Annotated in this window: 55 protein-coding genes (2 of these 55 only partly in view); 22 read left to right on the top strand and 33 right to left on the bottom strand. The window is 39.2% G+C overall.

Translation table 11 applies throughout. The annotated features are described in order from the left end of the window. Window positions 1-83 carry the beginning of a hypothetical protein gene (locus ATS75_RS05070; protein WP_058559344.1) on the bottom strand. Its footprint begins 151 nt before the window's first position, so 83 of the gene's 234 nt are visible here — the first part of the coding sequence; its start codon is at window positions 81-83; the stop codon falls past the left edge of the window. A 369-nt stretch (window positions 84-452) separates the two neighbouring features. Here ATS75_RS05070 and hisG point away from each other — a divergent pair, with 369 nt between their 5' ends. The 11 genes from hisG to ATS75_RS20070 all read left to right on the top strand — a co-directional run bounded on the left by hisG (window position 453) and on the right by ATS75_RS20070 (window position 9,387). Beyond that, on the top strand, window positions 453-1,352 hold the full coding sequence (hisG, locus tag ATS75_RS05065) for an ATP phosphoribosyltransferase (protein ID WP_058559343.1): 900 nt from the start codon (window positions 453-455) through the stop codon (window positions 1,350-1,352). A 4-nt stretch (window positions 1,353-1,356) separates the two neighbouring features. Continuing rightward, window positions 1,357-2,664, top strand: coding sequence for a histidinol dehydrogenase (hisD, locus tag ATS75_RS05060; protein WP_058559342.1), 1,308 nt, complete (start codon window positions 1,357-1,359; stop codon window positions 2,662-2,664). Next, on the top strand, window positions 2,661-3,746 hold the full coding sequence (gene hisC / locus ATS75_RS05055) for a histidinol-phosphate transaminase (RefSeq protein WP_058559341.1): 1,086 nt from the start codon (window positions 2,661-2,663) through the stop codon (window positions 3,744-3,746). The genes hisD and hisC overlap by 4 nt, the downstream gene beginning before the upstream one ends. Further along, a complete protein-coding gene (gene hisB, locus ATS75_RS05050; protein WP_058559340.1) occupies window positions 3,743-4,804 on the top strand; it encodes a bifunctional histidinol-phosphatase/imidazoleglycerol-phosphate dehydratase HisB in 1,062 nt (353 codons plus the stop codon). Before hisC ends, hisB begins: the two co-directional genes overlap by 4 nt. Further along, entirely contained in the window at window positions 4,801-5,391 is a 591-nt protein-coding gene (gene hisH / locus ATS75_RS05045; RefSeq protein ID WP_058559339.1) for an imidazole glycerol phosphate synthase subunit HisH, read from the top strand. Before hisB ends, hisH begins: the two co-directional genes overlap by 4 nt. A gap of 34 nt (window positions 5,392-5,425) precedes the next feature. Beyond that, the gene (locus ATS75_RS05040) at window positions 5,426-6,160 is read left to right on the top strand and encodes a 1-(5-phosphoribosyl)-5-[(5-phosphoribosylamino)methylideneamino] imidazole-4-carboxamide isomerase (protein WP_058559338.1); all 735 of its coding nucleotides are present in this window, start codon (window positions 5,426-5,428) and stop codon (window positions 6,158-6,160) included. After that, window positions 6,142-6,921, top strand: a complete 780-nt coding sequence (gene hisF, locus ATS75_RS05035) for an imidazole glycerol phosphate synthase subunit HisF (protein WP_058559337.1) — start codon at window positions 6,142-6,144, stop codon at window positions 6,919-6,921. Before ATS75_RS05040 ends, hisF begins: the two co-directional genes overlap by 19 nt. Further along, complete coding sequence (gene hisIE, locus ATS75_RS05030) at window positions 6,912-7,526, top strand: bifunctional phosphoribosyl-AMP cyclohydrolase/phosphoribosyl-ATP diphosphatase HisIE (protein WP_058559336.1); 615 nt, start codon at window positions 6,912-6,914, stop codon at window positions 7,524-7,526. The genes hisF and hisIE overlap by 10 nt, the downstream gene beginning before the upstream one ends. Window positions 7,527-7,762: 236 nt before the next feature. Next, the gene (locus ATS75_RS05025; protein ID WP_058559335.1) at window positions 7,763-8,512 is read left to right on the top strand and encodes a hypothetical protein; all 750 of its coding nucleotides are present in this window, start codon (window positions 7,763-7,765) and stop codon (window positions 8,510-8,512) included. Between the two features lie 130 nt (window positions 8,513-8,642). After that, on the top strand, window positions 8,643-9,158 hold the full coding sequence (locus ATS75_RS05020; protein ID WP_058559334.1) for a hypothetical protein: 516 nt from the start codon (window positions 8,643-8,645) through the stop codon (window positions 9,156-9,158). A 55-nt stretch (window positions 9,159-9,213) separates the two neighbouring features. After that, window positions 9,214-9,387: a DUF1289 domain-containing protein gene (locus ATS75_RS20070; protein WP_082665404.1), complete on the top strand. Its 174-nt coding sequence runs from the start codon at window positions 9,214-9,216 to the stop codon at window positions 9,385-9,387. A 30-nt stretch (window positions 9,388-9,417) separates the two neighbouring features. Here the strand turns inward: ATS75_RS20070 and ATS75_RS05015 are convergent, their stop codons facing one another. From ATS75_RS05015 to ATS75_RS04965, 13 genes are all read right to left on the bottom strand, one after another. After that, a complete protein-coding gene (locus tag ATS75_RS05015) occupies window positions 9,418-11,397 on the bottom strand; it encodes a PAS domain-containing protein (RefSeq protein ID WP_235591132.1) in 1,980 nt (659 codons plus the stop codon). A gap of 32 nt (window positions 11,398-11,429) precedes the next feature. Then, a complete protein-coding gene (locus tag ATS75_RS20590; protein WP_235591131.1) occupies window positions 11,430-11,837 on the bottom strand; it encodes a PAS domain-containing protein in 408 nt (135 codons plus the stop codon). A 179-nt stretch (window positions 11,838-12,016) separates the two neighbouring features. After that, window positions 12,017-12,934, bottom strand: coding sequence for an SMP-30/gluconolactonase/LRE family protein (locus tag ATS75_RS05010; RefSeq protein WP_058559333.1), 918 nt, complete (start codon window positions 12,932-12,934; stop codon window positions 12,017-12,019). Between the two features lies 1 nt (window position 12,935). After that, window positions 12,936-15,347, bottom strand: a complete 2,412-nt coding sequence (locus tag ATS75_RS05005) for a family 20 glycosylhydrolase (protein ID WP_058559332.1) — start codon at window positions 15,345-15,347, stop codon at window positions 12,936-12,938. After that, window positions 15,348-16,160 (bottom strand): PfkB family carbohydrate kinase, encoded by an 813-nt coding sequence (locus ATS75_RS05000; protein WP_235591130.1) that lies wholly within the window; start codon window positions 16,158-16,160, stop codon window positions 15,348-15,350. It abuts the gene before it with no gap. Then, window positions 16,108-16,323 carry a hypothetical protein gene (locus ATS75_RS20585; protein WP_235591129.1) on the bottom strand — a complete coding sequence of 72 codons (216 nt, stop codon included), beginning with the start codon at window positions 16,321-16,323 and terminating at the stop codon, window positions 16,108-16,110. Before ATS75_RS20585 ends, ATS75_RS05000 begins: the two co-directional genes overlap by 53 nt. Continuing rightward, window positions 16,320-17,756 (bottom strand): sodium:solute symporter family protein, encoded by a 1,437-nt coding sequence (locus ATS75_RS04995; protein WP_058559331.1) that lies wholly within the window; start codon window positions 17,754-17,756, stop codon window positions 16,320-16,322. The genes ATS75_RS20585 and ATS75_RS04995 overlap by 4 nt, the downstream gene beginning before the upstream one ends. A 19-nt stretch (window positions 17,757-17,775) precedes the next feature. Continuing rightward, complete coding sequence (locus tag ATS75_RS04990; protein ID WP_058559330.1) at window positions 17,776-18,162, bottom strand: RidA family protein; 387 nt, start codon at window positions 18,160-18,162, stop codon at window positions 17,776-17,778. A 10-nt stretch (window positions 18,163-18,172) separates the two neighbouring features. After that, on the bottom strand, window positions 18,173-19,639 hold the full coding sequence (locus ATS75_RS04985; protein ID WP_058559329.1) for an N-acyl-D-amino-acid deacylase family protein: 1,467 nt from the start codon (window positions 19,637-19,639) through the stop codon (window positions 18,173-18,175). Window positions 19,640-19,643: 4 nt separating this feature from the next. Next, the gene (locus tag ATS75_RS04980) at window positions 19,644-20,516 is read right to left on the bottom strand and encodes a MurR/RpiR family transcriptional regulator (protein WP_058559328.1); all 873 of its coding nucleotides are present in this window, start codon (window positions 20,514-20,516) and stop codon (window positions 19,644-19,646) included. Window positions 20,517-20,527: 11 nt separating this feature from the next. Continuing rightward, window positions 20,528-21,754: an amino acid deaminase gene (locus ATS75_RS04975; protein WP_058559327.1), complete on the bottom strand. Its 1,227-nt coding sequence runs from the start codon at window positions 21,752-21,754 to the stop codon at window positions 20,528-20,530. Between the two features lie 80 nt (window positions 21,755-21,834). Beyond that, window positions 21,835-25,044, bottom strand: a complete 3,210-nt coding sequence (locus tag ATS75_RS04970; RefSeq protein ID WP_058559326.1) for a TonB-dependent receptor — start codon at window positions 25,042-25,044, stop codon at window positions 21,835-21,837. A gap of 310 nt (window positions 25,045-25,354) precedes the next feature. Further along, a complete protein-coding gene (locus tag ATS75_RS04965) occupies window positions 25,355-27,514 on the bottom strand; it encodes a S46 family peptidase (RefSeq protein WP_058559325.1) in 2,160 nt (719 codons plus the stop codon). Window positions 27,515-27,721: 207 nt separating this feature from the next. On the opposite strand from ATS75_RS04965, the gene ATS75_RS04960 reads away from it, so the two are divergent. Further along, entirely contained in the window at window positions 27,722-28,516 is a 795-nt protein-coding gene (locus ATS75_RS04960; RefSeq protein WP_058559324.1) for a glycosyltransferase family 25 protein, read from the top strand. 6 nt (window positions 28,517-28,522) lie between these two features. On the opposite strand, the gene ATS75_RS04955 is transcribed toward ATS75_RS04960, so the two are convergent. Then, window positions 28,523-30,304, bottom strand: a complete 1,782-nt coding sequence (locus ATS75_RS04955; protein ID WP_058559323.1) for a M61 family metallopeptidase — start codon at window positions 30,302-30,304, stop codon at window positions 28,523-28,525. 210 nt (window positions 30,305-30,514) lie between these two features. On the opposite strand from ATS75_RS04955, the gene ATS75_RS04950 reads away from it, so the two are divergent. From ATS75_RS04950 to ATS75_RS04925, 6 genes are all read left to right on the top strand, one after another. Continuing rightward, window positions 30,515-32,050: a GGDEF domain-containing protein gene (locus ATS75_RS04950; protein WP_058559322.1), complete on the top strand. Its 1,536-nt coding sequence runs from the start codon at window positions 30,515-30,517 to the stop codon at window positions 32,048-32,050. A gap of 35 nt (window positions 32,051-32,085) precedes the next feature. Beyond that, on the top strand, window positions 32,086-33,429 hold the full coding sequence (ppnN, locus tag ATS75_RS04945) for a nucleotide 5'-monophosphate nucleosidase PpnN (RefSeq protein ID WP_058559321.1): 1,344 nt from the start codon (window positions 32,086-32,088) through the stop codon (window positions 33,427-33,429). A gap of 16 nt (window positions 33,430-33,445) precedes the next feature. Then, on the top strand, window positions 33,446-34,219 hold the full coding sequence (gene xni, locus ATS75_RS04940) for a flap endonuclease Xni (RefSeq protein WP_058559320.1): 774 nt from the start codon (window positions 33,446-33,448) through the stop codon (window positions 34,217-34,219). A 118-nt stretch (window positions 34,220-34,337) separates the two neighbouring features. After that, window positions 34,338-34,721 (top strand): DUF3192 domain-containing protein, encoded by a 384-nt coding sequence (locus ATS75_RS04935; protein WP_058559319.1) that lies wholly within the window; start codon window positions 34,338-34,340, stop codon window positions 34,719-34,721. Between the two features lie 9 nt (window positions 34,722-34,730). After that, complete coding sequence (locus tag ATS75_RS04930) at window positions 34,731-36,422, top strand: hypothetical protein (protein ID WP_058559318.1); 1,692 nt, start codon at window positions 34,731-34,733, stop codon at window positions 36,420-36,422. A gap of 172 nt (window positions 36,423-36,594) precedes the next feature. Next, the gene (locus tag ATS75_RS04925; RefSeq protein WP_058559317.1) at window positions 36,595-37,602 is read left to right on the top strand and encodes an isocitrate dehydrogenase; all 1,008 of its coding nucleotides are present in this window, start codon (window positions 36,595-36,597) and stop codon (window positions 37,600-37,602) included. Between the two features lie 54 nt (window positions 37,603-37,656). Here the strand turns inward: ATS75_RS04925 and ATS75_RS04920 are convergent, their stop codons facing one another. Further along, entirely contained in the window at window positions 37,657-40,650 is a 2,994-nt protein-coding gene (locus ATS75_RS04920) for an immune inhibitor A domain-containing protein (protein ID WP_058559316.1), read from the bottom strand. A 489-nt stretch (window positions 40,651-41,139) separates the two neighbouring features. On the opposite strand from ATS75_RS04920, the gene ATS75_RS04915 reads away from it, so the two are divergent. Both ATS75_RS04915 and ilvN read left to right on the top strand, forming a co-directional pair. Continuing rightward, the gene (locus ATS75_RS04915; protein ID WP_058559315.1) at window positions 41,140-42,864 is read left to right on the top strand and encodes an acetolactate synthase 3 large subunit; all 1,725 of its coding nucleotides are present in this window, start codon (window positions 41,140-41,142) and stop codon (window positions 42,862-42,864) included. After that, the gene (ilvN, locus tag ATS75_RS04910; protein WP_058559314.1) at window positions 42,864-43,361 is read left to right on the top strand and encodes an acetolactate synthase small subunit; all 498 of its coding nucleotides are present in this window, start codon (window positions 42,864-42,866) and stop codon (window positions 43,359-43,361) included. Before ATS75_RS04915 ends, ilvN begins: the two co-directional genes overlap by 1 nt. Window positions 43,362-43,422: 61 nt before the next feature. On the opposite strand, the gene ATS75_RS04905 is transcribed toward ilvN, so the two are convergent. The 15 genes from ATS75_RS04905 to ATS75_RS04835 all read right to left on the bottom strand — a co-directional run bounded on the left by ATS75_RS04905 (window position 43,423) and on the right by ATS75_RS04835 (window position 54,669). Next, window positions 43,423-43,698, bottom strand: a complete 276-nt coding sequence (locus tag ATS75_RS04905; protein WP_058559313.1) for an HU family DNA-binding protein — start codon at window positions 43,696-43,698, stop codon at window positions 43,423-43,425. A gap of 202 nt (window positions 43,699-43,900) precedes the next feature. After that, the gene (locus ATS75_RS04900) at window positions 43,901-44,434 is read right to left on the bottom strand and encodes a DUF3833 domain-containing protein (protein ID WP_058559312.1); all 534 of its coding nucleotides are present in this window, start codon (window positions 44,432-44,434) and stop codon (window positions 43,901-43,903) included. After that, on the bottom strand, window positions 44,431-44,934 hold the full coding sequence (locus ATS75_RS04895; RefSeq protein ID WP_058559311.1) for a chalcone isomerase family protein: 504 nt from the start codon (window positions 44,932-44,934) through the stop codon (window positions 44,431-44,433). The genes ATS75_RS04900 and ATS75_RS04895 overlap by 4 nt, the downstream gene beginning before the upstream one ends. 41 nt (window positions 44,935-44,975) lie before the next feature. Beyond that, window positions 44,976-45,491 (bottom strand): DUF2878 domain-containing protein, encoded by a 516-nt coding sequence (locus tag ATS75_RS04890; RefSeq protein WP_058559310.1) that lies wholly within the window; start codon window positions 45,489-45,491, stop codon window positions 44,976-44,978. Further along, on the bottom strand, window positions 45,469-46,734 hold the full coding sequence (locus ATS75_RS04885) for an SAM-dependent methyltransferase (protein WP_058559309.1): 1,266 nt from the start codon (window positions 46,732-46,734) through the stop codon (window positions 45,469-45,471). The genes ATS75_RS04890 and ATS75_RS04885 overlap by 23 nt, the downstream gene beginning before the upstream one ends. A 28-nt stretch (window positions 46,735-46,762) precedes the next feature. Then, entirely contained in the window at window positions 46,763-47,500 is a 738-nt protein-coding gene (locus ATS75_RS04880; protein ID WP_058559308.1) for a DUF1365 domain-containing protein, read from the bottom strand. Next, window positions 47,493-48,746 carry an NAD(P)/FAD-dependent oxidoreductase gene (locus ATS75_RS04875; protein ID WP_058559307.1) on the bottom strand — a complete coding sequence of 418 codons (1,254 nt, stop codon included), beginning with the start codon at window positions 48,744-48,746 and terminating at the stop codon, window positions 47,493-47,495. The genes ATS75_RS04880 and ATS75_RS04875 overlap by 8 nt, the downstream gene beginning before the upstream one ends. Then, window positions 48,743-49,453, bottom strand: coding sequence for an SDR family NAD(P)-dependent oxidoreductase (locus ATS75_RS04870; RefSeq protein WP_058559306.1), 711 nt, complete (start codon window positions 49,451-49,453; stop codon window positions 48,743-48,745). The genes ATS75_RS04875 and ATS75_RS04870 overlap by 4 nt, the downstream gene beginning before the upstream one ends. Beyond that, the gene (locus ATS75_RS04865) at window positions 49,450-49,881 is read right to left on the bottom strand and encodes a nuclear transport factor 2 family protein (protein WP_058559305.1); all 432 of its coding nucleotides are present in this window, start codon (window positions 49,879-49,881) and stop codon (window positions 49,450-49,452) included. Before ATS75_RS04865 ends, ATS75_RS04870 begins: the two co-directional genes overlap by 4 nt. Before the next feature lie 12 nt (window positions 49,882-49,893). Continuing rightward, complete coding sequence (gene phrB / locus ATS75_RS04860; RefSeq protein WP_058559304.1) at window positions 49,894-51,285, bottom strand: deoxyribodipyrimidine photo-lyase; 1,392 nt, start codon at window positions 51,283-51,285, stop codon at window positions 49,894-49,896. Then, window positions 51,285-52,238: a YbgA family protein gene (locus ATS75_RS04855; RefSeq protein ID WP_058559303.1), complete on the bottom strand. Its 954-nt coding sequence runs from the start codon at window positions 52,236-52,238 to the stop codon at window positions 51,285-51,287. Before ATS75_RS04855 ends, phrB begins: the two co-directional genes overlap by 1 nt. Window positions 52,239-52,245: 7 nt before the next feature. Next, window positions 52,246-52,911, bottom strand: coding sequence for a ChrR family anti-sigma-E factor (locus tag ATS75_RS04850; protein ID WP_058559302.1), 666 nt, complete (start codon window positions 52,909-52,911; stop codon window positions 52,246-52,248). Continuing rightward, window positions 52,904-53,527: a sigma-70 family RNA polymerase sigma factor gene (locus tag ATS75_RS04845; protein WP_058559301.1), complete on the bottom strand. Its 624-nt coding sequence runs from the start codon at window positions 53,525-53,527 to the stop codon at window positions 52,904-52,906. The genes ATS75_RS04850 and ATS75_RS04845 overlap by 8 nt, the downstream gene beginning before the upstream one ends. 63 nt (window positions 53,528-53,590) lie before the next feature. Beyond that, window positions 53,591-54,169, bottom strand: a complete 579-nt coding sequence (locus ATS75_RS04840) for an LON peptidase substrate-binding domain-containing protein (protein ID WP_058559300.1) — start codon at window positions 54,167-54,169, stop codon at window positions 53,591-53,593. A 206-nt stretch (window positions 54,170-54,375) separates the two neighbouring features. Then, window positions 54,376-54,669 carry a hypothetical protein gene (locus ATS75_RS04835; protein WP_058559299.1) on the bottom strand — a complete coding sequence of 98 codons (294 nt, stop codon included), beginning with the start codon at window positions 54,667-54,669 and terminating at the stop codon, window positions 54,376-54,378. Between the two features lie 257 nt (window positions 54,670-54,926). Here ATS75_RS04835 and trhA point away from each other — a divergent pair, with 257 nt between their 5' ends. After that, the gene (gene trhA, locus ATS75_RS04830; protein ID WP_058559298.1) at window positions 54,927-55,556 is read left to right on the top strand and encodes a PAQR family membrane homeostasis protein TrhA; all 630 of its coding nucleotides are present in this window, start codon (window positions 54,927-54,929) and stop codon (window positions 55,554-55,556) included. 9 nt (window positions 55,557-55,565) lie between these two features. Here trhA and ATS75_RS04825 read toward each other — a convergent pair whose 3' ends face one another. Continuing rightward, complete coding sequence (locus ATS75_RS04825) at window positions 55,566-55,880, bottom strand: MGMT family protein (protein ID WP_058559297.1); 315 nt, start codon at window positions 55,878-55,880, stop codon at window positions 55,566-55,568. Then, a complete protein-coding gene (locus ATS75_RS04820) occupies window positions 55,873-56,766 on the bottom strand; it encodes a LysR family transcriptional regulator (RefSeq protein ID WP_058559296.1) in 894 nt (297 codons plus the stop codon). The genes ATS75_RS04825 and ATS75_RS04820 overlap by 8 nt, the downstream gene beginning before the upstream one ends. A 124-nt stretch (window positions 56,767-56,890) precedes the next feature. Between ATS75_RS04820 and ATS75_RS04815 the strand changes: the two genes are divergently transcribed. Continuing rightward, window positions 56,891-57,671, top strand: the 5' portion of a protein-coding gene (locus ATS75_RS04815) for an efflux RND transporter periplasmic adaptor subunit (protein ID WP_058559295.1). Its footprint extends 302 nt past the window's final position; only the first 781 of its 1,083 coding nucleotides appear in the window; the start codon lies at window positions 56,891-56,893; its stop codon lies off the right edge, out of view.

The following is a 57,671-nucleotide window of genomic DNA, read 5'->3' as shown; positions in this document are numbered from 1 at the left end:
TTTAATCCGGCAATGTAAAATACACCTTTATGCTCGACATCTAAACGAGATATCTTCCCAAGGAAAGGGATCATCATGTCCATACGTACCTCCTATCAACACATTTAGTATCGGCTGTTATACCTTATTCTTTAATTAATTCAAAAAAGACTTGCCAGTGTTTATCAAAATATGTTTTTCTATATATGAGATTTACTTAAACAGATTAATAACTTTTGTCTCTTAGTTGTAAAATATAGCTTTAAAATAAAACGAAAGTTTATAGGATTTATAAAATGCGCTTAAACCTGACAACAGTACACCATCACCACCATTCACCGGAATAACCTGTCAGGTCTTTCGCTGAGAGGTTATTCCTAAAAGGAACCTCTGGCGAATCAACACATAAAGATTCATTTTCGCCCTGAGGTTCCCTCGGGGTTTTTAGTTTTTAAATTAAAGGAAAATGAATAATGAGTAACAGCAACCGTCTACGTATCGCCATTCAAAAAGGTGGCCGCCTTTCAAAAGATTGCCAAGACTTACTAAAACAGTTAGGCGTTAAACTTAATTTACGTGAGCAGCGTTTGATCGCACACTCAACTAATATGCCGATTGACGTACTGCGTGTGCGCGATGACGATATCCCAGGTCTTGTTATGGATGGCGTATGTGACTTAGGAATCGTTGGCGAAAACGTTTTAGTTGAAGTACAAGCAGAACGAGAGCGTCAAGGTGTACCAAGTGAAGTAAATAAACTGTCAAAACTTGATTTTGGATTTTGTCGTTTAGCCCTAGCGTGGCCACAAGAGTTAGGCCCACAAGATAAAAGCTGGTTTGAAGGCAAACGCATTGCCACCACTTACCCAGAAATTCTCACTCAATATCTAAAGCGTGAAGGCATTAACGCAAGCACTGTTATGTTAACAGGTTCGGTTGAAGTGGCCCCCCGTGCAGGCCTTGCTGATGCGATTTGTGATTTAGTATCAACCGGTGCAACCCTTGAAGCAAACGGCTTAATGCAAGGCGATACTATTTTAGAATCAAACGCATGCTTGATTCAAAACAAAGACCTACAAGATGCTGACAAATTAGCACTTATTGAAAAGCTAATGCCACGCTTGCGCGGTGTTAAACAAGCTAAAGAAAGCAAGTACATCATGCTACACGCACCAAAAGATAAGCTTGATGAGATTTGCGACCTTCTCCCTGGGACAGGCCAACCTACGCTTCTTGCTTTAGCGGGTTCTGATGAATATGTAGCACTGCACATGGTGAGCAGCGAAACATTATTTTGGGAAACGATGGAGCAATTAAAAGCGTTAGGTGCAAACTCTATCTTAGTTATGCCAATTGAAAAAATGATGGAGTAACTCAATGCTGTGCTGGAATGAGGTATCCGCAGACGCACAAGCAGCGGCGCTAATGCGCCCTGCTGTTAGTGCGAGTGCGAAAGTAGAAGAAATTTGTCAAACCATTATGGCAAATGTAAAAGAGCAAGGTGATGATGCCTTGCTCGATATGGCAAAGGAATTTGATAATCGCCCAACGCCACGATTATTAGTGCCTGTTGAAGAAATAAATAATGCAGTACAACAACTAAGCCCTGAACTTAAATATGCCATTGATACGGCATATGCCAATGTTAAACGTTTTCACCAAGCACAACTACCAAAAGATATTCAGCTAACTACACAACCTGGTGTGTTGTGCGAGCTCAAATATCAAGCCATTGAAGCGGTGGGTATATATGTGCCAGGTGGCAGCGCACCATTACCTTCTTCTGTGATCATGCAAGGTGTACTGGCTCAATTAAGTGGCGCTAAAACAATTGTTTTAGCTACACCTGTGCAAGGTGATGCGCAAATCAATCCAGCAATTTTATACGCGGCTAAGTTATGCGGAATCAAAACAATCGTCGAAAGTGGCGGCGCCGGTGCAATCGCCGCCATGGCTTATGGTACTGGCTCTGTACCAAAGGTAAATAAAATCTTTGGCCCCGGCAATAGCTTTGTCACTATGGCTAAACAACTAGTTGCACAAACAATACCCGGTATGGCGATAGATATGCCTGCGGGGCCGTCTGAGGTTTTAGTGATCGCAGATGAGCGCGCAAACCCTGAGTTTATTGCAGCTGATTTATTATCGCAGGCTGAGCACGGTGCTGACTCTCAAGTTATTTTACTGAGTAATAGTGAATTAACCATCGAGCGCACACAACAAGCAATCGAACGCCAACTAGCTAAACTATCGCGCCAAGATATCGCAGCACAAGCATTGGCCAACTCATCATTGATATTTGTTGATTCAATTGACCAAGCATTTGATGTGTCTGCGCAATATGGCCCTGAACATTTAATTCTGCAATTAGCCGATGCTAATCCTTATTTAGCTAAAGTTAACAATGCAGGCTCTGTGTTTGTTGGTGATTATACACCTGAGTCAGCGGGTGACTATGCCTCTGGTACTAATCACGTATTACCAACTTACGGTTATAGTGCAACGTATTCTAGCTTAAATTTGCTCGACTTTTTTCGTACATATACAGTACAAACAATTACCCAAAATGGCTTAAAAGACTTATCAAAAGCAATATTACCACTGGCAGATGCTGAAGGACTCGATGCACATGCCAATGCAGTGAAGGTACGTTTAGAGGCTATTTCTAAAGAGAATGAACTATGAGTAATAATGCGTTATTACCCGACAATATTGATGCATTAGCAGCTTACAGCTCCGCTAAAAGTGAAAAACTAACAGGCACCACTTGGCTTAATGCTAATGAAAGTCCGTATGTGAAAAACATTGATATTAATATTGATGATTTAAATCGCTATCCAGATCCTCAACCAGCTAACGTTATTAATCGCTATGCAGTGTATGCAGAACTTGGCACCGAGCAAGTATTAATGACCCGTGGTGCAGATGAAGGCATTGAGTTACTGGTACGCACATACTGTGAACCAGCTAAAGACAGCATCGCGTTATTTTTACCCACTTACGGTATGTATAAAGTGACAGCCGATACCCACAATGTCGCTATTAACGGTTTAAGCCAAGCACTGCTGTTAGAAGGTTCAGTAAATGACATAGTGAGCGCGGTTGGCGACTCTAAGCTGGTCTTTATTTGTAATCCAAATAACCCAACAGGTAGTTTAACTTCGCTGGATAAAATTAAAGCCATTGCTACAGCCCTTGAAGGTAAAGCGCTGGTTATTGTTGATGAGGCCTACATTGAGTTTTGCCCAGAGCAAAGTGCCAGTAAACTAATCAACGACTACGCAAATGTTGTTGTGCTTCGTACGCTATCTAAAGCATTTGCGTTAGCTGGTTTGCGCACAGGCTTTACACTGGCACAAGAAACGGTGTTATTACCGATTCGTAAAGTTATTGCACCGTATCCGGTATCAACAGTGGTTGCAAGTATTGCAGCTAGTGCCCTAAGCCCTGATGCGATTACCTCAATGCGCCGTCAAGTGAACATTTTAAATGCCTTAAAAGAAAAACTTAAACAGTGGCTTAATGCCTCACCTGCGGTATTAAACGTGCTAAGCGGTGAAGGTAACTTTGTTACCCTAAAGCTTGCCAATAAAAACAGTTTTAATATTGCCCTAGAGCAAGGTTTAGTAATGCGAGCATTTACCTTGTATGGTGAAAACGATTGGCTACGTATTTCTATCGGCAGTGAGCAAGAGTTAGAACAAGTTAAAATCTGGTTAGATGGCCTAAGCCAATCAACCGCGAAAAAAGAGCAGGAAGTATCATGAGTAACCCCTATTTATTTATCGACCGTGACGGCACTATCATTTCAGAGCCTGTTACTGATAAACAAGTCGATAGCCTTGAAAAACTAGAATTTTTACCTAATGTGATCCCTGCCCTTTTGCAGCTGCAAGGTGCAGGTTTCCGCTTAGTGATGGTATCAAACCAAGATGGCTTAGGAACAGACAGCTTCCCAACAGCTGATTTTGATATCGCTCAAGATAAAATGATGGATATTTTATCAAGCCAAGGGATTAAGTTTGACGACGTACTAATTTGCCCTCACTTTGATGAGCAAAATTGCGATTGCCGAAAACCTAAAACGGGGCTACTCACCGAACTTATGCGCTCTGGTAAAGTCGATTTAGGTCGCTCTTTTGTGATTGGCGACCGCCAAACAGATATTGGTTTGGCGCAAAACTTATGCTGTGAAGGTATTTTGTATGACGGCGATTGGAACGCTATTGTTACCAAACTCACTACAGCCGACCGTAAAGGTCGTGTTACCCGCAACACCAAAGAAACGCAAATTGATGTCAAACTCAATTTAGACCAGAGTAAAAACGGTGAAATAAGCACTGGCCTTGGCTTTTTTGATCACATGCTGGATCAAATTCGCACTCATGCAAACATCGGCCTTGATATTCAAGCTAAAGGTGACTTACACATCGATGAGCATCACTTAGTTGAAGACATTGGTATTGCGCTCGGCATTGCTTTAAAAGAAGCCCTAGGCACAAAATCGCAAATTGCCCGTTATGGGTTTGCGCTGCCAATGGATGAATGCAAAGCAGAAGCACAAATTGACTTATCTGGGCGTGCCTCATTTGTATTAAATGCCAACTTTAGCCGTGAAAAAGCCGGTGATTTAGACGTACAAATGGTTGAGCACTTCTTTAAAAGCTTAAGTGATAACGCCGCCGTGAGTTTAATCTTATCGGTTAGCGACGGTAACTGCCATCACCAAGTTGAAGGGTTGTTTAAAGCATTCTCTCGTGCATTACGCATGGCGATTGCAGCCGATGCAAGCCAACAAACAGCCAGCTCTAAGGGGTGTTTATGATTGCCATCATCAATACCGGTTGTGCCAATATAAATTCAGTACGTTTTGCCTTTGAACGCCTTGGCGAAACGCCAGAGGTTATCACCTCACCTGAGCAACTGAAAAACTTTGAGCGCGCTATTTTACCGGGTGTTGGTCATGCATCCGTTGCTATGAAGCGCTTAGTTGAAGGTGGTTGGCAACAAGCGATTAATGAATACCAACGCCCACTTATGGGTATTTGTTTAGGCATGCAGTTGTTATGCGACAGCACTGAAGAAGGTAATGTGCAATGTTTAGGTAAAATCCCTGGGCAAGTTAAAGCGCTGGATGTCGGTAATTTAACATCACCCCATATGGGCTGGAACAACTTAACGCTTAATCGCGAACATGCATTAACTAAAGGCCTTGATGTAAACGACCAAGTATATTTTGTGCATAGTTTTGCTCACACCGTTAACGACGCAACACTGGTTAGCGGCGAATACGGACAAACGTTCTCAGCAATTGTAGCCAACGACAATTACGCGGGGATGCAATTTCACCCTGAGCGAAGTGCAAAAGTCGGCACGCGGTTATTACAAAACTTTTTAGACTGGCAGCTATAAGCTACTGGCAAACAAAATTAAAAGAGAATTTAACGTGATTATTCCAGCATTAGATGTATTACAAAATCAGATCGTGCGTTTATATCAAGGCAAATACGATACCGCACAATTTTACCCGTTTGAACTTGGCGCACGATTACAAGAATATGCGCAAAGCGGCGCAGGTAAATTACACCTGGTTGATTTAGAAGGCGCACGCGATCCAAGTAAAAAGCAATGGCAGCATATTCAAGCCGCAACGAAAGCACTGAACGTACCCTATCAAGTGGGCGGCGGTATTCGCACTGAACAAGACGTAAGCGATTGGCTAAACGCCGGTGCAAATCAGGTTGTCATAGGTTCAATGGCGGTTGAAAAGCGCGATGAAGTGAAAGGCTGGATTGAAAAATTTGGCGCTAAACATTTTGTGATTGCGCTTGATGTCAATAAAACTGACAGCGGCTGGGCACCTGCGACTCACGGCTGGTTAAGTGAATCAGAGTTTGGTTTGTTTGAACTCATCGATTTTTATGTTGCCCTTGGCGTGATTGACTTTTTATGTACGGACATCAGTAAGGACGGCACCATGACCGGCCCTTCATTTACGCTATACCAAGATTTAGCAAATCACAACAGCGCTATAAAAGTACAAGCATCGGGCGGCGTAAGTTCACTTGATGATATTAAAAAGCTCAAAGAGCTGGGTGTTGGCGGTGTTATTTTAGGTAAGTCACTGCTTGATGGTGCATTTAATGTTGAGGAGGCGTTGGCATGTTATCAAAACGCATAATCCCGTGTTTAGATGTAAAAGATGGCCAAGTAGTCAAAGGTGTTAAATTTAAAGGGCACGAAATTGTTGGCGATATTCTTACTCTTGCCCAAGCTTACAGTGAAGCAGGCGCAGACGAACTGGTTTTTTATGAAATCAGCGCAAGCGTTGAAAAACGCTTACTCGATGTAAATTGGGTTGAAAGTATTGCTCGCCACATTGATATTCCATTTTGTGTAGCCGGTGGTATTAAATCTGTCGCTGATGCAGCCCGCGTACTTGAACGTGGCGCCGATAAAATCAGTATCAACAGCCCTGCTATTGCACGCCCTGAACTTATCAAAGAGTTACACGATGAATTTGGTAAGCAATGTGTGGTGGTTGGCATTGATAGCTTTTATGATGAAGTCACTGGCGAATACTTAGTGTATCAGCTCACGGGCGATCCTAATGCATCAAGCCGTACACGCTACAAAACCGAGGAATGGGTTAAACGCGTGCAAGACTTAGGCGCAGGTGAAATCGTACTCAACTGCATGAACCAAGACGGTGTACGTAACGGCTACGATAACCAACAGTTATCTAAAATGCGCGCGTTGTGTGATATTCCCTTGATTGCTTCAGGTGGCGCGGGAACCATGCAAGATTTTGTTGATGTATTTAAGCAAAGCCAAGTTGATGGCGCACTGGCAGCGAGTGTTTTTCACAAAAACGTGATAAACATTGGCGAATTAAAACAATACCTAACAGATAACCAAGTGGCGGCACGACTATGCAACTAACCAAAGAAAACCTAACTCAAGTTGATTTTGCAAAAAGCGAATTGATCCCCGCCATTGTACAAGATGCCCGTACTGGGGTTATTTTAATGCAAGGCTTTATGAATCAAGAATCCCTTGACGTCACTTTTGAAAAACAAAAAGTCACATTTTACTCGCGCTCAAAAAACCGTTTATGGACCAAAGGTGAAACCTCTGAAAATTACTTAGAAGTGGTGTCATTGCATACTGATTGCGATTACGATTCAATCTTAGTACTTGCAAACCCACTGGGCCCAACCTGTCACTTAGGCACGCAAAGCTGCTTTGGTGATGCAGCAAAACCAGGCCTTAGCTTTTTAGCCCAACTTGAGCAAGTAATTGTCGAGCGTAAAAACGATGACCCAGAAAAAAGCTACACCGCTTCACTTTTTGCTAAAGACTTAAGCCGCAGCTGCCAAAAGGTCGGTGAAGAAGGCGTTGAAGTCGCCCTTGCCGCGATGAAGCATGATAATGATGAACTAACCAACGAATCTGCCGATTTGTTATATCACTTAATCGTGTTACTGCAGCGCCAAGGCCTTGAACTAAAAGATGTGGTTGCCTGTTTGCAAGGTAGGCATAAGTAAAAATAAAGCAAATTAAAGCGTTGAGCACCACTCAGCGCTTTTGATTCGCTATTCGATATATAAAATTTATATTCCATATTCACGCATTTACCAACCAGGTTTACGACTGATTAACTAAATTACATTTATCATCAAACTCCCTACATAACATTTTAAAATTAATTCAAATAGCTTTAAACCTTTTTACCTTTGTATGCGACTAAACTAAAAACAGACACATATATGAAGGAATACGAATGTTAAATACAATCTCACGTGCAACATTACTGCTTGCAGGATTACTCTCTACTCAGGCACTTGCATGGAGTAATGATATGTCCTTGCAAAAGACTAAACAGCTCACCTTAACACACTCACAATTAACGACCCTTGCTGTTCAAAGTGGCGCTGGGTTTCTTAATATCATGGGAAGCAACACTGATACCGTTACAGTAAAAGCAGAGATTTATCAAAATGAACCTCATGATGATTATTGCCTATCATTAGACCAAAACGCGCAAATAGCGCAATTAATTGCGAACAACTGTGATACTAACTCCTCTTCAAACTATAAAAATCAAACGCGTATCGATTTGACTGTATCTGTTCCTTCATCGTTTAAGCTAAATATAAAAGATGGTTCTGGTGAAATAAATATCAATAATACAGCTGACACAGCCATCCGTGACGGATCAGGAAAAATAGTAGTGAGCATGATTAACGGTTCTTTGACTATCGAAGATGGTTCTGGGGCAATTGATGTAGCAAACATAAAAGGCAACGTTAACATAAATGATGGTTCAGGTAGCATAGACCTAGTAAAAAGTACCGGTGATGTAAGCATTCACGATGGGTCTGGTAGTATTGATGTTGAAGATACCTCAGGCTCAGTTACTATCACGGATGGCTCGGGTGGCATATACGTTAATAAAGCAAAAAGCTTTACCTTGCTTGCTGATGGTTCGGGTAGAGTAAAAGTCAAAAATGTAGAAAATACCAAACTATAAATTTTGTGCGATATATATAAGCTAAGGGCTTTGCTATTTTATTTTTGTCTCTTTAATAGCAATTTTTCAAGCCCTTAGGTATCCTTTAGCTAATAACTATAGAATTGCTATTATAAAAGGATAGCGCATTATGAAAAAGTTTTTATCGGTAGTAGCATTCTCCGCTGTTACTCTATCAGGCTGCACAAGTTTATCGCCTGAACAACGAGCAACTATTGATACAATGACACCTTGCGAAAAAATCACTGGCTTACTAAATGCATACGATAATCGTTTCGAAGGGCTAAAGCGTACCCGTGTCAACACGAAATACATGGAAACCTGGACTGCAAAATATAACTTAGTAGGTAATGACTGCCAAATCACAGCTCTTGATAAAGATACCGTAACCTACCGCTGTCAAGATGAGTATAACGAACAGAGTCAAGCCATCGCACTTCACCAAAAAGCAGTTGGTTTTACTCGTGAATGCTTAGCAGCCAATAACTGGTATGAACAGCAAAAAGAATCTGCGAAGTCACTTCGAACTACGTTTGTATTGGATGAGGCAACACCTGTTATCTCGATTCATACTGGTAAAACAATGTCTCGCTCAAAACCATGGTCTACCTCATTAGAAATAGGTAAACCGGTTGAATCAAAATAGTACTAATTCTGAACCGTAAAGCCAGTTTTTACTGGCTTTAAGCACACTTAAAACTATGACAAATAAAAGCAGTACACCAAAATATAAAACAGACTGTATTGGCCAGTGCCATCGATTAAAAGGCTATTGCACTGGATGCGGGCGCTCCAGCGACGAAATTTTTGACTGGATTATATTAACGCCTCAAGAAAAAGAAAAAATATTAAATACACCCAGAAAAGATCTATAAAAAACGCGGCCTATTTTTTTCAATTTCCTTTTACTGGTAGGCCATTAACGTCCCATAAAGAGTAGACAATTCAATTGGTTTTGGAACATGTGCAGTAAATCCAATTTCTATATATCGACGAACGTCTTCAACCATTACATTGGCGGTTAATGCGATAACAGGAATACAATGTTCATTGAGTGCTTTAATTGACGTAAAGGCTTCTACACCATCCATAATCGGCATATGGATATCCATTAAAACTAAATCGAAAGTACTTTTTGTGAAGGCATCAACAGCAAGTGCCCCATTCTCAACGGTGACCAGCTCTGCCTCAGTTTCTTTTAGCATTGTATTAATTAGCATTTGATTTATCATATTATCTTCAGCAATTAATATACGTTTACCTTTCAGATTTGGCGGTGTGAGTGATTTAATTTGCACATTTTTTGCGGTTTTTTTAGATTTCTCTAATGGTAAAATAACATCGATTACAGTGCCTTGCTCTGCTTCGCTGCTTAATTCGATTGTACCGTTCATAAGTTTAACTAAACTGACGGTAATAGACATTCCCAACCCTGTGCCACCATATTTACGTGTTGTCGAGGTATCCGCTTGCGAAAAGCGTTCAAAGATAATTCTTTGAGCCTCTTCATTCATACCGATCCCTGAATCCGCAACTTTAAAATGGATTGCTTGCTGGTTATTGTAATTCACACACTTTACGCCTATTTTAACACCGCCTTGATGGGTAAACTTCACAGCATTCGATGCCAAATTTAAGATAATTTGCTTTACTCTAACTAAATCGCCAACCCAGTTATCGTGGAATTTTTCATCAATGACAACTTCAAAATTGATGCCTTTATTACTGATCAAAGCGTCTAAATCATATTTTACGGAATCTAGAATACCCACAATAGACAATGCCGCTTTCTCTAATTCAATTTTATTTGATTCTACTTTTGAGTAATCCAAAATATCATTAATGATAGTGAGTAAACTCTTTGCGGATGAGGTAGCATTAGCCAGTATTTTTCTTAGATCAGTTGATAAACTCGTATTTTCGAGTAATTGCAAGCCACCTAAAATTGCATTCATTGGCGTCCGTATTTCATGACTCATATTTGCCAAAAAGTCACTTTTGCTTTTAGATGCATTTTCGGCCTCGATCCTCGCATTTTCTGATATTTCTATTGCTTTCACTTTCTCTGTTACATCATAATTTACACCTATCACCTTTAAAGGCTTACCAGAATCATCCCTTATAATTTTCGCACTGGCTTTTAATGTTCTAATGTCACTATTTGGGAGCACAATTCTAAACTCAGGCTCGTACTCCGACTTCCCTTCAATTGCAGACTGTAATTGTGAACTTGCAAACTCAAGATCATCAGGGTGAACAGCATTTGCCCACCCTTCATATACTTGAGGAAATTGCTCTTGTGAGATGCCATAAAGTTTAAACATCAAATCATCCCAAATGAGTTCATTTTTTATTAGATCCCATTCCCATACACCTATTTGAGCAGACGTATTGGCCAATTGAATTCTTAATGCTAGTGAATCTGCTTTTTCTATTGCATCTAATAATTGCTGTTCTGTATTTTTTTGTTCTGATGTATCTTGTACAACTGACCAAATAGAATCATCGCCATTGTCATCTGTTACTTTAATACCAGAAAGACGTACGGGAAATGCAGATCCATTTTTATGAATATACTCCTTCTCATAAGGGCCATATCTCCCATTGCTAATTAGGTTTAATAGTTGCTTTTCTTCTTGTTCTTTATATTTATTTGGCGTGATTTTCCAATAATCAATCGCATTGATTTCATCGACCGTATACCCAGTAATATAACTAAATTCATTATTCACATAATGAAATGCACCATCTTTCAAAGAGTTCACCGCAATACCAACGGGGGCTAGATTGACAAAGCTCTCAAATTTTATTTTTTCTTTTTGATACGCCGCTTTGTAGTGCTTTATATTGGAGTGTGCAGTTTCTAACTGATCTTTAACTTCCATTAAATCAGAGATATCTCTTCCGATCGCCAGTATTAAGTTCTTATCCTGTATTTGTACTGCACGACTAGGCAAGGAAACTCAGTACCATCAATTTTAGAGTGCGTCCATTGAAATAACTGTGGCCCTTCAGAGTGAGCTTTTTCGACATACCTATTAGCTAATTCTCCAGAAGATTTACCACATGGTTGTATAGGTGGTGAGATGTCTGATGGGGATAAATTTAAGAAGTTATTCTTACTCTCAACGCCATGCATCTTGATTGCTGAATCATTGCATTGAATAAACTTTCCTGAGCTCAAATCGATGATTGATAGAGCATCACCTGAGACCTCAAATAGCGTTTTATATTTGTCTCTTTCAAATGAGACTTTTGCTAATTGCTCTCTTAAGTGAAGATTTTCTTTTTCTAAATCACACTGATTTTTACTAGACATAACCATGCTGATTTATGAATAATGGTTCCTTTATAAACCATTAGTATAAATCAAATTATAATCACTTTTCTCAACACGTCTAGTTATTGAACAAGTAATCACGCTTAGGGTTCATAAACAACATTTCCAAAAATCATTATTTCTTCCCTCATGGTCTAGTGGTTGAATCTTGGTTCAACAGAACTTTAAAAAATACGACCTGCAGATCCTAAAGAAACAACCTCTATAGCGCCCCGCTTTTGCATGGTAATATACAAAACTCTATCATTTTCGCCCCCAAACGCTACATTCGTCGGAAATTGTCCATTAAGTTTAATGGTATCAATTAACTTGCCTTGTGGTGAAACAACCGCAATTTGTCCAGCGCCATAGCGGGCAATATAAATGTTTCCCTGCTTATCTGTGCGCATACCATCCATACCAAAGTCAGGGAAACTTATAAGCAACTGTTTATTTGATACATTGCCAAGGTCATCTAAATCATAACGCCAAACATTTCGTTGCACACTTTCATTTACATATAATGTTTTATTATCAGGACTCACCTCGATACCATTGGTTGTGCCCATGTTTGACTCAAGTAAGGTTACAATGCCGTCTTGATCAATTCGCCATAAATTGCCCGTGCCATTTGCCCAATTTGGATCACTGGCAAATAAAATACCATTATCCATAATTGCTAGATCATTCGGTTGATTCATCTTGTTTTCATGGGCAAACACCTGCACTGAGTCAGACACATCCCCCCCATATTTAAGGGCTGATACCGGCACTTTTAAAATATTGTGATTTACATAATCAGCAATATACATATTACCCTTACCATCAAATCGAATACCGTTACCGATTGAACCATTTTTTAACGTCAGTAAGGTATCAACCTTATTCTTGCCTACAACTCTTCCAATGGTGCCCTGTTGTTGATAATTAACAGCATATAAAACCCCATTTTTATCAACAGCAGGCCCTTCAACGCCTTGTGTAAATATACCGTCACTAATATAGTCCTCTGACACATATGAAATATCAGACTTTTTATTCTCACCTGCAATTACACTAACGGCACAACTAAGTAGTAAACTAGATATAATTATCGCTTTCATTTTATTCCTTATCCTGCGAAGAAACGCAGTGTAAATATAAATCTCGAACTGGGTAAATACCGGCTAGCACAAGCTCATCTGTCAAAGACTGTAATGACAGCAGCTCATCCCCTATGTTTTTGTCCGCCTTGCTGCTTTTGCACACCTCAAGAACAATTTTAAAGTGTGTTAAAAACAGCGTTAACTTGTCAAAAACAGGTTGAAGTGGTTTCAATCGCTTGCTTTTACTCAGCAAACCATGCTCAAGAGCTAATGCCTGTTCCCATGATAAAAGTTGTTTATATATGTTTTCAGCTGCTTTTTTATTACCCGCCTTAAATGCGTTTACCTGTTGTTTTAAATAGCGTATTTGCTTACTTTCTACTGCTAAAAAGTCAACATATGAATCAAGTGACGCATTTTGATGATATTTATCGTTTAAAAATTTAATATGATGGCGAGTATAATAATGACTAGGTTCTAGTAACTGCGACATTGTGTTCAGTAAATTTAACGTCTTTCTTTGCTTATGCTTCGTAAGCTTGCTGTCTATTAGCGCCTTAAACCCAGATTGTTGCTGTTTTGCGTGTGCTAGATTAATGACCTTATGTGTAAAACCGTTAATTCTTTCTAATCGTTCATACATAGATTCTGGATTATTTACTTGCACTTGTGACCACAAACGCTCAGAAATGGCAAATAGCCTTGGCCATATTCGTAAATCAATATTATCTTCGGTTACCATTTCACTCCAAATCGTGGCCTCAGCCCCTAAAATTGAGGTTTCCTGTGTTTTTGACAATGGTTCTGTAATAGTAACAGGTGCTGGTAATAACACGTCTTTAGTAGTGATCGGGTATCGGCTATTACCAATCAATACAAAACCTGTATTTTTAATAAAGTTAAATTCGAAAGTTAGTGGTCCCATCCAACTATCTAATTGAGCTGATAAATGTTGAGTAGGAGATAACTGGGTTGTCTTCACAGCCAGTTGATGGTGATTATTATTTAATTTAATCAACAGTTGCGATCCTAATAACAGCAGCTCCCCTTGAATAGCTTTGCCTTTTAATCGTTCTATAACGAACTGTTTTGCGATTCTTTTAGGCTGCGTTAAATCAATTCTAGGGGAAAGCAAAAGAGGGTCATTACGATAGTGGTAATCTGTATACTGTGGTTGATCAATATAAAACCCCGTTGACAACAAACCTTGGTAGCCAGCTTTAGCAACGGCGTTTAATGAATCGTGCCCTCGCCAGGATTGCACCACAATGTTATTTGATAGGTTGGGATGAAATATTTCGTCCCAACCTACCATTACTCGTTGATGTTTAGCGATGATGGGCTGAACTTTACTATTAAAATAACTTTGCAGATCAGCACCTGATTGCAGCATAGATTGCTGCATCAAGTTTTTGATTTTTACATCTTCTAGCCAATGCGCAGGGTCAACTTCATCACCCCCGATATGAAAGTAACGTTCAGGAAATAAAGTCACCATTTCGCCAACCAACGTATCGATAAACTCATACACTTCTGGATTCGCAATATCGAGTAAAGGTTTAAAAACTCCCCAGTGGCGCTCCATTTCATAGAGCTTATTTTTTGTCATTAATTTAGGATAAGCCACCGCTATTGCACTGGCGTGACCAGGCATACCAATTTCAGGTAACACCCTAATCCCAAGCAAGCTGGCATACTGAACTACTTCTTTAATCTCTTGTTGGCTATAGTAGTTTCCATCTGATGCTGTTGCTGTCAAACGTGGATATTTTTTACTTTCAACTCGCCAGCCTTGATCGTCCGTCAAATGCCAGTGAAATACGTTAAGCTTTGCCGCCGCCATACCATCTAGCTGACGTTTCATTGTTTGCAGTGATAAAAAATGTCGTGCGCTGTCTATTAATAAACCACGCCAAGCAAAACGTGGATCATCATCGATACTGAGTGTTGGGAAAGAGATCCCTTTTTTTTCTCTGCGAGCTTCGCCGGTATTAGCAAGCTGTATTAATGTAGTCAGTGCATGTTGAGCACCAAATACCGTCATTGCCTGTATATTCACGTCGCTGTTATTAATTAACAGAGTATAACTTTCATCTTCACCGAACTGAGGTACAAGTAAGGCCAGCTCAGGCTGATGTATATTAATTTTTATATCAGCAAGTTCTTTACTGCCCTGTAATATTTTTATACTACTTTGGTTTATTCTTGATAAATGTAATTGCAAACGCTGTAACTGAAATTCTTCTCGCTGTTGACTCATCCCCTCGATATACACAGATAAAGTTGAACCGAGACTGAGCTCAGCGCCATGTTGAATAATGTGTTTAGGCATGGGCATAAGGGGCAATTCTGAACGAGGATGAACCGAGCTAAAAGCCAGACTTGAAAATAGTAAACTAAATAAAATAAATATAAACTTGCTGCAACGCATTTAACTTTCCTCATTAGTAAAATCTATGAGCACGTTTTTAGGAATAAGTGCACCATGGTATTGAATCACCATACCAGCAAGGCGATGGGCAAACTTAACCGACTCTTCATAATCGTTAGCGTTTAGACTAGCGGCTAAAAACCCCGCTGCAAAAGCATCACCTGCTGCTGTTGTGTCGGTAATTTTGCTACTAGCTATAACTTTTGGTGAGATTCGTAATACAGTGTTAAACCCTATATTTGCAACAATACATGGGTCACTTCCACATCGGATAACTAAAGTCTCGGGGTGGTTAGATTGACTAAAATGATACTGTATAATTTCATCTACATTTGTAGTTCCATACACGCTGTATTCATCTTCATCGGTTAAAAAAACAAACTCTGCTAGGGCCATTATCTTTTTAAACCAGCCTTTAGCCTCAAAGGAAGTCCATAACGCAGAACGGTAATTATTATCGAAAATAATTATTCCACCGCGTTGTTTAAATTGCATCAGCGTTTGAATCAACAGTTCTCTTTGTGCATCACATAAAACCGCTAGGCTTATCCCCGAAAGGTAAATTGCATCAAACGCATTTTCTCTCAGTGCCTCCAACAAAGCAGGATGTTGCTTAATGTATTGTTTAATCGGGCTATCACAACGGTCGAAATCAAAATGGCGTTCACCGCGATTATCAAGTTTGACCCAGTATTGCCCCAAACTCATACCTGTTCGAGTCGCTATAAATTTTGTTTTTATACCTGAATATTTTAGTAAATCACTCAACTCGCAACTTGCAACTTGCAAGGTCATCACCAATAGCTGTTGCATAATAAATAGCTAGAATAGAATCAGGTTTAATCAATTGGGCCAAATACCAAGCAGTATTAAAAGTATCACCCGCAAAGCCAGTATCGCCATTTGCACGATTCTCCACCATGCACTCACCAAAAAACACGATACTTTTTATATTTGTTAAATGTGCGTAATTCATTGTAACCGCTCGTTTTCTTGACACTGTGAATAAACAGTTTCTCGGCCTTTAGTAAGAAAACTTATTGCAATACCTAATAACAAGGCAGTAAGACATGATGGGATGATCGGATTACCAAAAAATAGCGCCCACTGATGATTTACCCCCACCAGCACTCCCGCTAGAGCGCCTCCCAATAAAGTTGCTGTAGCACCTTGCCAAGTGTAATCAGACCAAAATCGTCCTAAAATACCCATCACACAAAGACCACTCATTAAAATAGAAATCATTTTGGTGATATAACTGACAATATCGTCAGACCAAAGAGCCAGTAACAGAGCTATAATAATCGTCCCTAACATAGCTAGACGAGAAAACAGCAACTGTTTAGCCTCACTATGCACATCGCTGTGAGCCTTGCTGAATATATCGCTGATTAATACACTGACTCCTGCGATTGCATCTGAGCTGGCACTGGATAAGGTGGCTGAAATACCGGCTAACAAAATAAACCCGCCTAAGTAAACAGGCAAAACATGCAATGCAATATAAGGAAAAGCATAGGCGGCACTATCTAACGCGCTATTCATTAGGTAGGCGCTTGTACCTATTAAAGCAGGTAGCAGTGCAAAAAATAAATACAGAATACCCGATAGAATGAATGAGCGGCGAATCGTTTTAACACTATCAGCAGCATATATTCGCTGACGAAAAGATGGCGTAGCCAAGACGCCAACTAACACAGCTAAAAACATTGATATAGCAGGCAGTAAGCCGACATTTTTATAAGAAAAAACACCTTGTTTAGCAACTAGTTCACTGTTGTTTAAGGTACTTAACCCGCCAACATTTTCAAGTGAAAAATAGGCCATCAACACAAAACCAATAAATAATATGATAGCTTGTAAAGAATCTGTCCATACAACCGCTGAGTAACCACCTAATATAATAAAAACTGCAAGTCCAGCTCCTATTAATAATTTGGCTTGCGTAATACTCAGCTCTGTTAACCAAGATAAATACATACCACCACCTATAAGGTGAGCGCCAAGCCAACCTATGCTTGCAGCATAGATAACAACCGCTAAAATTTGTTTGACCCACTTATGGTTACCCACGTAACTTGCCAGCTCTTCACTCATCGTTGAGAATACTTGATCACGAGCAGGTGCGAACAACCACGCTAGCAGTAAAATACCCACAGCACCGCCAACACCATATAAAGCGCCAGCCCAACCATTTTCATATGCAAACCCTACAGCTCCCATCGAGGAGCCTGTGCCTACCATAGTAGCAACCGTCGTACCAAGCGTAAGAAAAAGGGGCACTTTACGTCCGGCCAATAAATAATCGCTCGCATTCTTTTGCTTACGTGATACCAACCAACTAATTAAAATCATAATCAGTAAGTATGTAAAAAAAGCCAGCAGATAATAGGATTGACTAGCAAACATACGTTCTCCCCGGGGTGTGTTAGCTATTTTTGTAACAGGTCACATCAACCTCAACTTTGCAGTCGACGACTAAATCTGCAACCATACAAATTCGCGCTGGCGGATGAGCACCAAAAAACTCCGCAAATACCTTGTTAAAAGACTGAAAATATCGAGCATCAGTGAGTACAACAGAAACATGAGTCACATGCTCTAGTCCGTAACCTGCTTCAGCCATAATTGCAATGCAGTTCTCTATTGCTAAACGTGACTGAGGAACGATCCCCCCTTCTACTATTTCACCATCTTTCATCGGTGTTTGACCTGACACTTTAAGCCAACCACCTGCTTCTACAGCACGCGAAAAAGGTAAATGTTGGCCACCCGTTCCCTTTCCACCTTCAGCACCTATTCTTGTTATTGTCATACGTTCCTCATTAACTAAAATTATGTCGATTCAAAAATTGCCCAGCTCGACCAAATCCTGAATACTCAGTTGCGTTATTACTTGATTGGTAGCTTATAACCCCATTTACCCATACCATTTCTATTCCGCTCGCTTTATATTGAGGTTTGCTATAAGTTGCGTTATCTATAATTTTTTCTGGATCGAATAAAACCAGATCTGCAAAAAAACCGACCTTAATTTTGCCACGTTTGCATAATTTAAAATGCTCAGCTGGTAGCGCTGTCATTTTGTGTAAAGCAAGATTTAATGAAAGCAATTTTTCATCGCGACAATAATGACCCAGTACGCGAGGGAATGTCCCCCACAACCTTGGATGTGGGTGTGGATCACACGGTAAACCATCCGAACCAATCATGCTGTGTTCGTAACCCAAAAATGTTTTCACATCAGATTCCAACATACAGTGATAAACAGCGCCGGCTGGCTGTATACGTGAAGCGGCTTCAAGTAGTGAGACATCCCACTGCTTTGCAATATCACTCAAACTTTGCTGCGCCATATCAGGAAACGATTTAGACCATGTAATGAAGATCTCTGTATCGTCGTTGACTTGTTTTAAGTCTAAAGTGCTTGAACTCGCAGAATAAGGGTAACAATCGCAACCTATATGCTGGTGCTGCTTTTGTTGTTCAAAGTGCGCAAGCACTTCTTTTGAACGTCCCCAGTTTTCTTGTCCTGCGCATTTTATATGCGAAATGACTAAAGGTAGTTTGGCCTGTTTAGCGGTAGCAAATGCTTCATCCATAGCATTTATAATTCCCTGAAATTCACTGCGCAAATGGGTGGTATAAAGCCCATCAAATGGCGTAACAACCTTAGCCAACTCATTAATTTCACACTCACTGGCCTCTTTAGCATTGTAATACGCAAGCCCTGTACTTAAACCAAGCGCTCCTTGTTGCATCGCAACGGCCAACAAGCTTTTCATTTCATTTATTTCACTTGACGTTGCTTCTTGCTCTAACTTATCCATCACTTGCGCACGTAAACTAATGTGGCCTATTAACATTGCTAAGTTCACACTGGGTTTCACCTTGGCAAATGCTTTTTTATAACTTAGCATATCGGGATAAACAAACTCACTTTGCCCACCAAGTAAGTTAATAGGATCACGCACTGCACTGACAGCAGTTGTTGGTACAGCGCTAATGCCACAATTACCAGCAATTACTGTGGTCACCCCCTGACTTAACTTGGCTGGTACTGATGGGTTTCTGAGCACTTCGAGATCATCATGGGTATGAACATCAATAAACCCTGGCGCTAAAATCAAACCTTGCGCGGGGATAATGTTTCTCGTGTCTATATTTAGGTTTTTTCCTATAGCTAAAATATACTCGTCCTTTATCGCAACATCGAGCTGCTCTATTGGGCTTTCTTTATCAATAAAGACCCGAGCTCCTTGAATAATAAAATCGGCTGATGTGTTTTTCACGTGTTTAATCCCCTAGCGGAAAACGCTTATCGGCAGGTGGCATATTGCTATTTTTGTCTCGATGTTGATCCAGTTGAATTTTCAAGCGACGTAACTTCTCTTTTGAGCGACGCTGATTTCTCATTGCCACTTCACTTGAAAGAATGTCCAAAGCTGCCATCATTACGTACCTTGCGGCACTTGGTTTGAAAATATAATCACTTTCCTGTGTTTTAATAGGCAATTGAAAATCAGCGAGTGCTGAAAGTTCACTATCAGGACAAATGGTAATAATCACAGCCCCATATTCTTTCGCTATTTTGGCAGCATCCATCACATCGGGGGAAACGCCACTGAGAGATAAACAAATGACTACATCTCCCTTATTTACTGTTGAGGCAGCCATGCGCATCATCATAGGGTCACTATAGGCATTAGAAAGTACATCGAGTCGAAAAAAGCGGTTTTGGCATTCTTGAGCTAACATACTACTGCCTCCACCAACCCCAAAAATTAAACAATGCCTAGCATGACAAACAGCATCACTGGCTTGCTCAACAATTGCTTCATCAATGGCTCCAGCATTCAATTCTAAAATTTCATGAATAGATGTATATACGTGGGATAGTTGTTTTTTTTCAATGATTTCAGGAGTAGTAAAACGCTCTCCAATCGCCGCAGATTGGGTTAACCTAAATTTTAGATCACGGACATTTTCGCAGCCTAAGCTTCGAGCTAGTCGAGTGATGCTGGCATGACTCACTTTTGCCTTGTCTGCTAATTCATTGATTGAAGCAGTTGCTGAAAAATTCAAATCAGACAAAATCAATCTGGCCACTTTATCTTCTGCTGGACTAAAGTGTCCAAGGCCTTCTTTAATTTTACTTATTATATCCATGAGAAACCTTTCTAGAATTGAGTTGAAACGGTCTTAGTGATAACCCATTTACCTTCAACAACACCTATTTGACGCCATTTATCGAATGTTAAACAAGGATGAGACGTCGAAAAATTCATCATATCTCCCACCCGAAGCGTTTGTTCGTCTGGGTAACGTAACATACAATGTTGGTCCATTATTTTTTCAATTTTGAATCCATTATTAACTTTCGATAATTGCCCTGTTTTAATAGAGTAAATAAGCTCTGCTGTTGGAAAACCTGCATCAAACGCCACATCACGTTTGCCCATACCAATAATTGCAAGGCCAGGCTCAGGTATTGATAAGACATACGCCCAAATACTCAAACTATTTTCTAACTCGCCAGTGATATCACAGGCTACCTGACTTCTCGTTATTATTGCCTGCTGCGCCTGCTGATAAATGCCAGTGTCATGGATCAGATAGCAACCGGGTCTAAGTATAATGTCGAAATTGTCCGAGCATGTGTTGTCATAAAGCGTTTTGGCTACAATGTCGTACCATGCTGAACCAGCTCCGGTGATAATAGGTTTTTTTGTATTATAGCGGTTTTGAACTTGTAGTTTTTTTGCAAGGGAACTCACCTCATCAACAAAAACCTTTACTTGCTGAGCTGGGTTTTCACCGCCTATAACCCCCTCATAAAAAGCAATACCCATTAATTTTAGGTTGGGAAATTGCTCACAGGTTGCAACTAAACTTGATATTTCTTTTGCTGAACGCAAGCCACAACGCCCACCTTTTATACCAACTTCTAATAAAATATTAACGCTCAAATTACGCTCAGCAAAAAACTCACCTATGTCTATTAAGTTGTCTATTGAGTCTGCAAAACAATAAAACTCAATTGCGCTACTTTCTAACCATTTACCTATTTGATCAAAATGAAATTTACCGACCAATTGATTTGCCATAATCACACGTGTAATACCTGCTTCAAATGCACTTATAACTTGCGGCACCGTAGCTAAAGTCATCCCCCATGCACCTGCGTCTAGTTGCATCTTAAACAAGTCTGTCGACATGGTTGTTTTACCATGTGGAGCAAGCAACATGTTATGTTTAGCGGTAAAGTCTGCCATCCACTTTGCATTCTTCTTAATTTTGTCTTGTTTAATAACAGCCACTGGCAAACTAACTTGTTCTTTTAATATATTCCAACCAGTTTGCTGTAATTGCTTTATACAGCCACTTCCTTTAATCAATTCAGGCATTTTTATCCTTATTATTAACAACCGCAGTTATAAAATAAATTTGTCAGCTCTGGTAATTAACAGAGCTGACAAGCATAGAGTTAGAAATTAGCTCTGACACTTAACGCAAAACGTCTGTCTGTTGTAAAGTTTAAAGCTTGAGTTTTGGTGCCCGCTTGATCCATTTGATATCGAGTTTTTGTTTCGGTATCTAATAAGTTACTTGCTTCAAGTCCTACTTTCCAATGATCATTAATGCTGTAGTAAATGCTCGCATCCATCATGCCTGATGCCTCAGCATATGCTGGAACATATTCTTCAGATTCACGAAGTGTGAGTAGATACTCTGAGCGCCATGTGTAAGCAACACGCATTGATATTTTGTCGTATTCGTACATCCCGACTAAATTCATGTTCTTATCAGAATAACCTTGCAGAGGTAATCCACTGAAAACACGGAATGTATTACGGGTATCAGTGATCGGATCGCCGTTTTCATCAAACGCTAATGTACCCGTAGATACTTCATTTGGATCTTCCAGCCCATCCTGATCGATTAAGGTAAAGTTAAATTGTAACCCTAAACCACTCCAAGCACCTGGCAGCATGTCATAAAATTGTGAGTATGAAAATTCAGCACCCTGTATTGTGCCTGACCCTGTATTAGCCGGACCATAGGCAGAAATATCGTACTGCTCACTATTAAAGGTTCGATCTAAATTGAATGCCCTGTTACGAATAATATTGTCCAATTTCTTATGGAATAAACCAACAGTGACATAACCTGCTTCCGCAAAGTACCATTCAGTGGTTAGATCTGTATTAATAGACTCTTCCGGCTCTATGTTAGGGTTACCCGAAAGCGCCGTTACTTCAATATCGTCAATTCCCACCACAGGGTTGTTTACTTCATCATAATCAGCGCCAGGCGTTTGTAATCTTCGCGTATAGTCTAAATTGATAATGCTTATATTTCTGGCATCCATCAAGTTGGGATAGAACAAGGCTTTTGATGCGCCAAAACGTACGACAACGTCTTCAGATACACCAAAACTAAGGTTTAAGCTTGGTAGAATTGTACTGTAGTCTGTGCCATCCACTGTGCTTAACGTTGATTCACCATTAGCAAGATCATAGTAACGTTTGTATTCGTCCTGCTGCATAACCGTATTTAATGAAGTCCCTTCTTCACCTCGTTTAATCGTTGCTGGTTGTACAATAGCGCCGGTCGATTGCAGTTTATAATTAACATAACGTAAGCCCACATTACCCACTATTGGCATATCGTTAAACTCGAAATCGAAGTCTCCTCGCACATAAAACTCGGTACGTTTTTCATTACTTGAACTTATATTATGGGCTGCAAATGGACCATCTACACGGTCAGCTTTGTCCTCATAAGGCACATAGGTGCCAGTACACACGCCATTATTTGCCGCGCTGTTTGTTGCATTATGCCATCCGTCTTTACAACCTTGGCGCAGAGAATTTGCATAGTCTTTAACAAGAGACATTTTAGGGAATAAAAAGTTATTTACATCTCCAAGTAATACTTGCCCATTGTAATAATCTGAAAAATCAACTCGTTCAAATAGCTCTGGACGATTCACTGCAGCGGCGGCATTACGGTCATCTTGCACCCAAGGGGTACCAATTGCTGACCACCCTTCATAAGCCGTGTCTCTTACAGTAAGATCTTTATCTGACATATAAGCACCAGCACTGACACTGGTAAAGTTACCATCTAATTCATATTTAAAATCAATTTTATAGCTATCAGCTTCGGCCGTATTGTGCTCAACTTGCTCCATACCACTGCCCAAAAATAAGTTAGGTACGGGCCCATTCCAATCTTCATTTGGTGACCAACCCGCTGTCATTATGTTATCACTTAAAAATTCAACGGTTGGTCTGCTATTACGCATATCTAAAAAGTAAGGAGATACAACATGCACATGATTACCGCGTGTTTGACCTGACATACTGTAGTTTTGAACATGTTTATCTGAGTCTATCATTTGATAGTCAAGGTCAATTGTTAACCTATCAACAGGCTTTAAAGTCAATTTAAATGAGGTGTCATTGACTGTATTTTCATTGTAATTCCAACGACTACGGTAAAAAAATGGGGTCTCAGGGCTGACACCTAAAGCAACACCTGAAGTGACAAAGTTATCACTCGTCGTTAGCGGGTATCCATTAGCAGCATCATCTTGCCAATTCTGAGAGGACCCCATGAATCCCTTAAATCCCTGTGCAGCCTGACCTATTTGACGTTCATTCCACTCTAAAGATGCTTTCGAACGAATATGCTCAATTGTTGCAACGATTGTTTCATCATCATTTGCCCATTGTAATGATGACGTTAGACCTTGGCGTTTACGGTCGTTATCTGCAGTACTCATATGGATGGCAACAGGAACATGCCAGATACTACCCGCTGGCTGATTAGGAAGCGCTGGACCATCCACGGGTGAAGAAGGGTCGACCCCTGTAATGCCGCCCCATTGATCAAGCGTTGGGATAAAAGCATCACCTCGTGAATGAAAATTACCTAAGCCAACACCATCCCCACGGGTTTTAAACTCAGATTGTGAAGCGGCAATTAAAAATCCAAACTTACCTGAATTAGTTTCCCACGTATCAGAGAATAAAGCAGAAAAAGAAGGTGTTACTTCTTCTCTAAAATCAGCATAGTTTGCTTTTGCATTGACAGAAATGAGTTGCTTATCAGAGTCAAAAGGCTTTCGTGTTAACAAATTAACTGTGCCTGAAATACCCCCAGAGATCAAATCAGCAGTTTGGTTTTTTACCACTTCAACTGCACCAAGTAATTCTGCAGGGAAGTCTTCATAACTTAGACCTCCACTTGCGTTGGCACTAAATGCGTCACGACCATTTACTTCTGAACGAACTCTGTCTAGGCCACGTACTAATACGCCTGTTCCCTCATCTGCGTAATGTTTAGGATCATCCGAAGAAGCGAACCGCTCAATCGTTACACCAGGTACACGCTGTAAAGCTTCTGTCACCGATTTGTCAGGCAGTGCGCCAATATCAGAGGCGGTAATAACATCTTTAACTGTATCAGCGAATCGCTTAAGATTTTGCGCGCTGTTAATGCTTCCACGAATACCGCTAACTTCGATGACCTCTATATCTTCATTCTTTTTGGCAGCGCTGTCATTTTCAGCCAAAGCAAAAGATGAAACAAATAGTGGGCTTAACCCCATCAACGCATAAGTAACAGCAAGGCTTAGCCTTGTTCGTTTGGTCTGATTTTTTCCTGTATCGATGACTAGTTTTGACATTTTTATAATCTCTTCATTTTCATAAACCAGTGAGCTAGTAAAACAACAACTAACGTACCCCTTGAATTTAAAGCAGACATTACATGGTTTATACAATGCTTTTGCCTACTCACCATTGTTACTTTATAACTATTACAAAAAAAGCAACTGTTACTTTTTAACACACCTGCAACTAAAGTAAAACAATTTTTACTAATAAATAAACAAAATATGGAACACTAGGGAAAGGAAGTTTTTACAGGATACTGAAATATATTAAAAAAGCGCTGATTAGTATCAGCGCTTATTTGGGTAAAAAATATTTAAACTATTACTTAACAATCTTCATTTCGTCTAGTAAATTTTGTGCGTTATCAACTTTATCCATCACCCACAGCATATATCGTGAATCAACGTGAATAGAGCGATTTAACGCAGGGTTATAATCCCAGTCACCAATAATACTTTCGTATACGCCATCAAACAGTAAGCCTACAAGCTCTGCTTTACCATTTAATGTTGGTGATCCCGAGTTACCACCCGTTGTATCAACGTTTGATAAAAAGTTAACAGGAACTGTGTTCATGCCGCCAGTATAGTCGCCATATAATTTAGCTTTAATTTGCTTTTGCAGCTTTTCAGGAGCATTAAACGGTTCAACATCGGTATTTTTAGCAAGTAACCCTTCAAGCGACGTAAACGGCGTTGCTACTAATCCATCCTGTGGAGAATACCCACCCACTGTGCCATAGGTTACGCGAAGCGTGCTATTTGCATCAGCGTAGACAGGTTTATTTTTTGCTTTATTAAATGCAATGATCGCTGCCATCAGTTGCGGGCGCGCAGCTTGTAATTTGCCTGCAAGTGCTTTGTCTTTATCTTCTTGCGCTTTCATTACCGTGAAGATGGCATCAGCATACTGAATAAACGGGTCATCACTTTTCTTAATTTGCGCAAATGATTGCTCAGCCAATTCTAAACGTGTGTCTTCATCATTAAGTGATGATTCAGCGTACATGTTATCGAGTAGTGCTTTGTGTTTTGTTTTATCAAAGCCATTTTGTAAGTTAAACGCTTTATCAACTTCAGTAAATCGCTCTTGTTTTGGCAGTGCAGCATACAGTTCTAAAAAGTGCAGTAAAATGGCTTTATCAACGCCTTCATCAAAGCGACGAGTCATACGTTTTAAACCCGCTTCTAGTCTTGGTAAATCACGTTCTTGATAGCCAGACTCACGCTCACTATTTGGTTTTTGCTTTTCATATGCCAAGCGATATAAACGACGAGCTGTGCTGATCATTTGTGAACGATGTACGTAACCTAACATGCGATCGCGTTCGTTATGCTGTTGTGATTGTTCAACTAATGACGAAAGCTCAGCTAATACGCTGCCGTATTGCCTTTTCAATCGTCGGTCGTTGTTAATCCAATTTGTTAACGCTTGTTCAAACTGCTTTTTACGCTCATACATAGTGCCTTTATTAAAGCTTTCGATCATTGAGCCGTAGTTTTTAATATAATTATTATACCCTGCGATAGTGCTTTCATAAGCAATACGCGCTTTGCTGCCATCTTCAGCGTTTTCTTCGATTAATGATACATACTTCGTATTATGGATACGGGCTTTTGGGTAGCTGGTATTAAATACGTAATCGACTTCGGCAGCTATACGGTAACGATTTGTTCGCCCCGGGTAACCTGTTACCATAACAAAATCACCCTCTTGCACGCCTTTTGCACTGACGCTCAAATATGAATCTGGCACGAAGGGCACGTTATCTTCACTGTATTCCGCCGGTTTACCATCTTTGCCAACATAAGCGCGGTAAAATGCAAAATCACCAGTATGGCGCGGCCACATCCAGTTATCGATATCACCACCGTATTTACCTACACCCATTGCTGGAGTATAGGCTAAACGAACATCTTTAATTTCGAGTGATTTTATTAAGTAGAACTCTAAACCACCATGAAATGAATACACATTACAACGGTAATTATCATCAGCTTCGCAGTCAGCAACAAGTTGCTTTTGGTTTTTTTCAAGTGCATCGTAACGTGCTTTTGCGCTAAGCTTTTCAGTGCCTTTAATTACTTTTTCAGTCACGTTAGTCACGGTTTCTGTAACATAGACACGCGATCCTGGCGCTGCAGGTAGGTCATCAGCGGAATCTTTGGCTAAAAAGCCATTTTCTAAAATGTTGTTCTCAGGTGTTGAGTTATACTGAATAGAACCATAAGCACAGTGATGATTAGTTACCACTAACCCTTTAGGTGATACGAACGATGCAGTACACCCACCAAGGCTTATAACTGCATTCATTGGAAATTCGGTTAATTTGGAGATTGATTTTGCATCAATCTCAAGTCCTTTCGCTTTTAATACAGATTCAAGCTCTGGAAGTTGATGTGGTTGCCACATACCTTCATCTGCAAACGATGTGCCTGTAAATGCCAAAGCACACAGTGCAATAAGGGGTTTTAAACGCATGTTATTCAGTCCTTTTTTATTATGTCAAAAATAGGGTACGCGGCAAACGGTCAATAGGTCAATCTTTCTGCGACTAATAGTTATAACATAACGTTAAGAAGGGATAAACTTGGCCTCATTGCAAATAATATGACATAAACTTGCCATAGATGTGTCACATACCCTCATTAACATAACCTAAAACCTTACGTTATGTGAATGTGTATTATGCCACCTATTTTTTTAATCAATCTTAAGCGTTCACCGCAACGCTTGGCAAACAGCGTCAAGCAATTCAACAAACACGCTCTTCACTGCACCAGAATCGAAGCCGTCGATGGTGCAAACTTGTCACAATCTGAGATTGATAAATATTACTGTGCAACATTGAATAAAAAAAACTACCATTACCCATTAAGTAGAGGTCAAATCGGCTGTTATTTAAGCCACCGTAAAGCATGGCAAGCAATTGTCGATCAAAAACTTGATTATGCATTAATTTTTGAAGATGACTTTACGTTAACAAGCGATATACACACGGCAATTAAAAGTATCGATGATTTAGATATCAAGTGGCAGTTGATTAAACTTAGCGCATACAAAGGGCGAGAACGAAGCATCATTTTTAAAAAGCCTTTAAATAATACTCACTCTTTAGTCGTCCACAAAAAATTAATGTCAGGCTGCTGCGCAACAGCAATAAGCTATGATGGAGCAAAACAACTGCTTGGCGCCACTGAAAAATTTGGCAGACCCGTTGATTGCGATTTACAACATATTTGGCAGACTGGTGTCTCTGGTTATTCACTTATGCCATTTCCTGTCATTCAATGTACTGAACAAGAAAGTGATATTAAAATGCGAAGCGAAAAACAGGTTAAAAAAGCGTTTATAAAAAGAAAGTATCAGCAATTAATCGCTAGCATAAAAAATAAAAATGCCACCGCTAAATTTATAAGCGAGATTCAATGCACCCCATTCAAACAAAAAAAGGAGCCTGAGCTCCTTTTTGGTGAAAAGTAAACCAAACTATTTAGTTTTGTTTGGATGGTCTACACCCATCCATGCCTTAAATAAAGCCATTTGTTGATCATTTGCTTCAGCATTTGCCACAATTGTCTTCCCTTTATCAAAGCCTTCAGACAGGGTCAGCATCGTAGTTTGCAACCTGTCTCGACGAATAAAATCAATTGATACCTTATCACCCGCCGTGAACGTTTCTAAGCTTGCTTTTAAATCTTTGTCTACGTGCTTTTTATTCACTGCGACAATTTTGTCATTGGTCGTTAAACCAGCCTGCCAAGCAGCCCCACCACGACGAACATGAGTAAGCGTTAATAACCCTCCCGTATTTTTAGCAAAACTATCAATACTCGCTTGCGGCTTTGCACCCACTGGACGTTTATGAAGCAAACCAACCTTACCCAGTAATTCATCAAAATCTATTGCTGCAGGGCTATCAACATTGTCCGCCCACCAATTGCTGTAATCTCTTTTTGTTAAGTCCTTTAAAATTGTTTTTACATTATCAGCAGTGAAACCATGTGGCATTTTATAGTTATTATAAAGAGCACGATGAACGTCACGATAACTTTGCTTACCTTGGCTTTTGTCAAGTAAATCAATATCCAAAGCCATTGATATTAGTGCACCCTCCAAATAAATATTGGTGCCATAATTTCGAGCATGGTCGCCCCCTTGGTTGATCCATTTATCAAAACTTGTTTCACTGGCACTTTGTACTTCACGACCAGGCGTGGCTAAATGACGGTTTACTGTTTTCGTTAACGTTTTAAAAAATTCATCCGTGGTTGATATTCCTGAACGCACAAGTAAATGATCTTCAAAATAACTGGTTGAACCTTCTGCTATCCATAACAATTTATCGAAATTCATATTCGTGTAATCATAAGGCATCAAACCCTCAGGTCTATATGCCTTGACGTTCCAAGTGTGAATAAACTCATGGGCTGCGGTGCTAATAAAAGCAAGGTAATCATCTCGTGAACCAAAACGATTACGAGGGCGCTGAATAATTGTTGAATTTAAATGTTCAGTTGCACCACCTGCACCCGATGTAGCATGAACCATAAACACATAACGTTCATAGGGGTAACTATCCCAAATTACATTCCCTGTCTCTACTAGCTTTTTAAGATCGGTCAACATTAAGTCAACATCGTAATTGCCTTCTCCCCAAATAACGAGCTCATACTCACGGCCGCCGGCAGTGAACGTATAAAAATCATTTATACCTGTTTCGATAGGAGAATCAACAAGCACATCATAATCAGCAGCCTTAAATCGATGCTTTGACCCCGCATTTTCCATGCCCGATACAGAGCGCCACGCTTTAGGTACATCTAGGTTTACCGTTACTGGCTCTTGACGAAATGACTCACTAAACATAAAAAAGCCAGACGCATCAATAAACGCATGGCTGTCGTCAATGTGCCTTGCTCGCTTGCCTAATTCATTTGCATATATTTGATAATCTATGTTGACACTTGTTGGCTCGTTTAAATGCACCCGCCACGTACTGGCGTTTATTTTTTCCCATTTAAGAACCTTGCCATCTTCATCTTTTGCATCGAAATAGCGAACACCATTAGCCAAATTTAAAATCTCATATCGGCCCGTACGCCAAGCAGGCAATTTAATATCAAGATGAGATTGAGCTGATAGTGGAAACTCGACGCTCACATTACCAACATGGTGTTCTGGCTCTGTAATGGATAATGAATAATTCACATCAGCCCAAGCCGAATAAGAAAATACAGTCGCAAGCGATAAGGCTAATAATTTTTTCATGAAAACTCTTAGTATTTAACATCTAGTAAGCTGAAGACTAACAATGAAGTAATATGATGTGTAATAAAAGCGATAAAATGACCACAGTTTAAGTTCGATGAATAAAAATCAACATCAAATAGTAAGTTTTTGACTTACCACCTACATTTGTGTGAGTTTTGTTGTAAACTTACGTCTATGAACGATTAAATTTTATGGCGGTATGTATTAGTGTCAGGCCAGCTCGAAGTTTTAAATAAAAAGCTTAAACAAGCTATCGATACCAGAAAAGTACTTGAAGATGCGCGAAAACAACAAGTTGACACGCTTACTCATTTTGCAGCTAAGCTTTCTTTGAGTTGTAAAGGTATGGATATCGAATTGGATAACCGTTTAGCCAAATTTAGAAGCGCACTTAACAAAGGCGTCGACTTTGAAAATTTAGCACCACTAATTACTGAAATCCTGAGCCTTTTAAAAAACCAAGAAGCGCAGCAACTGTCGCACCAAAGAGAGCTGCACAACAGTGTTTTAACCGCTGGAAAATTATTACAAAAAACCAAAGGGTTACCTGACGATACTCGCCGTTCTTTGCGTAACTTACTTGACCATCAATTAAATGAAATTCAATCTACTAATGATTTCATACCGATTCTAAATAGGCTTGTTTCTATTTATCACCAAGCCCTGAATGTTAAATTATCTCTTGGCACTGCATCGACTTCAACCACACACCCTAAATTAGCGAAAGAGCTATTAACCCTTGCTAATGATCTCGTTTTTGAGGAAGAAGCGGCTGACAGTGTTAAAGCGATTAAAAACAAAATATCTGAAACAGACAGTGTTGAAGAGCTATTAAGCGCCGCAATCGAAATAATTAGAATTATTGCCACGAATATAAGTGATGAACGTCAATCTGCTCAAAGTTTTTTAGTATCATTGAATCAAACACTCGAGGAACTGCATCATTCTATTGTAGCTACGAGTAAACATTCTGAATCAATGAGTACAGAGTTTGAAAAGCTCAACAAACGTATTGAAAATAAAATAGTCAATTTAACAAAACAAACTCAAGATGCGACATCCATTTCGTCTTTAAAAGCCCTTGTTGATAATGAACTTAAATCCTTAAGTAGTGACTTAATAGCAAAAGAACGCCTCGAACAAGAAGACAGACAAGCCCTTATTAAGAATTTTCATGACATTAATGCCCGTGTAGGCAGCTTAGAAACTAAGCTATCAAAGTACAAGAAACGTCTTCATGATCAGCGCTTTAAAAGTTTACTCGATGGTCTAACAAAATTACCAAATCGTGCTGCATTTGATGAAAGGTTTAACCATGAGTTTCATTTATTCTCAGTACAAGAATCGGATTTTACGCTTGTGGTAATTGATGTTGACCACTTTAAATCTATCAACGATCGTTACGGCCACAGTGCCGGCGATAAAACATTGCAAGTGATTGCCAAAGCGCTACAAATGTCGATTAGAAAGTCTGATTTCATTGCACGTTACGGCGGTGAAGAGTTTGTTTTGCTGATGCCAGGTATGTCAGTAGAACATGCCGCTGTTCCACTTGAAAAACTTCGTAAAGCGGTTAAGGCGATTCCATTCAAGTTTAAAAACAAGAGTGTGCAAATTACAGTATCCGTTGGAGCGACTCAATTTAAAAAGGGAGACACGCCATTAATCGCATTTGACCGCGCTGATGACGCCTTATACAAAGCCAAAAATACTGGGCGTGACAAATTATGTATCAACCCTTAACGTAAATATTATCACCCCCAGCAAGGAGAATGCCTATGTTAATTCAGTTAAACCCTACAGGCGTGCTAGATTTATTGTCACAGTTAGAAGTTGATTTATTAGAACAATCCTCTGCAAGTGAGCGATACACTTTATTTAGAAATTGTGTACTCGCCGTGTTAAATGTTGGCAGTCATACAGATTCAAGTTCAGAAATTTATGAGAAATACGAAGATTTTGATATTCGTTTACTTATTCGTGAGCGTGGAATAAAGATTGAGCTGGAAAATCCACCAGTAACAGCATTCGTCGATGGTCAGATTATTACGGGCATTCATGAGCATATTTTTTCTGTAATCCGCGATATTTTATTTATTTGTCAAAAGTACGAGAAGGACTTAACAGAACAAAAAGCGATTACACATATGGTTTTTGACATGCTCAGAAATGCAGGGGCGCTAAGAGTCAACACCGATCCAAGTATGGTTGTTTGCTGGGGTGGCCACTCCATTAATGAAATAGAATACAAATACACAAAACAAGTAGGCTATGAATTAGGCCTACGCGGTTTGAATATTTGCACTGGCTGTGGCCCCGGCGCCATGAAAGGACCAATGAAAGGTGCCACTATTGGCCATGCTAAACAACGAAATACTGACAATCGTTATTTAGGGTTAACAGAACCAAGCATCATAGCCGCAGAGCCACCCAACCCCATTGTAAACGAACTGGTCATACTGCCTGACATTGAAAAACGCCTTGAAGCGTTTATACGTACCGCACATGCAATTATTATTTTCCCTGGCGGTGCAGGCACAGCCGAAGAACTACTGTATTTATTAGGTATTTTATTGCACCCAGATAATCAAAAACAATCATTACCTGTTATTTTAACTGGTCCTAAAGAAAGTGAAGATTACTTTGAAGAGCTATGTAGTTTTATCGAATTAACACTGGGGTGTGAAGCACTCGAAAAATTTGAAGTTATTGTTGATGATCCTGCACAAGTAGCAATCAAATTAAAGTCATCTATGGCACAAGTACGTGATTACAGAAAAAGTGTGGGTGATGCCTATTATTTCAATTGGACGTTGAAAATTGATAATGACTTTCAGCAACCTTTTGCTCCCACACACGACAACATGGCTGGGTTAGATTTACACCTTGATCAACCTAAGCAGTTACTGGCGGCTCATCTTCGCCGTGCATTTTCTGGTATTGTTGCAGGCAACGTGAAAGATGAAGGTATTCAGGCAATAAAACAACACGGTCGATTTATTCTTAGCGGTGAACCCGCACTCATGAAAAACATGGACAAATTACTTAAGGCCTTTGTCGAACAAGGCAGGATGAAGCTGCCTGGCACAAAGTATGTTCCTTGTTATGAAGTAAACGCTTAAAAGAGAAAATAAAACGGTGTCAGGACAATTACTTTTAATAGATGCGCTAAATTTAATTAGGCGCATCTATGCTGTTGATAGTAATCAAAATAAGTACAGTGAACAACAAATGATTATCACGTGTTGTCAACGAGTAGCGCACGCGTGTCAAAAGCTGCTGCGCGTAACAAATGCCACACATGCTATTGCTGTGTTTGACGGGGACAGAAGCTGGCGTTATCACTTTTACCCACAATATAAAAATAACCGTGCTCCAATGCCAGCCTTACTTAAAGAAAACTTAGCACAGTTCAAAGAAGCGATAGAGCAAATTGGGATTGTTGTATTTGCCCCTGAGAACGACGAAGCCGATGATGTTATCGCAACATTGGCTCACAAAGCAGCTTCACATGGCGTGTTAAACACAATTGTTTCTACCGATAAAGGCTTTTTACCTGCACTAAATGAAAAAATACATATTTACGATTACTTTAAGAAAGAATACATTGAAAAAAACACCATAATGGAACGTTTTTCTGTTGAGCAAGATAGATTAATTGATTTTTGGGCACTTGCGGGTGATAAAACAAATGACATCCCTGGCATTAAAGGTATCGGCCTTAAAACGGCGCAAGAGATTATTAGCAAACACCAACATATAGCTAACGCAGTGTCCGACGACACTATTTCTCAAGCGGTTAGAAATAAGTTGGATGCTGGAATGCAAGACTATATTATATCTAAACAGCTCGTCAGTTTAAGAACTGATATTAATTTAGGATTTAGTTTAAAACAATTAAGGCTGTGTTGATTAACCACATCGCGCTTTGTTTTAGCTATTCGAGCGATGTGTTAGTCAATATTACATTCTATTGTTATAGTATTACTTTGAAGTAACTCATTATTTTTCTCATATTTAAGAGTATAAAATGCTTAAAAAGGTTATCCGATATCTCATACTAGGCCTAGGTGTTTATGCACTGATTGCAGCCTTAGTGCTAACATTTTATAAAGATGACCCGCAAGCCATGATATGGCAGGACAGAGAAGCATTTAACAAACGCTATATCACTAAATTAAGTGTAAAAAAGCCAACCACTTTAAACAACGTTTTAGACTATTTAGGTAGCCCTGACCTCACTTTTGCAAAACGAACTGGTGATGATGTATGGCAAATCGTTTTTTATCGCACTCAGCATATAAAATCAGATGGTATTACAACCATGGATGAATGCACTGGGCTTCTATTTAATAATGGTGAATTAGTTTTATGGGGCCCTAGTGCTCACGACACCTTTAAGCAGAAAAGTTAAACTAAGACGATGCAGCAGCAACCAACGCCACAGCATTTAGCCAGCTTATTCAAACAAACTCATGAAATGTTGCGCTTGTATTATAATAAAACCCAATGGCCTGCGATATACCCCCTTTTATGTAAACAGGCTGAACAGTTTTATCAGTTATATGAAACCAACCCAAATGCTTTACAAGCTCAATTATGCTTTTATGTTTCTGACTTTGGTTACACGACTAACTTAGTTGTTAATCAGTGTGTGATTGTAGCGGCACTTTGCAAAAGCTTAAATTACAATGCGCAAGTTAGCCAGCAATTAATAGCAGTTTGCTTAACAAACTACCTATGTGTTCAAACTCAAACGAATAAGCTTGCGGCGCAACAGCCTTTAAATAATGAAGAAAAAAAACAATGGCAGGCACGCCACCAACTTGCTGTAAAGCTATTGCAGTCAGGAAACGTCCCTTCTAACGATATCGCGCGCATATTGGCACCATTAAATAAATACAAACAGGCCTTGCTTAGTGCACCAAAAATAATGATTTACGACGGCGCAACGACTTTGGTCGCGTTGTCGAATATTATTGCAATGAATATTACCTATCGGGCTGCCAATGATCACGTTAACCTCTATAAAGCAATTTCAGATATATATATTAGGACCCCAAATAGTTTTGCCCAGAGTGCGTTAAAAGCATTAATCGCTAATATTGGGCCTTACTTACCAGGTAGTCATGTTACCGTTGCTGAGCAACAACTGACTTATGTGTGTAGCAAAACAGACAGTAAGCATATTTTAATTGATTTAAGCGACGTTAAAAGAGCGAGATGGCACGGTGTTTCTGCTAAATTAGATTGCAATGCAAAACAGCGCCCAACAAATGACAAACGACTTTTGTTTAGTATCTGGTTTAATGAACACATCCCCTCAATAAATAGTAACTCAAGTGATGAGCAACATAGTATTCTTCAGCTTATTGGGAATCTGAAAATTCAAAAAGAGTATTCATATCGTAATTTGGAAAAATTATTAAACGGTCATTCTCATACGATCGACAGTTTAAAAGAAGCAGTGAAACCCTATAATAAAGAGCATTTGGCGGCGAAAGATTTACGCCACTGTTTATCCATGGTAGGAATTGATAATGCCCCTGCCATTATTCAACGCGTTTTATTTGAACAGCTTGTTGACATACAACATCACCCTTTAAAAGATCATATTAAAGTCCGTTTAACAGCTATTACACGCGTATTATCTTTATTATTAAGTAAACAAACCGAGATACAGTTTGAGCAAGTATCGCTTCCTTTATATGCTTATATAAATTATTTACTGACGAACTCTAGTAACAAGTTAAGCCGCAAAACGTTGTGCGAAAAAGATCACCAACCTAATGTTAGCCGCCCTATTGCATGGCTATTTGGGGTGACTCACCATAATGTAGAAGAATTAAGTATCGCTTTATTACATCTACTCGATGATAACCCATGGACACAAGCGCTTCTTGATGCTGAACAGCAAACTAAGCAACGCCTATCATCAAAAGCTAAATTATGGGTCGCACTTAAAGTTATTATTTTAAATATTTTCCAATCTAAAGTGCCAAGCAGCAGCTGGCAAAAACAAACTCTGGATCAAACGTTAAAGGAGCTTGGCTGGGAAAGCATTTCGAATTTTTATGCACATTTGCCACAGTTACATTTGTCATCTAGCGTATAATAGAAGCACTTTATTAGACATATTGCCTAATTTAGCGGGTTTTAGTGGAAATCTATTGAATAAATTGTTATAAAAGCCGCTTAAATTTTCAAACTCAATCACGTAAATAACTAACAAGCAGTCGCAATGCACTTTGCGCGATATTTACGTCACCGCTTAATAGGAAAAACTCATGGCTAAACAAACCATCACAGTGATCAAAGGCGACGGCATAGGCCCAAGTATTATTGATTCCGCTCTTGAGATATTACAAGCCGCAGGATGCGATTTTGATTATGAATTCGTTGATGCTGGTCTAGCCGCTTTAGAAAAAACGGGTGAGTTATTACCACAAGAGACTATCGAGACAATTGCTCGCAACAAAATCACTTTAAAGGGTCCGTTGACCACGCCCGTAGGTGAAGGCTTTACTTCAATTAATGTTACCTTACGTAAGCAATTTGGCTTATATGCGAACGTTCGCCCAGTAAAATCATTTGTTGGTACTAAAGCTCGTTATGAAGACATTGATATCATTACGGTTCGAGAAAATACACAAGGTATGTATTCTGGCTTAGGCCAAGTTGTCTCTGAAGATGGTAACGAAGCACAAGCAATGTCTATGATCACGCGTGAAGGCGCTGAAAAAATCTTAACCTTTGCTTATGAACTTGCGGTACGTGAAGGACGCAAAAAAGTAACCGCGGTACACAAAGCAAATATCTTAAAGTCTACATCAGGATTATTCTTAAAAGTAGCCCGTGAAGTTGCTGAGCGTTACCCTGAAATTGAATCAACTGAAATGATTGTTGATGCAACATGTATGAAGCTTGTAATGAGCCCTGAAGAGTTTGATGTAATTGTTACGACCAACTTATTCGGTGATATTTTATCTGATTTATGTGCAGGTCTTGTTGGTGGTTTAGGTATGGCACCGGGTGCAAACATTGGTGAAGACGCTGCAATATTTGAAGCTGTACACGGTAGTGCACCTGACATTGCGGGTAAAAACCTTGCTAATCCAACCTCTGTAATTTTGGCATCAATTCAAATGTTAGAGCATTTGGAAATGGCTGATACAGCAGAGCGAATTAGAAGCGCTGTAGCTGATGTCATTAAATCTGGTGATCGTACAACACGCGATCTAGGTGGTAGCCACGGAACAACAGATTTCACTCAAGCCGTGATTGATCGTCTGTAATCTAGTCATACATTTTCAAAGTAAAAGCCAGTTTAATAACTGGCTTTTTTGTGGTTAATACTTTTTATAGAAACGCCTACCTACCAACATAAACCCACATAATAAAATCCAACCATATAAACTGCCACCTGAGCTGGCTTTCTTTTGTTGCACTGTCACTGGTAACGTTTTACTCACTGATTCATTAGTTCTTAAGTCTGTGACGGTGAGTATCACCTGGTAACTTCCTTCATTTTTATAGGTATAACTGGGTGCTTCACTCATACTAGTTGCCCCATCCCCAAACTCCCACCTATAACTGTAATCACCAAAGCCACCTGTCGCTTGTGCACTAAAAGATGCAAGTAAGTTAGTAGCCGTATAATTTGCTGACACAGACATGGGGACTGATGCCGATACATTCTTTGTCGAGGTGAGCATTTGATTAGCACTGTCTGTCACCGTTACTTTAATAGCATAACTTCCACTAAAACTATAACTGTGTGAAACCGTATCAGATAATGATGTATTACCATCACCAAACTCCCATTGATAGGTGTAAGGGGCAAGCCCACCCGATGCTGTTACAAATCCAGTTAAGCTACTTTCGTTTACTGAAACCTCGAAGTCATTGAAACTCAATGGCTCAGTTAGCATGATTTCTTGGCTCTCAACCGTTTTTTCACCTGATTCCGTCACTCGACTAAAAGTCACAAGATAGCGACCATATTCAGCATAATTAGCCGTAGGGTTTAACTCTTCACTTTTTTCACCGTTACCAAACTGCCATTCAAAACTATCGGTTGGTGATAGTTGTAATCCACTCACCTCAAATGTAACAGCCAAATCATTTGCAGTGTAACTAATTCCCAACGCTTCCTCATAATTTAGATCAACTTCAATCGTCGAGTTATCAACAGCTTGATCTACAATAGTAAAACCAAACCCAAATGGCGTTAGTTTAACTCCCGACTGTGGTTGCACAGCAAAGCTATAATCAGTGGTGTCATTAAAGTCTTTTATTGGGGTAAGGGTGTCATCACCTAATCCTTGGCGTTGATCATATAAACCAAACGCTGCATCCCTTAACTGAATTTCTGTATTAGCAGGGTTTTGTGTTGTACCTCTAGCAATCATATTTTGATCAGCATCTACGACGAGAATAAAGCCTTCACCTGGATGCTCTGATGTATTATTGTTAGTAAAGCTTGTGCTTGATAACCACAACAATAAGCCGGGTGAATATTGCTCTTTTTGAAGGCCACTATCTATTCCAGAGTAACTTCTGAGTTGCAAATAGTAATGTTTGGGTGTGTCGTATGTATAAGCACCTACACGCGAAAAACCACTCAAGTCAAACTCGGTTTTTTGCTCCGCATTATCTTGCCAGACAAGCTGTCCCTGCTGTATTAATTTTAAATCGTCAACTACGATACCAGAGTAATTAACATAACTGTCAGTGACATACCTAAACTCTAACATTACTGTTTGGCCTGCATAAGCAGACATATCAAATTGATGTGTCAAATGGTTATTAGGAAGCTTTGATTCACCATTTGATAAAGAATCCCCTGTAATATATGGCCCTAAATCTGGATAATATGGGTTATTCGTTTGTGTGTACTGTGATGAAATTGCTTCGCCGTTTACTCTTACTTGCGCAAAGTCATAATCTGTTTCAATACTATAAAAAGCGGTTAATTCAAGTAATGTTTGCTCACTCGAATCTGGAATCGTAACTGACCGCGTCATAGTACTCATTAGGTTATTTCCACTGCCTGAGTAATATTGAAATTTGCCTTCTACAGCGGCAAAAAAAGATTTTAGCTTCGAAGGGAGTACCACTTTAATCTGGTTAAGATCATCAGTAACTGCGCTTGCGTGGTGCAATATTTGGTTTGTTTGTGCGTTCACTTCATTTAAATCAAACGTCAGTTGGTTTAACCAATTACCATTGTATCGGTTTTGCAAATATTCTAATGCATAGGGGCTAAACATAACAGGTTCTGAGCCCCTAGGGTTTCCCGCCCAACTACCTCCTGACATGACAGACCACGATGCAACTGGTTCACCTATTTCTGAGTTATTTAAATCATATTCATCAGGTAAACCTAAATCATGGCCAAACTCATGCACAACGACACCAATACCCGCATCAAGTGGGTTAATTGTATACCCAAATAAATCGACAGGGCTGTTTGGTAAATCACTTGGCTGAAACTGTTCATTATAAACATAGAAACGATGTGACCATATTGCATCTGACCCTAAAACACCGCCTCCGGCTTCTTCACCTACACTTGAATGAAAAATCATTACATGGTCTATGATGCCATTAGGTTCGTTTGTAATGCCGTCGCCATCTATATCGTCTAAATCAGTTAAATCGAATTGCGACAAATCGATATCAAACTGGTTAACTGCTTTTTCAACCGCTTCTTGAACTAAACTGGGGGCATCACTATCTGCATCATCACCCACTCTTTCCCCATAGGCTTTGGCATTTTTATCAGCACGCACCCAACCAAACACTTCACCTGTGAATGACAGCGTATTTCCTGAAGCTTGCTGATAGAACTGATAAGCGCTATTGAGGGTTTGTCCGCTAGGTCCCTCATAGCCTGTTGTTGAAAAAAGCATTTGTTGATAATGCTGTTGATCATACAGTGAGTAATACATTGCGGTATCACCCTCTTCTAATCTATTTTCGTCGTAAGGTAGATCAGGAAAATCGACCAAAATAACCAACACTTTTACTGTTGTTTCATTCCCATCGGGTGCTAAGGATGAAACGAATGTTTTGTTTACATGCTTTAATTTTGAAAAGTCAGGTGTATTATGCCTATGTTGTTTGGCAGCATAGGAAGGAGTTGGCTTACCAATAAAGCTTGCAATAGCAGCGTCTTTATCTTGTTGCTGTTCCAACTCTCCACGTTTTTCTAGCCAATATAGAATACGCTCTTTGTTTACAACACCAATATCTGTTGGACTTGATTGATAAGATTTTGCATTTACACACCCAACAAACACTGAAAACAAGGCAACAAATAACACGTTTAAACGTTTCATAAAAATTCCTACTGCATACTATGTGCTAATCATAGCAAAGTTAAGGACCGTTCACATTAAGGAAACAACGCAGTCAATTAAAATATGCATAAACCCTGCTATATAAAATAGCATTTTTAAGTTTTTATTTAAAAAATAATAACAACAAACCATAAAATAGAAATTCAATGCAAATTAAACGAGTGCTGTGGTTGACAATTGAGCGTAAAAGCCTTAAAAATAACCTATTAAAATAAATTATCATAAATGCGATAACTGATCTCGGTTATCTCATAATCACACATATAAAAAGAAAGTTAAAATGAAACATCTAATTCGCTTTGTAAACGTACTCGTACTGGTCTTAGTCTTAAGCCCAGCGGGGATGTATTGAAAAGTGATGACGCTTTTTAAAAACCCCCGCTAACAACGGGGGTTTTTTTATGCATTAAAAAAACGACTTGGTTAATAAAATACCAAACCAGATATTAGGTACACAGAGGAATGAGGATGAGTACACAACAATATAATGGCTCTGAACTAGTTGTTCGGGCATTGAAAGAGTTAAAGGTTAAATATATTTTTGGCTACCCTGGCGGGTCAGTCTTAGATTTATATGACGCGTTGTTTCAACAAGATGATGTTGAACATATTTTAGTACGTCATGAACAGGCAGCCACTCACATGGCCGATGGCTATGCCCGTGCAACAGGTGAAGTAGGTGTCGTATTGGCAACCTCCGGTCCAGGTGCGACAAACTGTATCACGGGTATTGCTACAGCTTATATGGACTCAATCCCAATGGTGGTTTTGTCAGGCCAGGTACCCACCAGTTTAATCGGGGATGATTCATTCCAAGAAACAGATATTGTTGGGTGTTCGCGCCCTATTGTGAAACACAGCTTTAACTGTCGAAGTGCACAAGAAATACCCACTATATTGGCCAAAGCATTTTATATTGCAAGCACAGGGAGACCAGGTCCTGTTGTTGTTGAACTGCCTAAAGATATGCTCAATCCGGCCCTTAGATTTGATTTCAAGTTTCCAGAATCCACTGAACTACGTACTTATAGCCCGAACACAAAAGGCCATTCAAAACAAATACGTAAAGCAGTAAATGCGATTCTTGAAGCTAAAAAGCTCGTTGTTTACTCCGGTGGCGGCATTGTGATATCGAATACATCAGAGCAATTAACACACCTAGTAGAGTCACTCAATGCGCCGATAACAAATACTCTAATGGGATTGGGTGGCATATCAGGTGTTCACCCTAACTTCATTGGTATGCTGGGTATGCATGGCAGTCTCGAAGCAAATAAAGCCATGGCTAATGCGGATGTCATTTTGGCTTTAGGGGCACGCTTTGATGATAGAGTGACTAACAATGTTAAAAAGTTTTGCCCTAATGCAACCATTGTTCATGTTGATGTTGACCCTACATCTATTTCTAAAACAATTAAAGCGCATATTCCTGTAGTTGGGTGTTTAGCCACAGTACTCGAACAACTGCAAACTGGGATTGATGAAAGTCCAATTAACATTGACCGCAGTGCACAAGAAGATTGGTGGCGCCAAATTATTAGTTGGCGTGAACAGAAGTGCTTAAGCTATAGCACAGAAGGTGAAAAAATAAAGCCGCAAGCGGTTATTGAGGCCATATATAAAGCGACCAATGGGGATGCATACATTAGTTCGGACGTAGGTCAACATCAAATGTTTGCCGCGCAATATTACCCCTTTAAAAACCCACGCCAATGGATAAATTCTGGTGGTCTTGGCACCATGGGATTTGGCCTTCCTGCAGCGATGGGGGTTAAATTAGCCTTTCCTGATAAAGAATCAATTTGTGTTACAGGCGATGGCTCTATTCAAATGAATATTCAGGAGCTTTCAACCTGCCTACAATATAACCTCGCTGTCAAAGTTGTTTCATTAAATAATCGTTCTTTAGGGATGGTAAGACAATGGCAAGATATGATGTACAGCGGACGCCACTCATCTTCGTATATGGATTCCCTACCCGATTTTGTAAAATTAGCTGAAAGTTACGGGCATGTAGGCATACGTGTCGACACGTTAGAGCAGTTACAACCAGCCATTGAAAAAGCGATGTCAATTAATGATAAGTTAGTTTTTCTTGATATTTGTGTCGATGAAAAAGAACATGTTTACCCAATGCAAATAAAGTTAGGTGCTGTAGATGAAATGTGGTTACGTAAAGGAGTAAAAGCATAATGCGTCGTATCTTATCAATCTTATTAGAAAATGAGCCAGGTTCACTATCACGGATTGTAGGTTTGTTTTCGCAACGAGCCTATAACATAGATAGTTTAACAGTGGGTACAACCGATGATCACTCATTGTCACGTATTACTATTACTACACTTGGTGATGACCGAATCGTTGAACAAATTACTAAACAAGTTAATAAACTTGTCGATGTTCTTAAGATTATTGACTTAACAGAAATGGCGCATATCGAACGTGAATTACTGCTGGTAAAAGTATTTGCTCAAGATGAATCCAAACGTGCAGCAGTAACCCGTGTTGTGGACGTGTTTCAAGGCGCTATTTTAGACATGGGAAGAAACAGCTATACTTTACAGCTTGTTAGTAGCACAGAAAAAATCGAGTCGTTTTTAGATACATTACGACATGAAACAGATTTAATTGAAGTTGTTCGTTCTGGTGCCGTTGGCATTGGAAGAGGAGATAAAGCGCTAAAAGCATAAAGCTTAGAGCTTAAACTAAAAAAGGGCTATGTAGCCCTTTTTATTTATATGTAAAACACTATTACGGGTTAACTTGGTCTTTAAGACCTTTACCCGCTTTAAAGCTTGGGATAGTTGCTGCTGAAATTTGGATTTCCGCACCCGTTTGTGGATTGCGACCTGTACGCGCAGCACGCTCTTTGACTGAGAAAGTACCAAAACCAACTAGCGCAACTGAATTACCTTCTTTTAATGAAGTTGTTACTGCACCAGTAAATGCATCAAGTGCACGTGTTGCTGCTGCTTTAGAGATTTCTGCATCAGTAGCAATTTTTTCAACTAATTGAGCTTTATTCATTTGTTAAATTCCTATTCGTTATTATTTTGCCTTCGCAAAACCTATCTTTATGCATTTTTAAACTGATGGCAACAGCAAATTGCCGTTTTTGCGTAAATTATTAAAAAATGTGTAATATTTATGATTATTGTGGTGATAAAGCATGATTTAACAGCAACTAACAAACAAAACAGCAGCTGTAAGGTGCTTCAAAAAGTTTGGGTTAGTCAATTTTTTCGATAACTAAGGTGACCTCTCCAACTTCAATGCCAAACTTATCAATTGAAGTACGGTTTATCAACCGAGAGTCTGTAACTAAGTACATCCAATCATCAAAATTTACTTCAATTTGACTGCCATCAACTAACAGCTCTAAAGAATAAGTCCAGTGAAATACGCTGCCACTACTCGCGCCTTTGGCTATACCGAGTACGTCACTAGCTGTGCCAGTAAGTGTATTATCGTCGTTAAGGGTAATAGTCCAAACACGGCGTTGTGTTTCACCATCATCATAGATAAAATCTTCTTCAATTACACCTATATTACCATCCCAGCGGGCATCCATATCAACAACAAGTTTACGGGTTAGTTCTCCCTTAAAATCTTGAACAACGCCATACGCTTTGAGTTTACCATTGAAAAACTGTTTAAAGTTAAACTCCGGAGCACTGCCTTCATAATGGTCAACATCAGGAGCGGCACAGCTGGTTAAAAGTACACAAAAAATAAGCATGATAACAGTATTCAGTAGTCTCATTTTGACTTCCCTATAAGTTGATTACGCATAACTGGCTCTGACGTGTCAGGTGATAACCAAATAGCTAAGAAGTTATCAGCAAAAGTGATGTCATCAAGTCCACCCAGTTTTTTATCGTCATGAAAAAATGTGCCTTTACCATTAATGTCGGTAATAAATGTGAGAGTTTCGCCTTCTTTTATATCAGGCCATAACGCGATTAAAGCATCATCATATTTACCCATTAACTCTTTTTTTCCTAGGTACTCCCATTGCTCATTTGTTGCTTTGACAATATCTTTAGCAGCAAAGTCTCGCAAATAGGTTAAAGAAAGTTGCGACGGGTGTTGCCCAAATTCATACTGTCCTGTGGGTGAAGAAAGTTTAGCGTCGTATACATCCCAAAAATAATATTCAAATCGACTTTCTCCGACTATTTTAAACTCACGTAGATCATTAGCGTTAGAATTAGCATATGTCACTAATGGAAGTAGCAAAACAAACATGAGGAAATTACGCATAACGAGTCCTTTGTTTAAAATTATGGGGAACAAATCTAATCTTATGATAAAACGGTTTTCGTCTTTATCTTTAATTTAATAAACGTATTTAGTGCTAAAATACAATTAAACATAACAGCCCAGGACACACCGTAAATCAACCAAAAAAACCAAAGAGGCTGCATCACAGTGATCACATCAAATCGTGCACCAGCCCAATAACTAGCCGGTGCAAACACTGCACAAACAACAAGACTAAGCTGCCAAGGTAAACGTGTTAAGAACTGCATTGACGTGTTGATTGTTAAAATCAATGCACTCCATAGCAAAACAAACCAAAATGGAAACGGATTTGACTTAAAACCCAACAATCCAAATTTGACCATCAAAAACTCAAAAACCAAAGCGACGAATAGCCCACATACCAATAAAAGTGAATCTTGCTTTTTTTGTTGGGATAAAAAGAGCATAAGAAATAAGACACAAGAAATAGGTAGTAAAGCCGAGTTTTCAAGGAGTAAGGCCATAAACCATACACCTTGAAATAAGATAAAATTAATAATCGAGCGCAATGCCATCACCTGAATGTGAAAAGCGTGGTTTCCTCGCAACCAAGTGAACGGTGCTCGTTACACGAGTTCTGAAGGCTCCCTCACAATAAGCGAGATAAAATAACCACAATCTATAGAAACGCTGGTCAAACTTTACCTTGTCAATTTCAGGCCAGCTCGCAATAAAACGTGTTCGCCAATCTGCCAAAGTTCTAGCATAATGCACCCCTATATCTTTAACAGTGTGAACCACCATATCCGATTGCTGTTTTATCTGTTTATTCATCTCATCAATGCAAGGTAAACAACCGCCAGGGAAGATATATTGCTGAATAAAGTCAGAATTTTTTAAATAGTGCTGATAACGTTGATCTGCAATGGTTATCGCTTGAATCAACATCGCACCAGAGTCTTTTAGTAAGTCATTACACTTTTTGAAAAAACTTGGTAAATATTCATGACCTACTGCTTCGATCATTTCGATAGACACCAACTTATCAAACTTGCCCTCTAATAACCGATAGTCTTGTTTTAAAAGCGTGATTTTTTCTGTCAACCCAAGCTCTGCTACCTTCTGTTCAACATAAGCATGCTGCTCATCTGAGATTGTTGTTGTAGTAACATGACATCCATAATGAGATGCTGCATGTATTGCAAATGCTCCCCACCCTGTGCCTATTTCTATTACCTTGTCGCCTTGTTGTAAGTCAACTTGCTGGCAGATCAAATCGAGCTTATGACTTTGAGCTTGCTCTAGCGTGGCATCTTTTGAAGGGTACACTGCACTGGAATAAAGCATTTCAGTACTTAAAAAAGAAGAATAGAGGTCATTGCCTAAGTCATAATGAGCGACAATATTTTTCTTGGAACCATTTTCAGAGTTTTTATTCTTAATATGGTTGAGCCTAAAATATATATTACTAAAGAAAGCAAACTTCTTTTCAAAAGCATCAAGCTGTGACTGGTTGATAGCAAATATTTCGATAAGCTTAGTTAAATCGTCACACTCCCAGTGACCCAGTATGTAAGACTCCCCCGCCCCTACACTGCCTGATAGAGCAAATGACTTGTACATAGCATGATCATTAACAACCACTTTTACTGATAAGTTTTTTTCACTATCATCACCAAAATGAATTACTTCATTACCATCTATTAATGATATACGACCAGTTTCAATGCTATTAAAGGCACCAAACACCAGCTTTTTATATATTTTTATAAGCCATCCACTGGATTGACTATTTGATAAACTGGATACTTTTTCCATTACACCACCTAACTAGTTTGAAGCAGACTCAGCTGCTACTTCCTGAGTGACCTATAAACGGCACTCGTTTACAAAACAATTTAAACGCATGAACGTATATACCTCTGAAAATAGTCCATGTCATTGCTGGGAACTGTTTAAAAATAGCAGAGATACCTTGTTTAGTTAATGACTGACGTCTTAACCTGAGTGTTGCATCAAACAACAGGTTATTGTCTTTTTTATTTTCAATATGGATTAAAATACTTTCGTTTTTTATACGCGTAGCCCAATGGTAATCCATATCTAAATTCATGAAAGGTGATACGGAAAAGACCTTTTTAAAGTTCACTTTCTTTTCAAGTGCGACTAAGTAGTAATGCCTCTCGTTCCAAGGCGTGTTGCTGACCTCTGCTACCATATGGGTTAAATGCCCATCAGGAGCTTCATATAAAAAGAAGTTAACTGGGCTAAAATAGATACCTAAGCAACGCAGTTGACCAAGCATGTAAACGTTAGAAAAAGTTTCTGTTACACCTAAATCACTAATTTTATTTAATGCGCGTGAAATAATCGTATTATTCTGCTCTGTCCCGTCTTTTAAATAATCAGATTGTTCAAACTTTAGTGCTTTAAAACCTGATGTGCCAAGTTGAGGATGAATACCATTGAGCAGTGAGGGCTGTGACAGGTCAACCCACATCATATAGAGTGGGTATTTAAATTCATGGGATTTAATCGCAAACCGACGATGACGCACATCGCCGGTAAAAACAGCGCTATTCAAATTCAACACCCAATTGACGCGCTACATCCACGGCGCTTCTTACACCGTCTTCATGAAAACCGTTATACCAATAGGCCCCGCAGAAATAAGTGTTATTTGTGCCATCGATATTGTGTTTTTGTTGTTGAGCAGCAATTGACGCTTCATTAAAAACAGGGTGATGGTATATGAACTCACGTATAATTTTATTTTTATCAATACCTTGCTTATGGTTTAAAGTAACACAAAACTGTGTATCACTTTTAATACCTTGAAGAATATTCATTTGATATGTAACCACAGCGGCTTTGTCTGTACTGTCATTTAACAAGTAATTCCAACTTGCCCAGGCAGCTTTTCGTTTTGGCAATATAGCAGTGTCTGTGTGTAAAATAACTGAATTTTCGGAATAAGGTATCGCACCGAGCACCGCCTTCTCATCGTTACTTGGCGATGATAATAACGATAATGCTTGATCAGAATGGCAAGCAAAAATAACTTTATCAAACTGCTCTTTTTGACCATTTTTGAAGTTTATAACAACATGTTCCTCGGTGCGTTCAACACTTTCGATATCACTGTTCAAACGAATTCTATCGGCAAACCCATTGATTAACGGGTTGATGTATTCACGAGAACCGCCTGGTATGACATACCACTGCGGACGGTTAGTAATATCAAGCAAGCCGTGATTAAAGAAAAATTTAACAAAAAATTCAACGCCAACATGACTCATTTCCTTGATACTGGTAGACCAAATAGCCGCTCCCATAGGTAGAATATAATGGTAGCGAAAGAAGTCATTAAAATTATGTTTGTCTAAAAGCTGACCGAGCGTTTGTTTTTCATATGTATTTTTACTGTGGAGTGCTTTACATAATTTATTAAATCGCACTATGTCACTTAATAATTTGTAAAAGCGAGGGCGAAAAATATTGCGTTTTTGCGCAAATAAACTTGTGAATGTATGTCCGTTGTATTCAAATCCAGTTTGTTCGTTATGAACACTGAAACTCATTTGTGTTGGTTTGCGGTTTATACCAATTCGACTAAGCAATTTTTCAAAGTAAGGGTAAGTTCTATCATTGAACACTATAAACCCTGTGTCCACTGCATAACTGCTTCCTTCAATGTCAACGTCAACAGTTGCTGTGTGGCCGCCAATGTAGTTGTTTTTTTCAAATACCGTTACGTCGTATTGTGTGTGGAGTAAATGAGCACAGCTCAATCCTGAGATACCTGAGCCAATAATTGCAATTTTTTTCAACGAGTTAATCCTTTTGCTAACTTAAGCCATATTGGTAATGGCAAAATACGCATACATTTTAGAATAAGTGTAAATCGATAGGGAAAATGAACTTCTTTTCTTCGTTTTTTAACGCCTGATATGATGTAATCAGCTGCTTTTTCTGCTGAAACAGCCATAGGCATTGGAAAATCATTTTTATCTGTTAAGGGCGTTTTTACAAAACCAGGATGAACTAAGGTCACATCTACATCGTTCAAGTCGATAGCTAAACACTTTGCTAAATAACTTACACCGGCTTTTGAGGCACCATATGCCTCCGAGCGAGGTAATGGTAAGTATGTAACACTTGAACTCACTAGCACTAATTGACCACCAGGTTTAATTTTAGGTAATAACGCCTCTAAACAATAACCGATAGATAAAAGATTTGCGTTAATTACGCGAGTAAATAAGCTGCTATCAAAATTGCGGGCATCGTCTATATACTCACAATTACCTGCGTTTAATATGACACGGTCAAACTGGTTGTAGGCCATTGTAGCGCTTTTTATATCTTGTAAATCAGTTGCATCGAATTTGCATGGTTCAATATTTTGATGAGTAGCAAGCTGAGCTAGTTTTTCTGTGTTACGACCACATGCAATAACAGTATCACCTTGCGCTGAATACTGCTTAGCTAACTCCTCACCAATACCTGAAGTGGCGCCTGTAATTAATGTAATCATGATTGAGTTGCTCTTTTATCAATAAGTTTAATTACAGAACCGACCAAAGGGATATTACGGTACAAGAGCGCGCCTACATCAAAATAGTCTTGATGTTCAACAATTTTATCACCATTAAACACAAGGTGACTGTGGCCCTTCACTGTAATTTCTTTATTGTTTGCCAACTTAGGGTGTCGGTACTTCATTACCCAATAAACGAAGGCATTATCACCAGCACAATGATGGCTTGTTATATCAAAGTCACACTCTTGTACGTTGCTATACAGGTCAGAAAAATAACTGTGTAAGTCTTCTAGTCCAGCAACTTCATGTAGCGGGTCAGAAAAGTGAATGTTAGGCGCATATATGTCACCTAAAAGGTGCAGGTTATGCTTATTCAACTGTTGATATATACTAACGAATGACTCAACTCTTTGCGTACTCATTTTATTCCTTCGTTATACCTTAAATGCGGCTAGTGCTCTTTCTCTTGCTGCTTTATGATCCACTATCGCTGGCCAGTAATCGTCACTTCGACCGATACTGGCTAAATATTTATGCGGAAAATGAACCTGCTTATCAGGAACATTCTTAAGCTCTGGTATAAACTTACGGATAAAATCACCTTTCGGATCAAACCGTTCACTTTGTGTTATGGGATTAAAAATTCGAAAGTATGGCTGTGCATCACACCCGGTACTCGCAGCCCATTGCCAGCCACCGTTATTCGACGCTAAATCACCATCAATGAGGTGCTGCATGAAGTATCGTTCGCCTTTGCGCCAATCTATGAGTAGATGTTTGGTTAAAAAACTTGCCACTACCATTCTCAACCTATTATGCATCCACCCTGTTTCATTAAGTTGGCGCATAGCTGCATCCACTAGCGGATAGCCTGTTTTACCTTCACACCAAGACTTAAAATCTGCGTCATCTTGACGCCACTTAACAGCATCATATTTTTCGTTAAAATTCTTGTATTTATTTAATGACGGAAATGCGACTAATAAATGTCGATAGAACTCACGCCAGACCAATTCATTAACCCAAGTAAATAAATTACTTTTTGCGCTTTTTAATACATCTACATGACGCTGTTGCACAAGCGCAACAAGCTGATGCGTGCTGACAATGCCTAGCGCAATATAGGGGCTCAATCCGGACGTACCTTTTACTGCTGGGAAATCACGTGACTCTTTATAATCAGTGAGTTTTTCGTCAATAAAGCGATGAATGACTTTACTTAATGTTTCATCGTCAACAGGCCATTTACTGGAGCAACCATCTGATTGTAATAAGTCACAGCAATTCCATGAAATTGCGGGGAACGTGTCAGGTAGCGCATTAAAATGAAAATGTGTATCTTGATATTGCTTTAGCCATGCATTCTTAAAAGGCGTAAATACCTTATACATATCCCCGTTTTTTGTTGTTACTGTGCCTGGGGGAGCGATCAAATCGCCATCATAATAATGGATATTTATGTCAGACTGATTAGCCCAAGATACAAATTGACTGTCTCTTAGTTGCTCATTTATTTCATACTCTTTGTTAGCATAAATGGATTTAACGCCCTGCTCTGAAATAAAATCACATAAAACAGAAACAGATGACGTGTAATCTTTGCAATTAAGAACATGTAATTTTATACCGTGTTCACTCAATAACGGCCCTAAATAAGCAACTCTTCGTTTGAGTAAATCGACTTGAATTGGGGCTACCCCATGCTGTACCCACTGTTCTGGCGTTACACAAAAAACGGCGTCGTGACACCCAGATTCAATGGCATCATACAATGCGAAATTGTTAAAAAGGCGCAAATCGCGCCTAAACCAAAAAATTGTATCCATTAAATTCCGAAGCGTAATTTTAGATCATGAGGATAGGGGTTAAAGTAAACTTGTTGCTCAAGATACTCGATTGGATGAACTTTAAGGTGATGCTTAACCAATGTTAATGGAACATAAAGTGGAACAAGGCCTTGTCTGTACTCATCAATTGCATCACGTAATTCTTGTTTTTCTATTTTCGAAAGTAGCTTTTTAAAATAACCTTGTAAATGCATCAATGTATTACTGTTATTTTTCCGGGAAGCTGGTTTTTTAAGTGCTGTCATTAAACCAGATATGTAATCATCTGCAAGTGCCTCATAATCAGTCCCATCATAAGTGCCCAAGAGGTTACCTAAATCTTTATAAGCTTGGTAATTATGTGCCATTAGCAAGTATTTGTACTTAGCGTGAAACTGAGTTAAACGATGAACAGTAACTGGCAGTTCTCTAAGTACCTGCCAATTTTTGTACGTGTAAATACGCATGACAAAATTTTCGCGTAAATGCATATCATTCAAGCGACCGTTTTCTTCACATGGTAACAGTGGGTTATGAGCCATTATCTGCTCTGCAAAAAAACCAACACCTTCAGAAGTATTACCAGTACCAGCTTCATTGTATATTTTTATACGCTCCATGCCACAACTTGGGCTTTTAGCACAAAAAATAAAGCCGCTTAATTTAGACGCCTGTTCAGTAGCTACTTTTTTCCCGTACTCAGTCAATTGGGGGCCAACATCACCAGTACCATCTGGCCTACATACTTTAATTGTGTCACCGACTCTAACTTGCCTAATGGTAGGCCTAGGTATAGGTAGACCTACAGCAACTTCTGGACAAAAACGTTGATATTTAACATGTTTACCAAGTTCATCCATGCAGAAATTCGATTTTTTATGACCTGTGTCAAAACGTACTTTTTCACCAGCTAGGCACGCACTTATGCCTAGCTTGATAATCTGTTCTTGCATACTCATCCTAGTATATAAAATTGCCTATCGGGTTTAACAACTTACTTAACCCTTTATTGAAGTGTAGAGCACTACTAACAACAGTAAAGCACAAACAACCTTCTTTTGTAATTGGCGTATGATCATGACGACCGTCGAGTATAATGAAATCACCTGGAACATAATCACCTGATTCATCACTGAATTCACCATCAAGCAACAGTGTGAGCTCAAAACCCGTGTGTGTATGCTCAGGTATTTCGCCACCTGCAGCAATATGAAGCAAACTAGATCGCAATGGGCCATCATCCAGAGCAACACGAGAACGCGATAATTTACCCATTTGCATAAACTTGCTATGAGCGATACGCGACAAACTACGTGGTAACAGGTAATCTTGCTCATTTACGCTGATATTTTTAGGCTGTACCTCATAAACGTCATCGATGGATTCGTCCATTGTAATAGCATCAAACAAGGCAGAAGAGCCTTCGAAATCTTCATCGTCTAAAATGTCTTCGATGGATTCATCCGTAAAAACGTGGTTGGCTTTTGTTGCCTCAAGAGCAGCTACTTTACTTTTACAACACGGACACATGTCAACATGAATCGCAACCGCTACATTTAGACTTGCAGGTAAATCTGCTGATACAAATTGAGATAAAATTTCATCTGTTGGATGGTGTTTAATCATGGTTTTCTCCCATCTCGTTGCGAAGCTTTTGTAGCGCTAAACGAAGTCTTGATTTTACTGTTCCAACTGGGATTCCAAGTTGATCAGCCAATTGCTCTTGTGACATATCTTGAAAATACACGCCTCTTACAACATCACGCTGGGCCTGAGGTAATTTTTCAAGGTAATTTTTAATTTGTTTGTCTTCTAAATGGTCACTGAATTCATAATTTTCTGTTTCGTGTTGCTCAATCAGTGGCCAAATATCTTCACTGATGCAATCTTCTTTCGTGCTTTTCATTTTTCTAAGCATATCGAATGAGGCATTACGCATCACTGTGTAAACCCAAGTCGTTGCTGCGCCTTTGTCATTATTGTATAGATGCGCTTTTCGCCATACTGAAGTCAGCGTTTCTTGCACAAGTTCCATAGCTTGTGCTTCAGAATTAAATTGTTTAATTCCAAAACGCTTTATCTTGGGAGAAAAATAAGAAAATAAGTAAGCAAACGCTTTTTTGTCTCTGCTTGTTGCAACTGCAAATAAAGAATCTGCAAGTTCTTTGCTCGGTGTATCCGCCATGGCAGTGAAGTTACCTGTTTTAGGTGTACAACGTGTAGAATGTTGTTGACTTACCATTGTTAGTTCCCCTTTATATTCACTCCTATACAATACGCAGAGGAAAATAATAAGATCACATTTTTAGGTAAATTCGTTATTAATCACAGTATGGAGGAAATTTTGAATATTCGCAAAGCCTGAGTTGAACGCAAGCTGTTGTTTTTTATTATGAGATATTGGAATTAACTCAAGCCATCGAGCAATAACCCAAGGGAGATCATCAAAACATGTGGATTTATAAATAGAAGAAAGTTCATGGTTTTCTTTAAATAGCTTTTCTAATGATTCTTTAAGAATATAATCACTTAAACTCAGTGGTTGAGTGTGACTGAGCCAACCAGGGCCTTCTAACAACGCAGTTTCACCGTAACGCAGTTTACTTTTACTGAAAGTGACATTATTTATAGTAACAATTGATTGCGCGTGTATGTCAATTAATAGATGGCCTTTTTCATCTTGGTCGAAATCGACAATTTTAACCAAGCAACCTGTCTCAGGTACATTGCTAAAAGACTCAGAGTCGAAATCGCAGAGTACAAATAGACCGTCACTCTTAAGCGCCTCTTTAACCATATCTAAATACCGCACTTCAAATATTCTAAGTCGTGTGTATCCACCAGGTAAAATAAAAACAGGTAATGGAAAGATTGCACGTATCATATTGCCCTACTACTTCAGCTTAACTATGCATTACTTTACGTGCATCGCAGTGTATAAGATCAACATCAAAAGTTGTTTTAATCTATTAGCCTACATTTAACCATTGCCCAACGTTTCTGAGTATTTCAAATGAAGCATACGCACTTAATAAGCTTACAACTGGTGCTATCATTAAAACAAATAATCCTAATTCACTGCTCATCAGATTAACCCTCTACCTTTGGCGTGACTAATGAAGCCGTTTGCTCTTTTGTATTGATTACTGCTACATCAGTTACATTTTCAACTGGCTCTGAAAGCAGGCTATTTAACATATTTTGTGAATCAATTAATAATGACTCCTTCAATTTACTTTGCAATTCATTGCTCGTATTTTCTATATATGAACTAATGCTATTTGAAAGTGTTTGAGTAAGGTCAAGTTGACCATCATTTGCACTTACTTGTGTAGAACCAACAACCAATAGCGCAGCAACAGATAATTTAATTAAGCTTTTCATAATGGTATTCCTTATTGAGTTATTAAGTTAGTCGCTATTACTTAATCAAAGGTTGTGCCAACTGAAAAATAAAAATTAACTTATTGATATATAATGATAAATATAAATACACCTTCAGCGAACATTCAGAGCGTGGTTTTTTTAGCCATCTAAGTTAGTTAAATTAACCAAAATTTAGCCACTAATTTTACATTGAAAATTTCAGCGTACACTTGTACACTGAAATTCCTTTAGCCATTAATCTTAATGAGTGTGTTATGAGTGTTATCCCTGCTTATTCTAAAAAAGAAGAGCAATTAAATGTGCTGACGCATGGTGCTGGCGTTATTTTTTCGCTGTATGTGCTTTGGGATCTGATCATAAAATCTGATAGCTTGGCGCAAGGGACAAGCGCATTGATATATGGCGCGAGCCTATTTTTATTGTTTTTAGCATCAACGCTTTATCACAGTAGTTCATCTGAGCGAGCGCGTGCTTTTTTTAAAAAATGTGACCATTGTGCTATTTATATTTTAATTGCGGGTACTTACACACCATTTTTAGTGCTTTCCTTGTCAGGCTTACTGTCTACTTTAACGCTAGTGTTCATTTGGTCTTTAGCAGTGGGTGGGGTTTGCTACAAACTATTTGTAAAAAATCAAAATAAAAGAGTGTCGTTAACAACTTACTTATTAATGGGGTGGTTTGCTGTCGCCATTGTGTACCCACTTTATTTAAACGTGAACATTAATGCACTGTGGTGGTTACTCAGTGGTGGTATTTTTTACAGTTTAGGGACTATTTTTTATAGTGCCAAACACCGCCAATTTAGCCACGCAATTTGGCATGTATTTGTAATATTAGGCTGTGTTTGCCATTTTATTGCAATTAACCAATATGTTTATTAATCACCCAAATTATTGCCACTGATATAACCGCATATTGACTTTACCATTTTTAAACACAATCCCTTCAGCGAGCAATAACTGATATTGCCGAATGTATTGCGCTGTACCTTCTGCAAAAGAGATCTTCCCTTGGCTATTAATCACGCGATGCCAAGGGATAGTTGAATCTTTTGGCATTAGCTTTAACAACCGCCCCACTAACCGTGCGTTATTGACAAGCCCTGCCATGACTGCAACTTGTCCATAACTGGCAACACAACCTGTTGGAATGTTTGCTATTACAGTATAAATTTTATCTTCTTTGGTTACTTTGCTGTCATTCATTTCTAAATTGTTCACTAACTTGTTTAAAACCTTGCCATATTGCACGTGCAACAGGCCCATGATGCGTTGCATGCTGCCTAAAAACACGAATTTGCGCACTAAACATGTGCTCTCGGTCCAACACTTCGACTTGTTGTAATAAACCCGCATCCAGTTCGGCTTGACAATGGCCTATACAGATCATTGTCCAACCAGCACCAGAAACTAAAAATGATTTTAAGGTAGCAATATCATCAATCTTCATAATTGCTGAGCCTTTTGAATAAGAAAGCCGCTCAGAGTCAAAACTCATTTCACTTTCAAACATTGCAAGGCATGGATAATGCTGAAGTTGCTCATAGTTAACTTGTTTTGGTACTAAATTCTTTGCACACACAATACCAATATCTAACTTTCCGATAGGTAGACTTTCTAAATCACCAGTTGCATGAAAAAGGTCAAACCAAGGCCCTATTCCTAAATCGGCCTGACCTTTATTTACTTGCTCTAAAGAAGCAAATCGCTTTCCACTACTGACACTAAACTCAGTACTTTGAAATTCAGTAAATGCATCGCAAATAATATCGTTATATAACGGCGCATGACAGAGCTGTTCATAACAAATCTTAAAGCTTGCTTCATTACCTAATGCTAATTCACTGGCTAACTGACTTAAATGAGATTGCGCTACCAATAATTGAACCGCTTCTCGGTGAAATAATTTACCTTTTTCAGTGAGAGTTAACCTGTACTGTGTACGATCGAGCAACTCAAAACCGAGCTCTTGCTCAAGCTTTTTTATAGCAAGCGTCAATGCTGGTTGCGTCTTATGCAAAGCATTTGCAGCCTTTGATAAGCTTTGTGTTGACACGATAGCATCTAACATCTTTAGTTGAACAAGGTTCATTTTATATTCCCGCCAAAGAGCATTAATTTTATTTATGATCTTTTTAAAATTTAATAATTTTTATTTTATATGTTTGCGGCGTATGCTGCACCTAATTAATGTTTTCATAGCCACGGAGAAGACCATGAAACTGTCGTCAGTTTTGATTTTATCATCACTCTTGCTAAGTTTAGTTGCGTGCAAAGAAGCTGCAACGGATAAAGTAATCGAACAGCCGATTCGACCAGTAAAATTATTTGATATTGGTGCTAATTCAGATGAGACAATACGCAGTTTCCCTGCAGAGGTCGTTGCTAATCAAGGCTCATATTTAGCCTTTAGAGTGAATGGTGAATTACTGAAGTTTCCTGCTTTAGCGGGTCAGCATGTTGAAAAAGATCAACTGCTTGCCAAACTAGACCCTGAAGACTTTCAACTCCAGTACGATGAACGCAAGGCACGTTTTGAACTAGCGCAGTCACAACTAGAACGCGTAAAAAAATTATTTGATAAATCCATCACCAGTCAATCTGAGCTAGACCAAGCACTGGCCAATAAACAAGTTGCAGAGTCAGCGCTGAAAATCGCTAAAACGAACTTAGACAACAGTGAGCTGCGCGCGCCATTTAGTGGCACAGTGGCTAAAGTATTTGTAAAAAACTATGAAAACATTCAGGCAAAGCAAAATATTTTACGTTTAGAAACCCGTGATTTAATGGATGTGGTTATTCAAGTACCAGAGAAGCTCATCGCCCGCATAGATAAAGATGCAAACTACCAACCTACTGTTGTTTTTGATGGCTACCCTGATAAATCATACACTCTCACTATTAAAGAGTTCGATACGCAAGCAGATCCTGCCACTTTGACATACAAAGTTGTGTTTTCACTACCAGTACCAAAAGATTTCAATCTGCTTGCAGGCA

This window comes from Pseudoalteromonas sp. H105, from assembly GCF_001469215.1.
Lineage (GTDB): Bacteria > Pseudomonadota > Gammaproteobacteria > Enterobacterales > Alteromonadaceae > Pseudoalteromonas.
This window is presented reverse-complemented; position numbering and strand designations above follow the sequence as displayed.

Coding starts and splice junctions, on each gene's coding strand:
- hisG (WP_058559343.1), top strand. CDS start 453: ATGAGTAACAGCAACCGTCTACGTATCGCCATTCAAAAAGGTGGCCGC.
- hisD (WP_058559342.1), top strand. CDS start 1,357: ATGCTGTGCTGGAATGAGGTATCCGCAGACGCACAAGCAGCGGCGCTA.
- hisC (WP_058559341.1), top strand. CDS start 2,661: ATGAGTAATAATGCGTTATTACCCGACAATATTGATGCATTAGCAGCT.
- hisB (WP_058559340.1), top strand. CDS start 3,743: ATGAGTAACCCCTATTTATTTATCGACCGTGACGGCACTATCATTTCA.
- hisH (WP_058559339.1), top strand. CDS start 4,801: ATGATTGCCATCATCAATACCGGTTGTGCCAATATAAATTCAGTACGT.
- hisF (WP_058559337.1), top strand. CDS start 6,142: ATGTTATCAAAACGCATAATCCCGTGTTTAGATGTAAAAGATGGCCAA.
- hisIE (WP_058559336.1), top strand. CDS start 6,912: ATGCAACTAACCAAAGAAAACCTAACTCAAGTTGATTTTGCAAAAAGC.
- ATS75_RS05025 (WP_058559335.1), top strand. CDS start 7,763: ATGTTAAATACAATCTCACGTGCAACATTACTGCTTGCAGGATTACTC.
- ATS75_RS05020 (WP_058559334.1), top strand. CDS start 8,643: ATGAAAAAGTTTTTATCGGTAGTAGCATTCTCCGCTGTTACTCTATCA.
- ATS75_RS20070 (WP_082665404.1), top strand. CDS start 9,214: ATGACAAATAAAAGCAGTACACCAAAATATAAAACAGACTGTATTGGC.
- ATS75_RS05015 (WP_235591132.1), bottom strand. CDS start 11,397: ATGGAAGTTAAAGATCAGTTAGAAACTGCACACTCCAATATAAAGCAC.
- ATS75_RS20590 (WP_235591131.1), bottom strand. CDS start 11,837: ATGGTTATGTCTAGTAAAAATCAGTGTGATTTAGAAAAAGAAAATCTT.
- ATS75_RS05010 (WP_058559333.1), bottom strand. CDS start 12,934: ATGAAAGCGATAATTATATCTAGTTTACTACTTAGTTGTGCCGTTAGT.
- ATS75_RS05005 (WP_058559332.1), bottom strand. CDS start 15,347: ATGCGTTGCAGCAAGTTTATATTTATTTTATTTAGTTTACTATTTTCA.
- ATS75_RS05000 (WP_235591130.1), bottom strand. CDS start 16,160: ATGCAACAGCTATTGGTGATGACCTTGCAAGTTGCAAGTTGCGAGTTG.
- ATS75_RS20585 (WP_235591129.1), bottom strand. CDS start 16,323: ATGAATTACGCACATTTAACAAATATAAAAAGTATCGTGTTTTTTGGT.
- ATS75_RS04995 (WP_058559331.1), bottom strand. CDS start 17,756: ATGTTTGCTAGTCAATCCTATTATCTGCTGGCTTTTTTTACATACTTA.
- ATS75_RS04990 (WP_058559330.1), bottom strand. CDS start 18,162: ATGACAATAACAAGAATAGGTGCTGAAGGTGGAAAGGGAACGGGTGGC.
- ATS75_RS04980 (WP_058559328.1), bottom strand. CDS start 20,516: ATGGATATAATAAGTAAAATTAAAGAAGGCCTTGGACACTTTAGTCCA.
- ATS75_RS04975 (WP_058559327.1), bottom strand. CDS start 21,754: ATGCCTGAATTGATTAAAGGAAGTGGCTGTATAAAGCAATTACAGCAA.
- ATS75_RS04970 (WP_058559326.1), bottom strand. CDS start 25,044: ATGTCAAAACTAGTCATCGATACAGGAAAAAATCAGACCAAACGAACA.
- ATS75_RS04965 (WP_058559325.1), bottom strand. CDS start 27,514: ATGCGTTTAAAACCCCTTATTGCACTGTGTGCTTTGGCATTTACAGGC.
- ATS75_RS04960 (WP_058559324.1), top strand. CDS start 27,722: ATGCCACCTATTTTTTTAATCAATCTTAAGCGTTCACCGCAACGCTTG.
- ATS75_RS04955 (WP_058559323.1), bottom strand. CDS start 30,304: ATGAAAAAATTATTAGCCTTATCGCTTGCGACTGTATTTTCTTATTCG.
- ppnN (WP_058559321.1), top strand. CDS start 32,086: ATGTTAATTCAGTTAAACCCTACAGGCGTGCTAGATTTATTGTCACAG.
- ATS75_RS04935 (WP_058559319.1), top strand. CDS start 34,338: ATGCTTAAAAAGGTTATCCGATATCTCATACTAGGCCTAGGTGTTTAT.
- ATS75_RS04930 (WP_058559318.1), top strand. CDS start 34,731: ATGCAGCAGCAACCAACGCCACAGCATTTAGCCAGCTTATTCAAACAA.
- ATS75_RS04925 (WP_058559317.1), top strand. CDS start 36,595: ATGGCTAAACAAACCATCACAGTGATCAAAGGCGACGGCATAGGCCCA.
- ATS75_RS04920 (WP_058559316.1), bottom strand. CDS start 40,650: ATGAAACGTTTAAACGTGTTATTTGTTGCCTTGTTTTCAGTGTTTGTT.
- ATS75_RS04915 (WP_058559315.1), top strand. CDS start 41,140: ATGAGTACACAACAATATAATGGCTCTGAACTAGTTGTTCGGGCATTG.
- ilvN (WP_058559314.1), top strand. CDS start 42,864: ATGCGTCGTATCTTATCAATCTTATTAGAAAATGAGCCAGGTTCACTA.
- ATS75_RS04905 (WP_058559313.1), bottom strand. CDS start 43,698: ATGAATAAAGCTCAATTAGTTGAAAAAATTGCTACTGATGCAGAAATC.
- ATS75_RS04900 (WP_058559312.1), bottom strand. CDS start 44,434: ATGAGACTACTGAATACTGTTATCATGCTTATTTTTTGTGTACTTTTA.
- ATS75_RS04895 (WP_058559311.1), bottom strand. CDS start 44,934: ATGCGTAATTTCCTCATGTTTGTTTTGCTACTTCCATTAGTGACATAT.
- ATS75_RS04890 (WP_058559310.1), bottom strand. CDS start 45,491: ATGGCATTGCGCTCGATTATTAATTTTATCTTATTTCAAGGTGTATGG.
- ATS75_RS04885 (WP_058559309.1), bottom strand. CDS start 46,734: ATGGAAAAAGTATCCAGTTTATCAAATAGTCAATCCAGTGGATGGCTT.
- ATS75_RS04870 (WP_058559306.1), bottom strand. CDS start 49,453: ATGATTACATTAATTACAGGCGCCACTTCAGGTATTGGTGAGGAGTTA.
- ATS75_RS04865 (WP_058559305.1), bottom strand. CDS start 49,881: ATGAGTACGCAAAGAGTTGAGTCATTCGTTAGTATATATCAACAGTTG.
- phrB (WP_058559304.1), bottom strand. CDS start 51,285: ATGGATACAATTTTTTGGTTTAGGCGCGATTTGCGCCTTTTTAACAAT.
- ATS75_RS04855 (WP_058559303.1), bottom strand. CDS start 52,238: ATGCAAGAACAGATTATCAAGCTAGGCATAAGTGCGTGCCTAGCTGGT.
- ATS75_RS04850 (WP_058559302.1), bottom strand. CDS start 52,911: ATGATTAAACACCATCCAACAGATGAAATTTTATCTCAATTTGTATCA.
- ATS75_RS04845 (WP_058559301.1), bottom strand. CDS start 53,527: ATGGTAAGTCAACAACATTCTACACGTTGTACACCTAAAACAGGTAAC.
- ATS75_RS04840 (WP_058559300.1), bottom strand. CDS start 54,169: ATGATACGTGCAATCTTTCCATTACCTGTTTTTATTTTACCTGGTGGA.
- ATS75_RS04835 (WP_058559299.1), bottom strand. CDS start 54,669: ATGAAAAGCTTAATTAAATTATCTGTTGCTGCGCTATTGGTTGTTGGT.
- trhA (WP_058559298.1), top strand. CDS start 54,927: ATGAGTGTTATCCCTGCTTATTCTAAAAAAGAAGAGCAATTAAATGTG.
- ATS75_RS04825 (WP_058559297.1), bottom strand. CDS start 55,880: ATGAATGACAGCAAAGTAACCAAAGAAGATAAAATTTATACTGTAATA.
- ATS75_RS04820 (WP_058559296.1), bottom strand. CDS start 56,766: ATGAACCTTGTTCAACTAAAGATGTTAGATGCTATCGTGTCAACACAA.